General features: G+C 72.0%; 53 protein-coding genes and 1 pseudogene (1 of these 54 running past the window's edge). 27 read left to right on the forward strand and 27 right to left on the reverse strand.

The annotated features are described in order from the left end of the window. The 3 genes and pseudogenes from DMB66_RS00270 to DMB66_RS00280 all read left to right on the forward strand — a co-directional run. A pseudogene (locus tag DMB66_RS00270) lies at positions 1-724 on the forward strand (carbohydrate ABC transporter substrate-binding protein); the annotation flags it as partial. Between the two features lie 116 nt (positions 725-840). Further along, a complete protein-coding gene (locus tag DMB66_RS00275; protein WP_199751630.1) occupies positions 841-1,782 on the forward strand; it encodes a carbohydrate ABC transporter permease in 942 nt (313 codons plus the stop codon). Then, the gene (locus DMB66_RS00280) at positions 1,779-2,696 is read left to right on the forward strand and encodes a carbohydrate ABC transporter permease (protein ID WP_125801941.1); all 918 of its coding nucleotides are present in this window, start codon (positions 1,779-1,781) and stop codon (positions 2,694-2,696) included. Before DMB66_RS00275 ends, DMB66_RS00280 begins: the two co-directional genes overlap by 4 nt. Before the next feature lie 67 nt (positions 2,697-2,763). On the opposite strand, the gene DMB66_RS00285 is transcribed toward DMB66_RS00280, so the two are convergent. The 4 genes from DMB66_RS00285 to DMB66_RS00300 all read right to left on the reverse strand — a co-directional run bounded on the left by DMB66_RS00285 (position 2,764) and on the right by DMB66_RS00300 (position 9,580). After that, a complete protein-coding gene (locus tag DMB66_RS00285) occupies positions 2,764-5,181 on the reverse strand; it encodes a glycogen/starch/alpha-glucan phosphorylase (RefSeq protein ID WP_233624182.1) in 2,418 nt (805 codons plus the stop codon). A 123-nt stretch (positions 5,182-5,304) separates the two neighbouring features. Next, on the reverse strand, positions 5,305-5,943 hold the full coding sequence (locus DMB66_RS62340; RefSeq protein WP_199751595.1) for a hypothetical protein: 639 nt from the start codon (positions 5,941-5,943) through the stop codon (positions 5,305-5,307). A 99-nt stretch (positions 5,944-6,042) separates the two neighbouring features. Next, positions 6,043-7,968, reverse strand: coding sequence for an ATP-binding protein (locus DMB66_RS00295; RefSeq protein ID WP_125801943.1), 1,926 nt, complete (start codon positions 7,966-7,968; stop codon positions 6,043-6,045). A 1-nt stretch (position 7,969) separates the two neighbouring features. Continuing rightward, positions 7,970-9,580: an ATP-binding protein gene (locus DMB66_RS00300; protein ID WP_125801944.1), complete on the reverse strand. Its 1,611-nt coding sequence runs from the start codon at positions 9,578-9,580 to the stop codon at positions 7,970-7,972. A 407-nt stretch (positions 9,581-9,987) separates the two neighbouring features. Between DMB66_RS00300 and DMB66_RS00305 the strand changes: the two genes are divergently transcribed. From DMB66_RS00305 to DMB66_RS00315, 3 genes are all read left to right on the forward strand, one after another. Further along, positions 9,988-10,623 carry a DUF6230 family protein gene (locus tag DMB66_RS00305; protein ID WP_125801945.1) on the forward strand — a complete coding sequence of 212 codons (636 nt, stop codon included), beginning with the start codon at positions 9,988-9,990 and terminating at the stop codon, positions 10,621-10,623. 83 nt (positions 10,624-10,706) lie between these two features. Beyond that, on the forward strand, positions 10,707-12,293 hold the full coding sequence (locus DMB66_RS00310) for a DUF6114 domain-containing protein (RefSeq protein ID WP_125801946.1): 1,587 nt from the start codon (positions 10,707-10,709) through the stop codon (positions 12,291-12,293). 27 nt (positions 12,294-12,320) lie between these two features. Further along, a complete protein-coding gene (locus tag DMB66_RS00315; protein WP_233624183.1) occupies positions 12,321-13,754 on the forward strand; it encodes a nitroreductase family protein in 1,434 nt (477 codons plus the stop codon). A gap of 12 nt (positions 13,755-13,766) precedes the next feature. Here the strand turns inward: DMB66_RS00315 and DMB66_RS00320 are convergent, their stop codons facing one another. Together DMB66_RS00320 and DMB66_RS00325 are read right to left on the reverse strand one after the other, a co-directional pair. Further along, on the reverse strand, positions 13,767-14,165 hold the full coding sequence (locus DMB66_RS00320; RefSeq protein ID WP_125801947.1) for a DUF1992 domain-containing protein: 399 nt from the start codon (positions 14,163-14,165) through the stop codon (positions 13,767-13,769). Between the two features lie 88 nt (positions 14,166-14,253). Next, positions 14,254-14,934 (reverse strand): TetR/AcrR family transcriptional regulator C-terminal domain-containing protein, encoded by a 681-nt coding sequence (locus tag DMB66_RS00325; protein WP_125801948.1) that lies wholly within the window; start codon positions 14,932-14,934, stop codon positions 14,254-14,256. An 84-nt stretch (positions 14,935-15,018) separates the two neighbouring features. On the opposite strand from DMB66_RS00325, the gene DMB66_RS00330 reads away from it, so the two are divergent. Then, positions 15,019-15,795, forward strand: a complete 777-nt coding sequence (locus DMB66_RS00330; RefSeq protein WP_125801949.1) for a DUF4386 domain-containing protein — start codon at positions 15,019-15,021, stop codon at positions 15,793-15,795. On the opposite strand, the gene DMB66_RS00335 is transcribed toward DMB66_RS00330, so the two are convergent. Next, positions 15,691-16,746: an isocitrate lyase/phosphoenolpyruvate mutase family protein gene (locus DMB66_RS00335; RefSeq protein ID WP_233624184.1), complete on the reverse strand. Its 1,056-nt coding sequence runs from the start codon at positions 16,744-16,746 to the stop codon at positions 15,691-15,693. The genes DMB66_RS00330 and DMB66_RS00335 overlap by 105 nt on opposite strands. On the opposite strand from DMB66_RS00335, the gene DMB66_RS00340 reads away from it, so the two are divergent. From DMB66_RS00340 to DMB66_RS00350, 3 genes are all read left to right on the forward strand, one after another. Next, a complete protein-coding gene (locus tag DMB66_RS00340; RefSeq protein ID WP_125801950.1) occupies positions 16,697-17,383 on the forward strand; it encodes a helix-turn-helix transcriptional regulator in 687 nt (228 codons plus the stop codon). The two genes, DMB66_RS00335 and DMB66_RS00340, sit on opposite strands and share 50 nt — an antisense overlap. A 408-nt stretch (positions 17,384-17,791) precedes the next feature. Beyond that, on the forward strand, positions 17,792-18,763 hold the full coding sequence (locus DMB66_RS00345) for a hypothetical protein (protein ID WP_125801951.1): 972 nt from the start codon (positions 17,792-17,794) through the stop codon (positions 18,761-18,763). A gap of 349 nt (positions 18,764-19,112) precedes the next feature. Beyond that, entirely contained in the window at positions 19,113-20,048 is a 936-nt protein-coding gene (locus DMB66_RS00350) for a hypothetical protein (RefSeq protein ID WP_125801952.1), read from the forward strand. Between the two features lie 362 nt (positions 20,049-20,410). Here the strand turns inward: DMB66_RS00350 and DMB66_RS00355 are convergent, their stop codons facing one another. The 6 genes from DMB66_RS00355 to DMB66_RS00380 form a co-directional block, all read right to left on the reverse strand. Then, positions 20,411-22,057: a tannase/feruloyl esterase family alpha/beta hydrolase gene (locus DMB66_RS00355; RefSeq protein ID WP_233624185.1), complete on the reverse strand. Its 1,647-nt coding sequence runs from the start codon at positions 22,055-22,057 to the stop codon at positions 20,411-20,413. A gap of 176 nt (positions 22,058-22,233) precedes the next feature. Then, positions 22,234-23,265, reverse strand: coding sequence for an amidohydrolase family protein (locus tag DMB66_RS00360; protein ID WP_125801954.1), 1,032 nt, complete (start codon positions 23,263-23,265; stop codon positions 22,234-22,236). Next, positions 23,262-24,041, reverse strand: coding sequence for an NAD(P)-dependent oxidoreductase (locus tag DMB66_RS00365; protein ID WP_125801955.1), 780 nt, complete (start codon positions 24,039-24,041; stop codon positions 23,262-23,264). The genes DMB66_RS00360 and DMB66_RS00365 overlap by 4 nt, the downstream gene beginning before the upstream one ends. After that, entirely contained in the window at positions 24,038-25,078 is a 1,041-nt protein-coding gene (locus DMB66_RS00370) for a VOC family protein (protein ID WP_125801956.1), read from the reverse strand. The genes DMB66_RS00365 and DMB66_RS00370 overlap by 4 nt, the downstream gene beginning before the upstream one ends. Then, complete coding sequence (locus tag DMB66_RS00375; RefSeq protein ID WP_233624186.1) at positions 25,079-26,305, reverse strand: PrpF domain-containing protein; 1,227 nt, start codon at positions 26,303-26,305, stop codon at positions 25,079-25,081. It lies immediately after the preceding gene. Beyond that, positions 26,302-26,991, reverse strand: coding sequence for a 4-carboxy-4-hydroxy-2-oxoadipate aldolase/oxaloacetate decarboxylase (locus tag DMB66_RS00380; protein WP_125801957.1), 690 nt, complete (start codon positions 26,989-26,991; stop codon positions 26,302-26,304). The genes DMB66_RS00375 and DMB66_RS00380 overlap by 4 nt, the downstream gene beginning before the upstream one ends. A 131-nt stretch (positions 26,992-27,122) precedes the next feature. Here DMB66_RS00380 and DMB66_RS00385 point away from each other — a divergent pair, with 131 nt between their 5' ends. The 5 genes from DMB66_RS00385 to DMB66_RS00405 are packed head-to-tail and all read left to right on the forward strand — an operon-like array spanning position 27,123 to position 31,193. Then, entirely contained in the window at positions 27,123-28,094 is a 972-nt protein-coding gene (locus tag DMB66_RS00385; RefSeq protein WP_125801958.1) for an ABC transporter substrate-binding protein, read from the forward strand. After that, positions 28,091-28,927, forward strand: coding sequence for an ABC transporter permease (locus tag DMB66_RS00390; protein WP_125801959.1), 837 nt, complete (start codon positions 28,091-28,093; stop codon positions 28,925-28,927). The genes DMB66_RS00385 and DMB66_RS00390 overlap by 4 nt, the downstream gene beginning before the upstream one ends. Then, positions 28,924-29,709 carry an ABC transporter permease gene (locus DMB66_RS00395; protein ID WP_125801960.1) on the forward strand — a complete coding sequence of 262 codons (786 nt, stop codon included), beginning with the start codon at positions 28,924-28,926 and terminating at the stop codon, positions 29,707-29,709. The genes DMB66_RS00390 and DMB66_RS00395 overlap by 4 nt, the downstream gene beginning before the upstream one ends. Positions 29,710-29,713: 4 nt before the next feature. Then, positions 29,714-30,505 (forward strand): ABC transporter ATP-binding protein, encoded by a 792-nt coding sequence (locus tag DMB66_RS00400; RefSeq protein WP_370318315.1) that lies wholly within the window; start codon positions 29,714-29,716, stop codon positions 30,503-30,505. A 43-nt stretch (positions 30,506-30,548) separates the two neighbouring features. After that, positions 30,549-31,193 (forward strand): GntR family transcriptional regulator, encoded by a 645-nt coding sequence (locus DMB66_RS00405; RefSeq protein ID WP_125801961.1) that lies wholly within the window; start codon positions 30,549-30,551, stop codon positions 31,191-31,193. Between the two features lie 11 nt (positions 31,194-31,204). On the opposite strand, the gene DMB66_RS00410 is transcribed toward DMB66_RS00405, so the two are convergent. Beyond that, positions 31,205-32,182 (reverse strand): NAD(P)-dependent alcohol dehydrogenase, encoded by a 978-nt coding sequence (locus DMB66_RS00410; RefSeq protein WP_125801962.1) that lies wholly within the window; start codon positions 32,180-32,182, stop codon positions 31,205-31,207. Between the two features lie 84 nt (positions 32,183-32,266). On the opposite strand from DMB66_RS00410, the gene DMB66_RS00415 reads away from it, so the two are divergent. Beyond that, complete coding sequence (locus DMB66_RS00415; RefSeq protein ID WP_125801963.1) at positions 32,267-32,965, forward strand: TetR/AcrR family transcriptional regulator; 699 nt, start codon at positions 32,267-32,269, stop codon at positions 32,963-32,965. Here the strand turns inward: DMB66_RS00415 and DMB66_RS00420 are convergent. From DMB66_RS00420 to DMB66_RS00430, 3 genes are read right to left on the reverse strand one after another with little or no spacing between them, the layout of a single operon-like run. Continuing rightward, positions 32,949-33,674, reverse strand: a complete 726-nt coding sequence (locus tag DMB66_RS00420) for a TIGR03089 family protein (RefSeq protein ID WP_233624187.1) — start codon at positions 33,672-33,674, stop codon at positions 32,949-32,951. The two genes, DMB66_RS00415 and DMB66_RS00420, sit on opposite strands and share 17 nt — an antisense overlap. Before the next feature lie 28 nt (positions 33,675-33,702). Further along, complete coding sequence (locus DMB66_RS00425; protein ID WP_125801965.1) at positions 33,703-34,578, reverse strand: helix-turn-helix transcriptional regulator; 876 nt, start codon at positions 34,576-34,578, stop codon at positions 33,703-33,705. A gap of 17 nt (positions 34,579-34,595) precedes the next feature. Continuing rightward, positions 34,596-35,372, reverse strand: coding sequence for an SAM-dependent methyltransferase (locus tag DMB66_RS00430; RefSeq protein WP_233624196.1), 777 nt, complete (start codon positions 35,370-35,372; stop codon positions 34,596-34,598). 249 nt (positions 35,373-35,621) lie between these two features. Here DMB66_RS00430 and DMB66_RS00435 point away from each other — a divergent pair, with 249 nt between their 5' ends. The 3 genes from DMB66_RS00435 (at position 35,622) to DMB66_RS00445 (ending at position 39,684) form a co-directional block, all read left to right on the forward strand. Continuing rightward, positions 35,622-37,481, forward strand: a complete 1,860-nt coding sequence (locus DMB66_RS00435) for an ATP-binding protein (RefSeq protein ID WP_125801967.1) — start codon at positions 35,622-35,624, stop codon at positions 37,479-37,481. Positions 37,482-37,635: 154 nt separating this feature from the next. Continuing rightward, entirely contained in the window at positions 37,636-38,841 is a 1,206-nt protein-coding gene (locus DMB66_RS00440) for an MFS transporter (protein ID WP_125801968.1), read from the forward strand. 282 nt (positions 38,842-39,123) lie between these two features. Then, on the forward strand, positions 39,124-39,684 hold the full coding sequence (locus DMB66_RS00445; RefSeq protein WP_125801969.1) for a GNAT family N-acetyltransferase: 561 nt from the start codon (positions 39,124-39,126) through the stop codon (positions 39,682-39,684). A gap of 237 nt (positions 39,685-39,921) precedes the next feature. On the opposite strand, the gene DMB66_RS00450 is transcribed toward DMB66_RS00445, so the two are convergent. Together DMB66_RS00450 and DMB66_RS00455 are read right to left on the reverse strand one after the other, a co-directional pair. Then, positions 39,922-41,454 carry an APC family permease gene (locus tag DMB66_RS00450; protein WP_125801970.1) on the reverse strand — a complete coding sequence of 511 codons (1,533 nt, stop codon included), beginning with the start codon at positions 41,452-41,454 and terminating at the stop codon, positions 39,922-39,924. A 62-nt stretch (positions 41,455-41,516) separates the two neighbouring features. Then, positions 41,517-42,155, reverse strand: coding sequence for a GPP34 family phosphoprotein (locus tag DMB66_RS00455; RefSeq protein ID WP_125801971.1), 639 nt, complete (start codon positions 42,153-42,155; stop codon positions 41,517-41,519). A 219-nt stretch (positions 42,156-42,374) separates the two neighbouring features. Here DMB66_RS00455 and DMB66_RS00460 point away from each other — a divergent pair, with 219 nt between their 5' ends. The 7 genes from DMB66_RS00460 (at position 42,375) to DMB66_RS00500 (ending at position 50,393) form a co-directional block, all read left to right on the forward strand. After that, the gene (locus DMB66_RS00460) at positions 42,375-43,223 is read left to right on the forward strand and encodes a helix-turn-helix transcriptional regulator (RefSeq protein WP_125801972.1); all 849 of its coding nucleotides are present in this window, start codon (positions 42,375-42,377) and stop codon (positions 43,221-43,223) included. Positions 43,224-43,283: 60 nt separating this feature from the next. Further along, complete coding sequence (locus DMB66_RS00465; protein ID WP_125801973.1) at positions 43,284-43,499, forward strand: DUF397 domain-containing protein; 216 nt, start codon at positions 43,284-43,286, stop codon at positions 43,497-43,499. Between the two features lie 415 nt (positions 43,500-43,914). Then, positions 43,915-44,967, forward strand: a complete 1,053-nt coding sequence (locus DMB66_RS00470; protein ID WP_125801974.1) for a type III PLP-dependent enzyme — start codon at positions 43,915-43,917, stop codon at positions 44,965-44,967. Positions 44,968-45,212: 245 nt separating this feature from the next. Continuing rightward, positions 45,213-45,893, forward strand: a complete 681-nt coding sequence (locus DMB66_RS00475; RefSeq protein ID WP_125801975.1) for a hypothetical protein — start codon at positions 45,213-45,215, stop codon at positions 45,891-45,893. A gap of 116 nt (positions 45,894-46,009) precedes the next feature. After that, entirely contained in the window at positions 46,010-46,903 is an 894-nt protein-coding gene (locus DMB66_RS00480) for a polysaccharide deacetylase family protein (RefSeq protein ID WP_125801976.1), read from the forward strand. Positions 46,904-46,962: 59 nt separating this feature from the next. Continuing rightward, on the forward strand, positions 46,963-48,189 hold the full coding sequence (locus DMB66_RS60935) for a glutamate-cysteine ligase family protein (RefSeq protein WP_158647095.1): 1,227 nt from the start codon (positions 46,963-46,965) through the stop codon (positions 48,187-48,189). 701 nt (positions 48,190-48,890) lie between these two features. Next, the gene (locus tag DMB66_RS00500; protein ID WP_125801977.1) at positions 48,891-50,393 is read left to right on the forward strand and encodes an IMP dehydrogenase; all 1,503 of its coding nucleotides are present in this window, start codon (positions 48,891-48,893) and stop codon (positions 50,391-50,393) included. A gap of 10 nt (positions 50,394-50,403) precedes the next feature. Here DMB66_RS00500 and DMB66_RS00505 read toward each other — a convergent pair whose 3' ends face one another. Then, positions 50,404-50,910, reverse strand: coding sequence for a GtrA family protein (locus DMB66_RS00505; protein WP_125801978.1), 507 nt, complete (start codon positions 50,908-50,910; stop codon positions 50,404-50,406). 202 nt (positions 50,911-51,112) lie between these two features. Between DMB66_RS00505 and DMB66_RS00510 the strand changes: the two genes are divergently transcribed. Next, positions 51,113-52,171 carry a nucleoside hydrolase gene (locus DMB66_RS00510; RefSeq protein ID WP_125801979.1) on the forward strand — a complete coding sequence of 353 codons (1,059 nt, stop codon included), beginning with the start codon at positions 51,113-51,115 and terminating at the stop codon, positions 52,169-52,171. Positions 52,172-52,252: 81 nt separating this feature from the next. Here the strand turns inward: DMB66_RS00510 and DMB66_RS00515 are convergent, their stop codons facing one another. The 7 genes from DMB66_RS00515 to DMB66_RS00545 all read right to left on the reverse strand — a co-directional run. Further along, positions 52,253-53,500, reverse strand: coding sequence for an MFS transporter (locus DMB66_RS00515; protein WP_125801980.1), 1,248 nt, complete (start codon positions 53,498-53,500; stop codon positions 52,253-52,255). Beyond that, positions 53,497-53,967: a MarR family winged helix-turn-helix transcriptional regulator gene (locus DMB66_RS00520; protein WP_199751609.1), complete on the reverse strand. Its 471-nt coding sequence runs from the start codon at positions 53,965-53,967 to the stop codon at positions 53,497-53,499. Before DMB66_RS00520 ends, DMB66_RS00515 begins: the two co-directional genes overlap by 4 nt. A 19-nt stretch (positions 53,968-53,986) precedes the next feature. Then, positions 53,987-54,151: a hypothetical protein gene (locus DMB66_RS00525; protein WP_370318316.1), complete on the reverse strand. Its 165-nt coding sequence runs from the start codon at positions 54,149-54,151 to the stop codon at positions 53,987-53,989. A gap of 177 nt (positions 54,152-54,328) precedes the next feature. Further along, entirely contained in the window at positions 54,329-55,021 is a 693-nt protein-coding gene (locus DMB66_RS00530) for a DUF998 domain-containing protein (protein ID WP_199751613.1), read from the reverse strand. A gap of 64 nt (positions 55,022-55,085) precedes the next feature. Then, a complete protein-coding gene (locus tag DMB66_RS00535; RefSeq protein ID WP_125801982.1) occupies positions 55,086-55,712 on the reverse strand; it encodes a redoxin domain-containing protein in 627 nt (208 codons plus the stop codon). 73 nt (positions 55,713-55,785) lie between these two features. Further along, entirely contained in the window at positions 55,786-56,796 is a 1,011-nt protein-coding gene (locus DMB66_RS00540; RefSeq protein ID WP_125801983.1) for a DMT family transporter, read from the reverse strand. A gap of 16 nt (positions 56,797-56,812) precedes the next feature. Beyond that, positions 56,813-57,671, reverse strand: partial view of a bifunctional diguanylate cyclase/phosphodiesterase gene (locus tag DMB66_RS00545; RefSeq protein ID WP_125801984.1) — the 3' portion only. Its footprint extends 1,103 nt past the window's final position; 859 of the gene's 1,962 nt are visible here — the last part of the coding sequence; the start codon falls outside the window, past its right edge; it ends in the stop codon at positions 56,813-56,815.

Below are 57,671 nucleotides of genomic sequence, written 5' to 3' on the forward strand. Positions count from 1 at the left end.
CATCGGCAGCGGTGAGGCGACCGGCTGGCCGCTCACCGACTGGCAGGAAGACATGATGCTCCGGCTCTACGGCCCGGAGACGTACGACAAGTGGGTCAACCACGAGATCCCGTTCAACGGCCCCGAGTCGACGGCGGCGCTGGACGCGGTGGGCGCCTACCTGAAGAACCCGGCGTACGTGAACGGCGGCCTGGGCGACGTCAAGAGCATCGCCACGACCACCTTCCAGGACGGCGGCCTGCCGATCCTCGAGGGCACCTGCTCGCTGCACCGCCAGGCCAGCTTCTACGCGGCCAACTTCCCGAAGGAGACGAAGGTCGCCGAGGACGGCGACGTCTTCGCCTTCTACCTGCCGGGCAAGGACGCGGCGACCAAGCCGGTGCTCGGTGGCGGCGAGTTCAACGTGGCGTTCGCGGACCGTCCGGAGGTCAAGGCCTTCCAGACGTACCTGTCGACCGACACCTGGGCGAACATCAAGGCCAAGGGCTCGCAGGGCTGGGTCAGCGCCAACAAGCAGCTGGACCCGAACAACCTGAGCAACCCGGTCGACAAGCTGGCCGCCACGATCCTGCTCGACCCGAAGGCGTCGTTCCGCTTCGACGGCTCGGACCAGATGCCGGCGGCCGTGGGCTCCAACGCCTACTGGAAGCAGACGACGAGCTGGATCACCGGACAGGACACCAAGACGACGGTGGACAACATCGAAAAGGCTTGGCCCAAGTGATCTGAATCTTCACCCCGGGGCCGGTCGCCACTTGGCGGCCGGCCCCACCGCTCTCCCGAGGAGGTACGGGTCGCGTGTTCGACACCGCCGACACCACCGCCGAGAAGTTCACGCAGATGTTCGCTGCGATCCTTCTCTTCGCCGCGGTCGTGGGCATCATCCTGTTCATCGCGGGCCGCTTCGGCGGCCGCCGCGGTGACCGCATCGTCGCTTATTCCTATCTCGCCCCGACGCTGATCCTGCTGCTCGTCGGGCTCGTCTACCCCGGTTTCCGGACGATCTACCAGTCGTTCTTCGACGCGGCCGGCAGCGCCTTCATCGGCATCGACAACTACGCGACGATCTTCACCGACGCCGACCAGCTCACGGTGCTGCGCAACACCGTCTTCTGGGTCGTGGTGACGCCGTTCGTGGCCACCGCGGTCGGCCTGCTCTACGCCATCCTGGTGGACAAGGCCAAGATGGAGTCGTTCGCCAAGTCGCTGATCTTCCTGCCCATGGCGATCTCGTTCGTGGGCGCGTCGATCATCTGGGGTTTCGTCTACGCGTACCGGCCCGACCAGGCCAACGTGAAGCAGATCGGCCTGCTCAACCAGGTGCTGGTCTGGGTGGGTGGCACGCCGCAGCAGTGGCTGGTGGACTCGCCGCTCAACACGTTCCTGTTAATCGTGGTGATGATCTGGATCCAGGCCGGCTTCGCGATGACCGTGCTCTCGGCGGCGATCAAGGCCATCCCGGACGACATCATCGAGGCCGCCCGCCTCGACGGCGTGGGCCCGTGGGGCATGTTCCGCTTCGTCACCCTGCCGGCCATCCGCCCGGCGGTGGTGGTCGTGCTGACCACCATCGGCATCGGCACCCTCAAGGTCTTCGACATCGTGCGCACGATGACCGGCGGCCAGTTCAACACCAGCGTCATCGCGAACGAGTTCTACAGCCAGAGCTTCCGCAGTGACAACCAGGGCCTCGGCTCCGCGCTCGCGGTGCTGCTGTTCCTGCTGGTCATCCCAATCGTCGCCTACAACATCCGGCAGATCCGCAGTTCGGAGGCGCTATGACCACCACCGCCCCGCTGGAGGAGGCACCGCCCCCGCTGGTAGCCGACAAGGTGACCGCGGCCTCGGTCGCCAAGAAGAAGCTGACCTCGCCCTGGGCCTCGCTCGCGGCGCTGATCATCGCGGTGCTCTGGACGCTGCCGACGTTCGGATTGCTGGTGTCGTCGTTCCGCCCCGAGCGGGCGATCAAGACGACGGGCTGGTGGACGTTCTTCTCCGACCCGACCGTCACCCTGGACAACTACCGGGCCGTGCTGGACTCGGAGGACGGCGCCGGCCTCGGCTCGTTCTTCGTGAACTCGCTGGTGATCACCATCCCCTCGGTGCTCATCCCGATGAGCCTGGCCTGCCTGGCGGCGTACGCGTTCGCCTGGATCAAGTTCCCCGGCCGCAACATCCTGTTCCTGGCGATCTTCGCCCTGCAGATCGTGCCGCTGCAGGTGACCCTGATCCCGCTGCTCACGCTCTATGTGGACGCGGGCCTGGCGAACACGTTCTGGACCATCTGGATCTCGCACTCCATCTTCGGCCTGCCGCTGGCGATCTACCTGCTGCACAACTTCATGCGGGAGATCCCGGCCACCCTGCTGGAGGCGGCCCGGGTGGACGGCGCGGGCCACGTGTCGATCTTCTTCCGGGTCCTCCTGCCGCTGCTGCGGCCGGCCCTGGCGGCGTTCGGCATCTTCCAGTTCCTCTGGGTGTGGAACGACCTGCTGGTCGCCCTCACCTTCGCCGGCGGCGGCGATGCCGTCGCCCCGATCACCGTGGCACTGGCAAACCTCAGCGGCACCCGAGGCACGGCCTGGCACCTGCTCTCCGCGGGCGCCTTCGTGTCGATCCTGGTGCCGGTCACCATCTTCCTGGTGCTCCAGCGCTACTTCGTCCGCGGCCTGCTCGCGGGCAGCGTCAAGGGCTGACCCGGCCCGGCGGCGGGCCCGTGACCGCACTCGCGGTCACGGGCCCGCTGTCGTCGCGGCCGCCGGGTCAGCTGTCGGCGCGCACCGGGGTGACGTGCCAGATGTCGCGGCAGTAGTCCCGCACGGTGCGGTCGGCCGAGAAGAAGCCGCTGCGCGCGGTGTTCAGGATCGACGAGCGGGTCCAGGACTCCTGGTCGCGCCAGGCCCGGGCCACCTCGTCCTGGCAGTCCACGTACCCGCGGTAGTCGGCCAGGGTCAGGTACTCGTCGCGGTCCAGCAGGTCGTCGACGATCTCCTTGTCGTAGCCGGCCACCGTGTCGAGGACCTCCCGCAGCTCGGTGTCCCGGTCGTAGTACATCCGCGGCACGTAACCCCGCTTCTCCAGGGCGGTCACCCCGGTGATGTCCAGGCCGAAGAGGAAGAAGTGCTCCGCGCCGACCCGGTCGCGGATCTCCACGTTCGCGCCGTCCAGGGTGCCGATGGTGAGGGCGCCGTTGAGGGCCAGCTTCATGTTGCTGGTCCCGGAGGCCTCCTTGCCGGCCAGCGAGATCTGCTCGGACAGGTCCGCGGCCGGGATGATCACCTGAGCCCGGGAGACGTTGTAGTCCGGCAGGAAGACCATTCTCAGGTACGGCGAGACGGCCGGGTCCTCGTTGACCAGGTCGGCGACCGAGTTCGCCAGCCGCATGATCCGCTTGGCCGCGTAGTAGCCGGGCGCCGCCTTGCCGCCGAACACGATCGAGCGGGGCACCACGTCCGCGACCTCACCGCGCCGGATGCGGTGGTACAGGGCGACCACGTGCAGCACCCGCAGCAACTGGCGCTTGTACTCGTGGAAGCGCTTGATCATCACGTCGCAGAGCGCGTCCGGATCGAGCACCACGCCCGTCACCGCCAGGACCTCCGCGGCCAGGTCCTCGCGGTTGAGCCGCTTCACCGCCCGCCACCGCTCGCGGAAGCCGGGGTCGTCCGCGGCGGACTCGAGCTGCGACAACCGGTCCAGGTCGGTCAGCCAGCCGGCGTCGCCGAGCCGCTCGGTGATCAGGCCGGACAGCCGCGGGTTGGCCAGCCGCATGAAGCGGCGCGGCGAGATGCCGTTGGTGACGTTGTGGAAGCGCCCGGGCCACAGCTCGGCGAAGCCGTGCAGGGTCGTGGCGGCCAGCAGCCGCGAGTGCAGTTCCGCGACGCCGTTGACCGCCGAGCTGCCCACGACGGCCAGGTGCGCCATCCGGACCCGCTGCTCGGCGCCCTCCTGGATGATCGACAGCTCGCGCAGCTTGGCGTCGTCGCCGGGATAGCGGGCGGCGACCTCCCGCAGGAACAGGTGGTTGATCAGGAAGATGATCTCCATGTGCCGCGGCAGCAGCCGCCGCACCAGCGCCACCGGCCAGGTCTCCAGGGCCTCGGGCAGCAGCGTGTGGCAGGTGTAGGCGAAGGTGCGCCGGGTGATCGCCCAGGCCCGGTCCCACTCCAGGCCCTCCTCGTCGACCAGCATCCGCATCAGCTCGGCGATCGCCATCACCGGGTGCGTGTCGTTGAGCTGGATGACCACCTTGCCGGCGAAGGCGTCCCAGTCGCTGTTGCGCAGCCGGAAGCGCCGCACGATGTCGCGCAACGCGCAGGTGACCAGGAAGTGCTGCTGCTTGAGGCGCAGCTCGCGGCCGAGCTCGGTGCTGTCGTCCGGGTAGAGGACCTTGCTGATGTTCTCCGAGCGGACGATCTCCTCGACCGCCTCGCCGTACTGGCCGGCGCCGAAGCGGGACAGGTCGAAGGACTCCCGGCTGGCCCGGGCTCGCCACAGCCGGATGATGTTGACCGTGCTGGTCCCGTGCCCCGGCACCAGCATGTGGCTGGGCTCGCCCAGCACGATCTCGCCGGGCACCCAGCTCTTGCGCACGCCCTCCAGCGGCTCGACGTGACCGTAGAAGCCGACCGTCTGCTGGTCGTCGGAGGCGTGGAACTCCCACGGGTTGCCGTAGAAGGCCCAGTCGTCGGGGCGCTCGACCTGGCCGCCGTCCTGGAACGCCTGTTTGAAGATGCCGAAGTCGTAGCGGATGCCGTAGCCGACCGCCGGGATGTCCTGGGTCGCCATGGCGTCCAGCAGGCAGGCCGCGAGCCGGCCCAGGCCGCCGTTGCCCAGGCCGGGCTCGATGTCGAGGGCGACCAGGTCGGGCAGCGACAGCCCGAGGCCGTCCAGGGCGCGGCGGGCGCACTCCTCGGTGCCGGAGTAGAGCAGGTTCTGGTCGAGCTGCTTGCCGAGCATGTACTCGGCCGACAGGTAGTAGATGAATCGCGGGTTGGCCCGGTAGTGGGCGGCCGCCGTCCGGATGTAGCGGTCGACCAGCCGGTCCCGCACGGTGAGCGCCAGCGAGTGGTACGCGTCCTGGGAACTGGCCGACTCCAGCGTCGTACCCCGCTGGTAGTAGAGGTTGCTGAGCAGGTCACGCCCGAAGTCGCCGGGCGTGTCGCCGGAATGCGACGTCACGTAAGGCACGGCAATGGTTCCCTCCCCGACGGTGATCCGCCGTCCTTCGACGGTCTCACGGGGAGTATCGACGCTCAGCGGAAACGCCCCGCTCCGTGGTGCGGAACGGGGCGTTTCACGGCCTTAGTCGGACAAGTCGTCGAGGATTTCCTCCGCCGGGTCCTCGCTGGGCTCGTCGCCCGGGCTGGGGCTGGCGCTCGGCGTGGGGTCCTCGGTGGGCGTGGGGTCCGCGGTCGGTTCCTCGGTGGGTTCCTCCGTCGGCTCCTCGGTCGGGGTGGGGTCGACGGTGGGTTCCTCGGTGGGCGTGGGGTCCACGGTCGGGGTGGGGCTGGGGGTGACCACGGGCTTCTTCCGCTGCGTGACCTGGACCCTGGCCGCCGTGTAGGTCCCGGCGCTGTACCTGCCGGTGACGGTGATCCTCGCGCCCACGGCGACCGCCGCCAGCGTCACCCGCTTGCCGTTGATCACCACGCGAACGGCCGCCGGCACGGTCACGGTCACGGTCTTCCTGCGCACGTCCCGCGTGCCACCCGTCGCCAGCAGCGTCACGGTCCCGGCGGCGGCGTCGACGGCGGTGACCTTGCCGATCGCGGCGAACGGCGTCCGGACGGCCTTCTTGGTCTTGACCGGCTTCGGCTTGGCCTTCTGCACGGCGGCCGGCCTGGAGCCGGGCTGGGCGAAGGCGACGGTGGCCGTGCCGGCGGCCGGAACGAGGATCCCGGCGGCCAGCAGGGCGGCGACAGCAGTACGACGCAGACGCATCGGGACATCTCCTTGGTCGGGGGTGAACTCATCCTGGGCACTCCGGGGTGCGGAACGGTGCCCGGCACGGGTGCGGGCCGGTTGCGGATGGGCACCGGGTCAGGCCGGCTGCTCCGCCTCCACGGCCGGCAGCGTCACGGTGAAGGTGCTGCCCCGGCCCAGCTGGGACTCCGCCAGCACCGTGCCGCCGTGCTCGGCCACGATGTTGCGGACGATCGCCAGGCCCAGCCCGGAGCCCTGCACCGCCCGGTCCATCGCGTTCACCGCGCGGTGGAACGGGGTGAACAGGCCGGCCAGGTCCGCCTCCGGGATGCCGATCCCGGTGTCGGTCACGGTCAGCACCGCCGCGGTGCCCACCGCCCGCAGCCGGTAGCCGATCGCACCGCCGGGACCGGTGAACTTCATCGCGTTGTCCAGCAGGTTGCGCAGCACCCGCTCGAGCTGCCGGACATCACCGTCGACCCAGACCTCGTCCGCCTCGCCGGTCAGGGTGAGCTCGCGGCCGCGCGCCCGCGGCTCGAACTCGGCCCGCACCGTGGCGGCCACCTCGGCGAGGTTCACCCGGGCCACCGACTCGCCGACGGTGTTGTTCGCCCGGTCGAGCAGCAGCAGGTCGGCGACCGTGTCGTTCAGCCGGTGCGCGTTGCGCAGGATCGCGGTCACACCGCGCTGCTGCAGCGGCGACAGGTTGCCGCCGTCGCCGTCGGCGAGCATCTCGGTGTAGCCCAGGATGCTGGTCAGCGGCGTGCGCAGCTCGTGCGTCACGGTGGCGACGAAGGCGTCCTTGCGCTCGTCGAGCACCCGCAGCTCGGTGATCAGCCGGGACTGGCGGTGGTGCAGGCGCTGCTGGCGGACGTCGTGGTCGATCTCGCGGGCCACGGTGGCGAGCAGGCGCCGCTCGTCCGCCGTCCAGTCCGGCCGGTCGTGGCGTACGACGTAGATGAGCCCGGGCGGGCAGTCCGCGTCGCCGCCCAGCGGCACGGCCACGCCGCCCTGGACGTGCGGCACGACCCGTACCGCGCCGGCCGCCCCGGCCAGCACGTCCCGCACGGTCCGCGACGACAGCGACGGCGCGCCCGCGGGCCAGCACACGTCGACGCCGTCGGCGGCGCCGATGGAGATCTTGCTGTGCACCGCGTCGGCGCCGAGCGCCCGGCCGATGAGCTCGGCGATCCTGCGGGCGGTCCCGACCGGATCGGCGTTCTCGCGCAGCGCGACCGCGACCGCCTGGCGCAGTTCGGTACGGGCCACCCGGGCCTCGTCCTCGGCGAGCAGCCGCTCCGTCTCGGCGGCCAGGTGGTTGAGGGTGCCGATGACGGCGCGCATCTCCCCCGGCCCGGCCGGCACCGCCCGCACGGACAGCTCCCCGGCGGCCAGCCGCTGCAGGGTCACCCGGATGTGCTCCAGCGGGGCCAGCAGCAGCCGGCGCGCGACCGAGGCGAGCAGCAGCGTCACGGCCAGCACGGAGATCGCCAGCAGCGCGAAGAGGATCTGGGCCAGCCGCGCCGCGCGCCGGTTCGCCGCGACGACCCGGCGCTGGTCGGCCAGCAGGGCCCGGTCGACGGCCGCGTTCGCGGCCCGGACCGCGTCGAACAGCTCCTTGCCCCGGCCGGACAGCGAGCGGCCGCGTTCGGCGGCGCCGGCGTCGACCACCGGGTACGCGAAGGCGTACAGCCACTGGGACGCGGCGGTACGCTCCACGCCGAGCAGCCGGAGCGTGGTCACCTTGGTGGTGCGGGCGCCGGCCGCGTCCAGCGAGGCGAACACGCCCACGCGCCCCTGGTCGTACGGCTGGAGAAAGCTCCGGTCCCCGGTGAGCTGGAAGCCGCGCACGCCGGTCTCCGCGTCGGTCATGTGTTGCAGGACGGCGCTGTTGGCGTCCCGGGCCGCCTGCACCCGGGCGACCCGCCGCTCGTGCCGGCTCTGCAGGCTGTCGGTGACCAGGAACTGGATCACGACGACAGCGACGAACAGCAGCAGGACCGCGATGACGCCCGCGTCGACCCGGGCCCTGACCGAGGCCACCTCAGGCGCCCGGCAGGGTGAAGGAGATCGTGGTACCGCCGCCGGGCGCGGTGTCGGCCCAGATCCGGCCGCCGTGCCGGGTGACGATCCGCTCGCAGGTCGAGAGCCCGACGCCGTGCCCGACGTGGCCGCCCGGCTCGACCCGGGCGAACATCTCGAACACCCGGCGGCGGTGATCGGCCGGAATGCCGACGCCGTTGTCGCTGACGGCGACGACCCACTCCCCTTCCACTCGCCGGGCGCCCACCTCGACGCGGCAGTCCCGGTCCGGATCGCGGTATTTCACGGCGTTGCCGATCAGGTTCTGCAGCAACTGGCGCAGCAGGGTGGGGTCGCAGACGAGGGTGGCCGGCGGCGTGGTGACGCGGACCGTCGCGCCGCTCTCGCGGAGCCGGTCGCGCAGATCCATCAGGGCCTGGTCGACGATCTCGCCGAGGTCGGCGTCCTCGCGCCGGCACGGGCCGCTGCCCGCGCGGGCGTACATCAGCAGCGACTCGATCAGCGCCTGCATCCGGCGCACGGCCCGCATCGCCGAGGTGATCCACTTGTGGCCGCGCTCGTCGAGCTCCGTGGTGTAGTGGTCGCCGAGCAGCTCCAGGTAGCCGTAGACGACCCCCAGGGGCGAGGCCAGGTCGTGGCTGACCACCGCGGCGAACTGCTCAAGCTCGCCGTTGGAGCGCAGCAGCTCGGCGTGGGCCGCCTCCAGGGCGCGCTGCCGCGCACGGTCGGCGGTGACGTCGGCCATCGCCACGACGGCGCCGAGCGGGGTGCCGTCGACGGCGGTGAGGGCCCGGCCCTCGGCGATGACGTGCCGCGACCGCCGGTCGGCGTCCTGGATGATCAGCTCGGCGCCGCGGACCGTGTCCCCGTGCAGCGCGCGCAGCAGCGGGATCTCCGCGCCCGGCAGCGGGGTGACCCCGTCGGTGCGGAAGAGCCGGTAGCGGTCGGCGAAGTCGCTCGGCTCCACCGAGGGATCGGCGTCGAGGCTGTGCCAGTCGCGGGCGGCGCGGTTGAACAGGGCGAGATGCCCGGAGGGGTCCGCGGCGACGACGGCGACCTCGATGGTCTCCAGCACGGCGTCGGTGAACTGCTTGCGGGCCTCGGCCTCGGCGGCCAGTTCGGCGTTGATCCGGGCCTGCCGGCGGCGCTCGAACAGCGCGAGGATGACCTCGGCCAGATCCTTGAGGCGGGCGGTCTGCTCGCCGGTCAGCTCACCGGGCACCGAGTCGAAGACGCACAGCGTGCCCAGCGCGTGCCCGTCCAGGGTGACCAGCGGCGCGGAGGCGTAGAACCGCACGTCGCCGCGCACGCCGGTGACCCAGGGGTTGTCCCGGTAGGTGGGGTCGGCGCTGGCGTCCCGGACGTGGACGAACTCGGCGGCCGGCAACCGTACGGCGCACATCGAGTCGGCCCGCGCGGAGTCGCCGCCGGTGAAGCCCGCGGTGGTGAGCTGGCACTGGCGGTGCTCGTCGATGAGGTTCAGCGTCGCGGTGGGCACCCCGGCGACCATCGCGGCGACCCGGACGACGGCCTCGAGTTCGCCACCGGCAGGCGCGTCGAGCACGCGGTACTCGTGCAGAGCCGCCAAGCGCTGCTGCTCGTCTGGACCCACTACCCGTTCCCCTCCGCGCGGGACGCACCCTCATGACCCCCTTCGGCAGGTATTGCCATGACTTGAACCGATGATCCCCGCACGCCGGGTGCACAGACCTGAGAGCTTCCTGAAAGTTGTTACCGATCCGTAACTAAACGGAGACGTATACATGTGGTGACCGTCACAGGCCCATCCATCGACCGATGTGTCCATTTGCGACCGATCTCGCGGACTCTGGCCCAACCCGAGATCACCCTCGGTAATCAAACAGGAAACTGGATGGTTACTGGTCAGTAGCCCGGACTCTTGTCCTCATCCCCCGACAGAGGCAACATTTCCCGCACGTTACCGACGGCCGCATCGACGGGTCTTTATGCCAACGGCCGACCTGAGCGCAGCTGTTCCTGTTCCTACAAGGAGGATCCGTGCAGGATTCGCAAGGCGATCCGGCCTACGGTCGCACCAACTGGCGCCGTTTCGTCGTGGCGGTGACGGTGCCCGCCGCAGCCGCCGGCGCCTTGGTCTTCGGCCTGGCCAACGGCGCGTTCGCCGCCTCGTTCGCCATCTCCGGCCAGCCGTTCAAGATCTCGGCCGACAAGCTCGACGGCACCGGATTCGCGCAGTACGGCGGCCAGCTGCAAACCGCCAAGGAGGGCGACGCGGACGTCCCGGTCGCCATGTCGGGCATCGCCTCGGCGAAGCTCTACAACCTCTGCCAGTCGGTCCGGGCTCCCGGTTCGCCGGTCAGCCTGACCATCCGGGCCGGCCGCGACCCCGACTCCCCGGCGAAGGCGACGAACCTGCTGATCGGCATGTCCGAGCTCAACGGCAACGCGGAGTTCACCGACATCAACATCGGCCAGGACGCGTCGACCCTCGGCCAGGGCGGCCCCGACGCCCAGGGCGCCGTCGGCGCGTTCGGCCAGGAGGCCGGCCGCGTCGTGATCACGGATCTGAAGCAGACCGCGGTCTCCACCACGGCCGGCACCTTCACGCTGACCGGCCTCACCCTGAAGCTCAACTTCCCGGGCCGGGACGGCAATCCGCCGGAGTGTTTCTGAGGTAGTACCGGGGCCCGCGGAGCTCACCGCCCGCGGGCCCCAGCCATGCCGGGGGCCCAGCACGACTTTCTCTGGAGGAGTACGTGGCAACGACCAACGCGCCGGACGGCGGTTTCCGCCGCTGGCGGCGAAGCAGGCCTTTCTGGGGCGGCCTGCTGCTCCTGATCGCCGGGCTGGAGCTGTTCCTCAGCGCCAACATGACCCTCGGCGATCTCGAGGTCCACATGGGCCCGGAGGGCTTCCTGTCCTACCTGCTCCCGCTGCTGCTCATCCTCACCGGGCTGCTGAGCGTGGTGACCCCGGGGCAGCGCCTGTTCTACGGCGTCCTCGGGCTGCTCACCGCGGTGTACTCGCTGGTCGGGCTCAACCTCGGCGGCTTCGGGATCGGCATGATGGTCGGCATCGTCGGCGGTGCGCTGGTGCTCGCCTGGGCGCCCACCCCGACCAAGCCGCAGGCGGCCGCGCCCGTGGAGTCCGACGAGGAGCCCGCGACCCAGGACGCCCCCGAGGAGAACCCGCGGCCGCAGCCGTACGGGCACGACCCGGCGGCGACCATGATCGTGCCCGGCTTCCCCGGCGGCGATGAGACCGCACCCCTCCGCCCGGCGCACCAGCCGGAGCAGTTTCCCACCGAACCGGCGTACCCCGGCGAGGAGCACCCGCCGCGGCCACCCTCCAGCGGCATCCCCCGCAAGACCTTCGTCATCACCCTGGTCCCGCTGGTGCTGACCGCCGCCGTGCTGATCGCCGGCAGCCAGACCCCGGCCCGCGCGGCCGTCGAGTGCCCCGAGGGCCTGCCGTCGCGCCCGGCCGCCGCCGCGAAAAAGGAAGCGGTCCGGCAGTCCCCGGCTGCGAAGAAGACCCCGAAGGCCAAGGCCAAGGCCAAGCCCTCGCCCTCCACCGCTGCCCCTGCCTCGGCCGCGCCGACCGCGTCGGCCACCGACGGCACCGGCAACCCGATCGTCGACGGCTGGAACGGGTTCGTCGAGGGCGTCGGCGACCTGCTGGGCATCGGCGGCGAGGAGGAGGCCGAGCCCACCCCCGACCCGAGCACGGCACCCGAGGCTCCGGCGACCCCCGAGCCGACCGCCTCCGCCGGCCCGTCCGCCCCCACGCACGCCCCGTCCGGCAAGCCCGGGGAGTCCACGTCCCCCACCCCGGGCGCCTCGTCAGGCTCGGCGTCACCGTCCCCGACGCCGAGCCTGCCGGACGTGCCCTGCCTGGGCCCGCGCGTCTTCAAGGAGGCCGGCCCGGACGACATCCCCGTGGTGTCGGCGAAGGGCAGCACCCTCGAGACCAAGTCGCTGACGATGTACAACTCCACCTACGACGGCGTGATCGAGCTCGACACCACCAAGGGCAAGGTGGCCGCGCTGAAGTTCAGCATGACCAAGGCGGTGAACGAGCCGTTCACGCTGACCGTTCCCGAGCCCGGCGGCCTCACCACGCTGATCAAGAGCAACAAGCTGACCACCGACGGCAACGTGCGCTTCTACACCCCCGAGTTCAAGGGCAAGCTGTTCGGCGTCATCCCCGTGACGTTCACCCCCGAGTCGCCGCCGCCGCTGACGCTGCCGGTGCTCTGGTTCACCGACGTCGAGATCAACCTGGCCTTCGTCCGCTGCGACACCCTCACCGGCGAGCCCCTGAAGGTCACCGAGAAGGCTTAGGCGGCGCCGGTCGGGCAGGATGGCCCCGTGAACATCGACAGCGGGGCCGGGCTGCTGCACCGGCTGACCTCGTACGTTCCGGGCCGCGAGTGGGACGTGCCCGTCGACGATCCCCGGGTGCGCCATGATCTGGTGCCCAACGACCCGCGGACCCTGCCGCCGCCGGTCAAGGCCTACCCGGCCGGGGCCGAGCGCATCGTCCTGCCCCGCGACCTGCGTGATCCCGGCGCGAGCGCGACGTCCGTCCTGGCCGGCGCGCCGGCCCCGGCGCTGCCGCTGGACGCCGCGCAGCTCGGCCGCGTGCTCTTCCTCGGCGCCGGCGTGGTGCGCACGGCCGAGCGCGACGGGCGGCGGATCCTGTTCCGGGCGTCCGGCTCGGCCGGCGCCAGGTTCCCGCTGGAGCTCTACGCGAGCACGCGCGGCGTCGCGGGCATCCCGGACGGCGTGCACTGGTACGACCCCGAGCAGCACGCCCTCGTCACGATCGGCCCCGCGGCCACCGGCGCGGCCACCACCCTGATCGTGACCGGCGTGCCGTGGCGCACCGGCTGGCGGTACGCCGAACGCGGCTGGCGCCACCTCTACTGGGACGCGGGGACGGTGCTGGCCCAGTTGTCGGCTGCCGCGGACAGCGCCGGCCTGGCGCCCCGGCTCCGCTCGCTGTTCCCGGACGCCGCGGTCCGTACGCTGGTCGGCGCGGACGGTATGCACGAATATCCGCTCGCACTGCTCACCTTCGGCGACGACCGCCCGGCGATCGCATCCGGCGGCCCGGCGATCCCGGGCGAGTTGCCCGAGGTCGAGCTGCCGTTGTGCACGGCGGCCCAGCGTGCCGGCGACCGCGACGAGCTCGGCGAGCCCTGGCCGCGAGGGCCGGAGCTGCCGGATCATCCCCCGTCGGCCCCGCTCGACGAGGTGATCCGCCGGCGCGGCTCGCAACGCCGGATGGACCGCTCCCGGCACCTGCCGCGAACGGCATTGGACTGGCCGTTGACCGCGGCGCTGCGCGGGGTAGGGATACCGCACTGGGTGGCCGTGCACGGCGTCGACGGCGTGACGCCGGGGCTGTACCGCTGGCCCGACCTGTCCACCCCGCTGCGCGCGGGCGACCTGCGGGACGAACTGCTGCGCATCGCGCTGGACCAGGCCCTGGCCGGCGACGCGGGATACGTCGTCATCGCCGCCACCGAGCCGTCCGGGCTGGACGACCGCGGCTACCGCCGGGCCCAGCTCGAGGCCGGCCTGGTCGAGGGACGGCTGCACCTGGCGGCGTACGCCCTCGGCGCGAGCGCGACCGGCATGACCTTCCTCGACTCGGAGGTCCCGGCCCTGCTCGGCGAGAGCGCCGACCTGACCACCCTGCTCTTCACCTGCGTGGGCGTCCCGCAGTACGCCTCGCGGGCGGGTGGCACACCCGGCGCGCCGGTGGCGGTCCGGCCGGTCATCCCACGCCTGCGGTAGCCCTCACCCGCGTCAGGAGGCTCTGCGGGCGCGGCGCTCCCGCCAGCCCTCGACGGCCTTGTCGGCGTCGATCGGCGGCAGCAGCACAGGCGGGCCGTCGAGCAGCCCGGCCCGCGCCTTGCGGAGCTCCTCGTTGAGCCCGGCCACGTACGCCCGCACGTCACCCTCCGACGTGCGGCGGTCGATACTCTCGCGCAGATCCTGGGCCTCGCGGCGCAGGGCCAGCGTCGGCGGCAGCGCCCCGGCGGTGGCACCCTCGCGGCGCAACCAGTCCTTGACCCACCAGTCCTCGTCGTACTCCCGGCCGTGATCGCTCAACGGCTTGCCGGCGCCCGGGAGCCCGTCGAACTCGCCCCGCTCCTGGGCCTCACGAATCTCGCGATCGATACGCGACTCATACCAGCTCGCCATGCCGTCCAGTCTAGACCGCCCCACCTGCAGGACGCCCCACCTGCAGATCGCCCCGCCTCCAGGCCGCCGCGGCGAGCCGGTGAGCAGCTCAGACCGGCCTGGCGAAGCCGGCGAGCAGCCGCCGCAGCCCCCACACGTACTGCCCGGTGCCGACGTATGCGGCCAGCACGTCGGCGACGGCCGCGGTGCGCGGGAAGTGGTCGGCGGGCACGGCCGCGAAGGCCGCCCGGCGGGCCGCGATCCGGTCTTCCTCCGGGGCCAGCGGGCCCGGCTGGGGCACGTCGGCGACCTCCAGGGCGATCGCGCCGAGCACATAGGTGATCACCGCGTAGGAGGCGCGGGCGGCGTCCGAGGGTTCGAGGCCACCGTCGGCGAGGGCGTCGAGCAGCCGCTCGCCCAGCCGCAGCGCGTGCGGCCCGTCCATCGGCCCGCCGAGCAGCAGGGACACCGCGCCCGGGTGGGCGATCAGGCGGGCCCGCAGGTCGAGGGCGAGCGCCTCGATCCGCTCCTGCCAGGGCCGCTTGGCGTCGGCGAGCACGTCGTGGTCCATCTCGCCGAGCAGCCGCTCCACCAGCGCGCGGACGACGGCACTCTTGTCCGGAAAGTAGGTGTAGACCGCGTTCGGCGCCACGCCGACGGCCGCCGCGATGCGCCGGATCGAGGCAGCCTCGGCGCCGCCGATGTCGAGCAGGCCCAGGGCAGCGTCGAGGATCGCCTCCTCGGTCAGCGCCCGCCGCGGCCCCGGTCTGCGCCGGCCGGTATCCGTCACCACGCCCCCTTGACATTGTCTCTGCACACCGTACAGCATTAGCTCGTCCGCTAATACTGCACACCGTACAGGGATGGGTTTGTGATGGATCTTCACCGCACGACCGGGCTGCTCCTGGTGGGCGCTCCGCTCGCCTTCGCCACCGCCGCCACGGTTCTCTCCGCCAGCTTCGACTGGCCCGACATCCTGCGGGAGCCCGCCGCCGTCGTGCTCGCCGCCGCCGACGCGGGCGGCCCGGCCCTGACCTGGACGTGGTTCGCCACCGCCTGGACCTACGCGCTGCTCGGCGCACCGCTGCTCCTGCTCCCCGCGGCCCTGGGCCGCCGCGACGACGCCGTGCTGCGGGCGGCGACCACCGTCGGCGCCGCGTCCGTGCTGCTGTCGCTCGTCGGCTTCCTGCGCTGGGTCTTCGTCGTGCCGCCGCTGGCGCACACCTGGGCCACCGGCGACGCGACGGTCCGGGCCGCGACCGAGGCGGCATGGACGGCGCAACACCAGTTCGGCGGCGCGCTGCTCGGCGAGCACCTCGGCCAGGTCCTGGCGATCGGATGGTCCGTCGCGATCAGCATCGTGCTGCTGCGCACCCGGCTGCTGCCGGCCTGGACAGGCTGGGCCGGGCTCGGCGCGTCGGCGCTGTACCTGCTGAACCAGGGCGACGTGCTGGCCACCGCGATACCCGGCTTCCCGATCTGGGACGCAGCCGGCCTCGTCGGCAGCACCGCATGGATGCTGTGGATCGTCGCCCTCGGCGTGGCGCTACTGCTTCCCCGGTTGCTTCCCCGCCTGCTTCCCCGTTGCGAGGGCGTCGATCTCGGCGTAGCCGGGCAGCCCACCGGGACCAGGCTCACCACGAGCCACTGAGCGCGCCACGGCCACGGCGGCGCCAAGCGCGGCCCGGAAGAGCATCGAACCGGTGCTGACCCGGGCCACGCCAAGCGCGGCCAGCCGCGGCAAGGCCATGCCGGGCAACAGCAAGACATTCACCGGTACGCCCAAGGCAGCGGTCAGCGTACGAATCGAGTCGTCGCCGGCCAGCCCCGGGACGAACACCCCATCGGCACCCGCTTCAACGTAAACCAGCGCCCGGCGCACAGCCTCCTCAACCAAACCGACCTCCTCAACCTGGCCAGCCTCCTCAACCCGGCCCGACCCTGCCACCCGGCCCCGCCCGACCACCCCGCCCGACCCAGCCACCCCACCCTGACCGACCACTCCCCGCGACCCAGCCACCCCGCCCGACCCAGCCACCCGGCTCGATCCGAGCCAGTGGGTGTCGGTGCGGGCGTTGACGAACAGGTCCGGCACCCGGTTCTTGATCGCCGTGATCAGCGCGGCCTGCTCGGCGGCCGGAGCGAGGTGGCCACCGGCCCGGCCGTCCTCGATGTTGATCCCCACCGCACCGGCCGCGGCCAGGTAAGCGGCCAGGTCAGCGACGGCATCCGGACCGCCGCCGAAGCCACCCTCCACATCCACGGTGAGCAGCACCGGCAACCGGCCGAGCCGGCGCACCAGCGCGAGCGTCTCGTCCCGGCCGGCACCGCGCCCGTCGGGCAACCCGTGCGCGGCGGCCACACCGAGGCTGGTCGTACCGATCGCGGGGAAGCCCGCCGCCGCCAGCGCGGCGGCGGAGGCCACGTCCCAGGCATTGGGCAGCAGCAGCGGATCACCGGGAACGTGCAAGGCGCGAAAATCGGTCACCAGCGAACCGTACGGCCGGAACCCTTCGGCGCCGGCCGAAGCGTGGGCGTCGCAGAATGGCGGAATGACCGGTCCCGCGCTCGCCCGCCTCGCCGCCCTGCTGGCCGACGACACCCGTGCCACGTTCTGCCTGGCGCTGCTCGACGGCCGGGCGTGGACCGCGGGCGAGCTGGCCGGTCACGCCGGCGTGGCCCCGGCGACCGCGACCGGCCACCTGCACAAACTGGTCGCGGCGGGCCTGCTCACCGAGCAACGGCAGGGCCGGCACCGGTACGTGCGCCTGGCCGACGCACGAGTGGCCCAGCTCATCGAGGAGCTCGCCGCCCACCTGCCTCCGGTCGCCGCGCCGGCCCGGACCCTGCGCACCGCCACCGCCTCGGCGGCCCTGGCCCGCGGCCGAACCTGCTACGACCACCTGGCCGGGCGGCTCGGGGTGGCGGTCACCGACGCTCTCGAACGCACCGGCCGGCTCAGCCGCGCCACCGGATTCGCCTTCACCCCCGCCGGCCTGCGGTGGCTGGACGGCCTGGCACCAGTACGAGCGTCGCGGCGCCCACTGGCCCGGGGCTGCCTCGACTGGACGGAGCGCCGCGAGCACCTCGCCGGAGCCGGCGGCGCCGCGGTCTGCGAGCACCTGCTGGCCAGAGGCTGGGTCACCCGGGTCGGCACCGGCCGGGCCGTGCGAGTCACGCCGACGGGCTCGACAGCGCTGGCAGACCTGTTCGGCGCCGACCCCGCCTGGACGGCATGATCCCGGCACTGCGCATAGGGAAGCAGAGGGACCATTCCCGCCTCTGTCCAAGCGACAGACTGATGGGCTCCGGCGCACTCTCGTGGACCGTGACGCGGCATGTCGATCAAGCGGAGCAGTTGATCGGCACGACCACAGGAGACGGACAGCCAAGTGCCAGTGGGCGATTCTGACGGCCTACGCCGAACCCGACACATACAGCGCAAATTGCCCCATAGACATGACACCCCGCGACTACAGCATGTCACCGTTGACGCATAGCGACAACGCGGATCGCAGCATGAAAGTGCGCCTTTCTGGATCACCTTGCCGCCAATTCTCGCGGGTGTGACGCTGGTCATGGAATTGGCATGGCCGGTCATTGATAGGGGCCTGTGATCTTGGCTGGCGTGCGGAATAATTGGTGGCATGGGGCAGCTCCAGTTGTTTTCCCGGGCCGAGCTCGCGGGCCTGCGTGACCGGACGAAGGCACGCAATTATTCAGCGAGCCGTGACGAGTTTCGCCGCGATCATGAACGGCGCCGCGCGTGGGGTCTACAGCGTCGTCACGCCGAGCGGCTGCGACACGTCCGCGAGCAGCAGGCGGGCTGCTGGCCGGAAGATCTCCAGATCAAGCCCACCAGCTTCGAAACCGTCCGCCCGGGCCCGGGAGACCCCTTGCCCGTGAGTGCGGCGTCGCCTTCTCGTGCGGTGCGCAAGCCGGCACCGAGCCGCGACCCACAGACCGCCCAGGGAACGCAGGCCCGACCAGTCCAGCACCCCGGACCGATCGAGCAGGCCGAGCCAGCCGAGCAGGCCACGCGGGCCAAGCAGGCCAAGCAGACCGAGCCAGCCGAGCAGGCCACGCGGGCCAAGCAGACCGAGCCAGCCGAGCAGGCCACGCGGGCCAAGCAGGCCACGCGGGCCAAGCAGGCCGAGCAAACCGCGCAGACCGCGCAGACCGAGCCAGCCGAGCAGACCGAACAGGCCAAGCCAGCCGAGGAGATCGGGCAGGCCGAGGAGGTCGTGGCGTCCCGCTGCGGATCAAACAGCTCGCCATCGCCCGAGCCGCGCTCGCCACGATCAAGTCACGGTTGCCACCCCGGCACCCACGCCCGTCCTCGCTGCGAGCACGCATCCCGCAGCGCCTATGCGTCGGCTGCGGAGCGGGCCGGAGTCACCAACCCCGCACCCGCCCGCCAGGCCGCCCGTCCCGGACCGGGCAGGCGAACACCAAACCGGGCCTGGCCCGACCGGCAACGACCCGATACGCAGCAAAACCCCACCACCAAACACGCCTCGACCAGAACGCCACCCGGAAAGGCGATCGTGGCGTTTCCTTCGAACGTATTGAATCCTCGCCGAAATCCGCGACGACATTGTCAGCAGATCCCACCCTGAATCGTCGTCGCCCTTGCCACCGGACCATTCTCATCGGCACGACCGCGCGTCGGTCGCATCGGCTTTCCGTTACGTTTCGTAGCAGCCTGATCCTGGCGGATCCGGTGGGCGTTGCTGCCTCGGCAGCCGGCGCGCTTAGCATGGCCGTGTGCCAGCAGACTCTTGGCGGTTCCGGTCGGTGCGCGGCGTACGCCGGCCAGCGGTCGGGACTGAGGTTGACTTCGGCGCCGGTCCGCGGCGGGTGCCGACTGGCACAAGGGTGCTCGACCTGAGGCCGGGCGGGGGTGTCGCGCCGGCGGACGGGCCGGTTGATTGGACGCAGCTGGACAAGCTGCCCTCTTGTCTTACCGTGGAGTGGTCGGGGCCGGATCGGGGCATCGCCGACGCCGTCGGTGCGCGCCTCGGCATTCGCTTTCTGTACTGGAGCGACGCCGTCGGGGATCTCGACCTGCGGCGCACCCGGCTGCGGACCGTGCGGCTGGCAGGCGCCGAGCTTCGCAGCGTTCGGTTGCCTCGATCGATCGAGACGGTGCTGCTGCGCGATCCGCCGGCCGGCCTCCAGGTAGAGGCTCCCGACGAGGGCAGCCGCGTGGATCTGCGCCTGTTCCAGGACGGCAGTGACGTCGTGATACCAACCGGGCTGCGACGAGTGTCCACGGTTTGGCTTCGGGTTGGCGGTGAGGTTTCCGCGGCGGTGCTGGAGACGCTGTCGGAACTGCGAGATCTGACGCTGACCTTCAACGCCCCGCCGGGAATCATCACCGATCTGGCTCATCTGCCGCGGCAACTACGCACGCTGAAGCTGGACGACGCGTACGGCCTGGATCCCGATGCGCTGCCCGAGCTGCCGCGACTTCGCAGTCTGGTGCTGCACGGCACCCGGCGGACCACCGCGACCACGCTGCGGCGGCGGTTCACACACGGCCCGGTCACGCTGTCGGTCGACGGCGCGAAGTCGGAGCGCTGGCTGGCGGAGCACATGGACAACCCCTTCCGCGACTGGGTCGAGGAATCCACGGCGTTCGGCCGGGCGGCCTGCGCCGCATACACCCGGGCACAGCAGGCGATCAGCGCGATCGCCCCGGAGGCGGCGGACCGCTCGGCGGCCGGAGAACAGGCGCTTCGTGACCTCGTGGCCGACCTCAACACGATCAACAGCGAGCATGAGCTGATTGACACGATCTTGCGGGAACAGGCCTGGAACGCCTTCCGGGAACTCGCCGGACGTCTGTCCACTCCCGACACGCGAGCCGCCGAGTGGTTCGACCAGGATCGTCGATTCTGACCTATCCCGACCGGCCACGTCCGCGACATCACCCCGGTCACCGCCTGCCCCACCCCGGCGCCATAGCCCTCGGCCGGAAGAACCGAGACCCAGGTACGGCGGGTCACCGCCCGGCCGCCTGACCTCGGTCGAGCAGAAGCGACCTCGCCAGCAGCGTCTCCGGAACCATCTTGACGAGCATCTCGACGCCCGGCGTCACGTCGACGACACAAGCCCACGCCCACCGAGCAACCCAACACCCACCACCACATCAACGACACAAGCCCACGCACGGATAAAGTGCACCGCCCACGACGGTGGAGAACCGCTCGGCGAGGGCCCGCCTGTGCAGGTCTCCGCAATCCTCCCGGCGGACCAGACGGTCAGCGCGGGTGCGGTGCCGGCGGGATGACCAGTTTTCCGGCCACGGCCCGGGGCCATGTCTGGTATCCGGACGAGTACAGGCTCTGCCCGATCCACCTGTTGTCGTTGCGGACCGGCTTGCGTGGCGTCACGGCGACGAAGTTGGCCGCGTCGTCGGCGCTGCCCGTTCCGTCGTAGCGGGCCACCGCGGGATACGGGAACACCGGCCGGGTCCGCGTGACGCTGCCGGCCACGACGTTCGCGGCGGTGATCCGCCCGGGCTGCCGGCCGCTCTCGACCCAGGCCATCACCGGGGTGAGCACGTCGAAGGTGTTCGGGCCCGCGCCGCCGCCGCAGTGTGCGACTCCCGGGAAGAGGTAGAGCCGCGCGAAACGACCGTCCGTCGTCTCGCGCAGGGCGTCGTAGTAGGCCAGCGTCGATTGCGGCGCGATGTGCTGATCATTCCAGCCGTGCCAGAGCAGCAGTTTGCCGCCGCCGCGCTGGAAGGCGGTCAGGTCGGGATCCATGGCCGCCAGGTACGTCGAGGACGGCAGCACGGTCTGCCAGAACGACTCCACGGTGAACTTCAGGTCGGTGAGCCGGTAGTCCGGCCGTGGGTCGTTCGGCCGGGCCAGGTAGCGCAGGTAGGACAGGGCGAAGTTCTCGCTGGCCACCGTCTGGCCCTGGGCGGCCGGCACGAACAGCGTCCATTCGAGTTCCGAGCCCCATTCGTGGGCGATGGCCGGCTCCAGCCGGCGGCCCCGGGCGTCGACCGCCCCGTCGTGCAGGCGTTTGACCACGGTGGCCTCCGCCTTCGACAGGCACGTGGCGGCGTCCTGGCCCGTGCGGCAGTGCAGGGTCGCCGGGTCGAAGCGGCACAGCCGCGGGTCGTCGATCAGGCCGTCCCGCAGGCCGTCGAGGGTGTCGCAGGCGGCGAGCACGGCCGTGTGGATGAGCGGCAGCTTGGCGGCGAGCAGGATGGCGGCGCCGTCGGCGTCCCTGTTCGCCAGCACGTTCCAGGCGTGGTGGAAGGTGTTCTGGACGGCCATGTTGTTCGCCGGTGCGCCGGCGGCGATCCCGTCGAAGTCGTTCGGGTAGCGCTGTGCCGCCATGAGGCCCTCGCGGCCACCGTCGGAGCAGCCGTTGAAGTAGGAGTACGCCGGCCGCCGACCGTAGAAGGCCGCGATGACCGCCTTGGCCACCTGGGCGGTCACGTGCACGCCCCGGTAGGCGAAGTCGATCTGCGCCTGCGGGTTGCCGGCGGCCCAGGAGCCGTCGTTCTGCCCCTGGTGGCCCATGTCGGTGGTGGCGCTGGCCACGGTGCCGTCCGCGATCGGCTGGCAGGTCGCCGCCTGGCCGTAGGTGATGGTCGCATTGCCGCAGAGGCCACCGCAGCCGGTCTGTAGGTAGCGCTGGGTCCAGCCGTTGACCGGCAGGCGCATGACGATCGTGTTCGCCGGGGCGATGGTGCCTCGGACCTCGCAGTAGGGCGCGCCGGTGCTGACAACGGTGGCCGAGCGGATCGTGACCGGCGCGTCGGTGACGCCGGCCAGGTCCAGGCCGGTCACATCGGCACAGTTGAGCACGGGCGGGAGGGCCGGCAGGTCGGCGAGGCCGGAGGCGGTAGTGGCGACGGCGGAGGCAGCGGGGAAAGTCGAGGCCGACACGGCAACCGCGGCAGGGAAAGTCGAGGCCGACACGCCAACCGCAGCAGGGAAAAGCGAGGCCGGCACAGCGGCCGCGGGTGCGCCCGCGGCCAAAGCCAAGATCAGGACGGAGGTCAGGCAGGCGGTCAGGACGGCGGTCCGGCAAGCGGTTGGGACGGCGGGAGTGGTGGGCCGTTTCATCGGGGGGTGGCCTCCGCGAGTGAGGTGAGCACGGCGTCCAGTCGTGGATAGACGCGGCGGGCGTTGGTTTCGTAGACCCGGGTCCGCTCGTCGGGGGTGATCGTGAGGGCGTCGACGTACCGGCGGGTGTCGTCGAAGTGGTGGCCGGTCCGCGGGTCGATGCCGCGGACGGCGCCGACCGTCTCGGAGCCGAACAGGATGTTGGCGGCGGGGATGACCTCGAAGAGCAGGTTGATGCCGGGCTGGTGATACACGCAGGTGTCGAAGAAGACGTTGCCCAGCACCGATTCCTCCGGGCCCGGCCGGCCGAGCATGTCGGCGAGGCCGCGGAAGCGTCCCCAGTGGTACGGCACCGCCCCGCCACCGTGCGGGATGATCAGCCGCAGACCGGGGAACCGCTGGAACAGGTCCGCCTGCAGCAGCTGCATGAACGCTGTCGTGTCGGCGTTGAGGTAGTGCGAGCCGGTGGCGTGGAAGCTGGGGTTGGTCACCGCGGAGACGTGCACCATGCCGGGCACGTCCAGCTCGGCCATGGCCTCGTACAGGGGAAACCAGCTCGGGTCGGTCAGCGGCGGGGTGGTCCAGTGGCCGCCGCTGGGGTCGGGGTTGAGGTTGCAGCCGACGAAGCCCAGCTCCGTGACGCAGCGCCGCAGCTCGGCGACGGACTTCGCGACCGGGACGCCGGGCGACTGCGGGAGCTGGCAGACGCCGGCGAAGTGCCGGGGGTAGAGCCGCACCACCCGGGCTATCAGGTCGTTGCAGACCCGGGTCCAGGCGGCGCTGACCACCTCGTCGCCGAAGTGGTGACCCATCGCCGACGCGCGCGGCGAGAAGACGGTCAGGTCGACCCCGCGCTCGGCCATCAGGCGCAGCTGGCTGCCCTCGATCGACTCCCGGATCTCGTCGTCGGAGATCCGGGGGTACGGCGGCGGCTCGCGCCCGGCGATGTACGCCTCCTGCTGGGCCGCCCGCCAGGCGGTGTGCGCGGCCGGCGCCGTCGTGTAGTGACCGTGGCAGTCGATGATCATGACCGACTCTCCCGGTCGCGCAGCGCGATCAGCAGGTCCCGGGCCGCGGTGGCGATCCGGGGCTGGACGCCCAGCCCGGCCAGGTGCTCGCTCGCCGCGCTCATCTCGTCGGCGCGGCGGCGCGCATGCCGGTGGGTGCCGTCGACCAGCCGGTCGATCGTGCGCTCGTCGAAGCCCGCGAGCTCGGCGCTGATGTCGGCGCGCAGCCACGGCGCGCAGCCGGCCGCCTCGGCGGCGGCCAGCGCTTCCACCACGGCGGCCGCGAGACCCTTGTAGAAGACGCTGCGCAGCAGCTTGCGGGAGATCGCCTCGCCCGCCGGGCCGGGCTGGACGGTCACGGCGGCGCCGAAGCCGGTGAGGATCTCGGCGTACCGGGCGGCGCCCGGGCCGGAGACGAGCATCGGGGTGCGCAGTCCCCGGCCCGGCACCGGGGCCATCAGGGCGACGTCGGCCACCGCCACGTCCCGGCCGGTGAGCTGCCGCACCAGCGCGGCCTTCACGGCGGGTGCCGCGGTGTTCAGGTCGGCCCAGAGCGTCCCCGGCGCCAGCGCCGGCAGCGCGTTCGCCAGGGCGGGCCGGGCGTCGTGGGCGCTGTTGACGCTCAGCACCAGGTCGGCGTCCCGGACCGCGTCGGCCTCGTCCGACCGCGGATCCACCCCGGCCGGCGGGCCCACGGCGGGGTCGTAACCGCGGACATCCACGCCGGCCGCGACAAGATCACCGGCGATCTCCGCGCCGGCCTCACCCAGCCCCAGCAGCGCGACACGCACCCTCACGACAAGCCCGGCGGAACGAAAGGCGAGCCCGGCGAAACGGAAGACGAAGCTGGCGGAACGGAAGACGAACCCGGCGGGACGACGGGCGTGCCGTGGGTGTGGAAGGTGTCGATGGTTTTCAGCCCCCACGCCTGGCCCTTGGCCCGTTCCTCGCGGTTCCAGCTGATCGTCTTCCAGTCCGGGGCCAGGATCAGGCGGGCGCCGGCGTTGCAGATCTCGATGCGGTTGCCGCCCGGCTCCCACACGTACAGGAAGAAGGTCTGCTGGATCGCGTGCTTGTGCGGCCCGGTCTCGATGTGGACGCCGGCGTCCAGGCACACGTCGGCGGCCCGCAGGATCTCCTCGCGGGTGTCGGTGGCGAAGGCGATGTGGTGCAGGCGGCCGCTGCTGCCGGTCCAGTCCTCGGTGTAGACGAGGTCGTAGGTCTTGTCGCCGACGGAATACCAGACGGCCTGCGGGCTGCCGTCGTCCTTGACGATCCGCTCGGTGCACCGCGCGCCCAGCACGTCGCCGAGGAACTCCGCGGTCGCCGGCACGTCGGCGGTCAGGTAGTTGACGTGGTCCAGGCGCCGCAGGTTCGCGCCCCGGCCCGGGTAGGCCGCGGCCTGGTTCTTCAGCGCCGGCCGGTCGGCCTCGCCGGCCCGGTACCACTCGACGTCCCAGTACAGGCCGAACTCGTGCCCGTCGGGGTCCTGGAAGAGGTGGACCGGGCCGAGGCCGTACCCGTCCGTCACGACGCCGCGGCCGAGACCGGCCGCGGCGATCTCCGCGGTGAGCCGCTCGAGGCCCTGCGGGCTGGCGGCGCGCAGATAGGTACGGCCGATGCCCGCCGCCGCCCGCCGCACCAGGCGGATCGTCCACGACTGGTAGTCGTCCCAGGTGTGCAGGTAGATCGAGGTCTCGTCGCGGTGCACCTCGCGCAGGCCCATGACGTTCACGAAGAAGTCGCGGGACGCCTCCGGCACGGCGGTGAAGAGCTCGATCGGGCCCACGTGGGCGATGTCCCGTCGGCGGTCGGGGTCGTGGGGGTGGCTCATTCAGGTTGCCTTTCCGCTGCGCGGCCACACGAGGCCGTCGGCCAACTTGCGGGCGGTACGCACGACGGCGCTGGCGCGGACCCGGGTCCGCGGGCCGCTGCCGTCGAGCTCCAGAGAGACCTCGAAGATGCCGGTCGGATGCTCGATGCGGACCACCCGGCCGGCCGGCGCGATCGAATCCGCGACGGTGCCGGGCGCCGGCACCTCCACTGAAGCAACGGTGCCGGGCGCAGGCACCTCCACTGAAGCGAGGGTGCCGGGCGCAGGCACCCCCGCCGAAGCGACAGTGCCGGGCGCAGGCACCCCCGCCGAAGCGACAGTGCCGGGCGCTGGCACCCCCGCCGAAGCGACAGTGCCGGGCGTGAGCACCCCGGCCGCGACCGAGACGGCGCCCAGGACGCCGATCGCGGCGTGCACCCGGTGCGGGATGAACGTCCGGGTGCACACGGTGCCGCCGGTCCTGGCCGGCGACACGATGCTGATCTTCGGCACGGTCGCGTCGGCGACGTCGCCGAGCCCCATCGCGGGACCGGCGGCGAGGCGGATCGCCTCCACCTTCGCGCGCAGGGCGGCGTCGCCTTCGAGCACGTCCGGCGGCTCTTCGCCGGCGACGCCGAGGTCGGCGGCGCGGACCAGCACGACCGGCATGCCGGCGTGCACGCAGGTGACGTCGAGGCCGGCGAGCCGGTCGGCGAGCCGTCCGGTGGGAAAGACCGGCTCGGCGCCGCCGGGGAACCGCAGGGCGATCGGCGCGGCGGGAAACGGCGCACCCGCCATGACGGTGTCCCCGGCATACCGCACCCGCCCGCCGGGCGTCAGCACCCGCGCCTCGGCGAGGCCGACCGCGGGGTTCATGATCCGGATGCGGACGGTCGTCGTCTCGCCGGTGGCCGCGACCAGTCCCCGCTCGATGGCGAACGGCCCCACCCCGGCCAGCAGGTTGCCGCAGGTCTGCGCGGCGGTGACGAGCGCCCGGCCGGGCACCACCTGCAGGAAGAGGTAGTCCACGTCGGCGTCGCCGGCGGACGAGGGCGCGACGACCGCCACCTTGCTGGTGAGCGGATGCCCGCCGCCGAGGCCGTCGATCTGACGTTCGTCCGGTGAGCCCATGATGCGCAGCAGCAGGTCGTCACGCTCGTCCGGGTCCGCCGGCAGGTCCGCGGCCAGGAAGTACGCGCCCTTCGAGCTGCCGCCACGCAGCTGCATGCAGCGGATCCCGTCGCTCACGGCAACCGGTCCACATAGGTCACGCCGAGCTCGGCGAGCAGCGGGCGCAGCTGGTACAGGTCGACGCCGAGCGTCCCGCCGGCCAGTTGCTCGCGCTTGGCCGCCTCGTTCGCCAGGCGCCGCGCCGCCGCGTCGGCCACCCGGCCACCCGTGGCCGCCGGCAGGACGAGCACGCCGTCGTCGTCGGCGATCACGATGTCGCCGGGCCGGACCAGGGCGCCGGCGGCGACGACCGGCACGTTGACCGAGCCAGGGCTGGCCTTGACCGTGCCCTGCGCGTGCACGGCCCGCGACCACACCGGGAAGCCCATCTCGCGCAGGGTCGCGAGGTCCCGGACGCCGGCGTCGATCACCAGGCCGACGACTCCCCGGGTGGTCAGCGAGGTGGCCAGCAGGTCGCCGACCATGCCGTCGGTGGACGGCGAGGTCGTGGTCACCACCAGCACGTCGCCGGGCCGGCACACCTCGACCGCCGCGTGGATCATCAGGTTGTCGCCGGGGTGGCAGGAGACGGTGATCGCGGAGCCGCCGATCGCGGAGCCGGCCTGCCGGGCCTGGATCGCCGGGCCGAGCAGGCCGGTGCGGCCGGCCGCCTCGTGGGCCGTGGCGACGCCCGCCTCGCGCAGGCCGGCGATGGTCTCCGGATCGGCGCGGTCGACGCAGCGCACGACGTAGTGGGATGCCATGAGGCCGACCGTAGCCAGCAGTCAACAAGATTGTCAACAATCAGCAACGTGCCCGCAAGATTGCCTTCACAATTGTTGACAATCTCTGTACCGTCCGGTCATCGGCCTCTCAAGTCCTGTTGGAGGACCCCATGACCCCACTCCGGCGCCGCCGGTTCACCGCCCTCGTCCTGACCATCTCGACGGCCCTGCTGGCCGGCGCCTGCGGCTCCGACGAGCCGGCCGGATCGACGGCGGACGGCACCACCAAGGTCAAGATCGGGGTGATCCCGATCGTCGACGTCGCACCCGTCCATCTCGGCCTGAAGCAGGGCTTCTTCGCCGCGGCGGGCCTGGACGTCACCCTCGAGACGGCCCAGGGCGGGGCGGCGATCGTCCCCGGGGTGGTCAGCGGGCAGTACCAGTTCGGCTTCAGCAACACCACCTCGCTGCTGCTGGCCACCTCCAAGGGGCTGCCGCTGAAGGCCGTCGCCTCCGGGGTGGCGTCCACCGGCGAGCCGGGCAAGGACTTCGGCGGGGTCATCGTGCCGGCCGGCAGCGCGATCAAGACCGCGGCGGACCTGGCCGGCAAGCGGATCGCCGTCAACACCCTCAAGAACATCAACACCACGACGGTCGACAAGGTCGTCCGGGACGCCGGCGGCGACCCGTCCACCATCCGGTACGTCGAGCTGGCGTTCCCCGACATCGCCGCCGCGCTCGCCAAGGGTGACGTGGACGCCGGCCAGGTGGTCGAGCCGTTCCTGACCATCGCGACCGGCCAGGGCAACCGTCAGGTGGTCTCGAACTACGCGGGCACCGACCCCGACCTCACCGTCGCGATGTACTTCACCTCGAAGCAGTACCTGGCGCAGCACCCCGAGGTGGTCAGCGGCTTCACGGCGGCGATGACCAAGTCCATGGAGTACGCCGGCGCCCACCCGGACGAGGCGCGGGCGACGCTCGCCACGTACACGAAGATCGATCCCGCCGTGCAGCGGAGCCTGGTGCTGCCGAGGTGGCCGGCCACGGTCGACCGCGACTCGGTGCAGCTGCTGGCGGACCTGGCCGTCCAGGACAAGCTGCTCACCCAGCAGCCGGATCTCGGCGCCCTGCTGCCGTGACGGCCACCGCACCGGCCCTGACCGGGCCGGCGCCCGGCCGCCCCCGCGCCCGGGTCCCCGCCGGCGAGCGGTGGCGCCGGCCGGCCCTCGGGCTGCTCGGGCTGGCACTGCTGGTCGGCGCCGTGGAGGCGCTGCCGCGGCTGGGCATCGTGGACAGCAGGTTCCTGCCGCCGTTCAGCGCGATGGCCCGCAGCCTGGCCGCGCAGCTCGCGCTCGCCGACTTCTGGACGGCGTTCGCCCAGACGGTGCGGGGCTGGGCGCTGGGCCTGGCGGTCGCCATGATCGCCGGAATCGTCGTCGGCGTGGTGCTCGGCGGCGTGCCGCTGCTGCGCGCCCTCACCGCCTCGACCATCGAGTTCCTGCGCCCCATCCCGTCCGTCGCGCTGATCCCGCTGGTGGTGCTGATCTACGGCAGCCGGCCCCCGTCGGCGCTGGTCCTCGTCGTCTACGCCGCGTTCTGGCAGGTGCTCGTCCAGGTGCTCTACGGCGTCGCCGACGTCGACCCGGTCGTCCGCGACACCGCCCGCTCGTACCGCTTCTCCCGCCGGGCGGTGGTCCGTACGGTCCTGTGGCCCACCGCCCTGCCCTACGTCGTCACGGGCTTCCGGCTGGCCGCCTCGGTGGCGCTGATCCTGCAGGTCACCGCGGAGCTGATCATCGGTGTCCCCGGCCTCGGCCGCTCGATCGGCGTGGCACAGAGCTCGGGCGCCGTGCCGGAGACGTACGCCCTGGTGCTCGTGGTCGGGCTGCTCGGCGTGGCGGTCAACGCCTCGGCCCGGGCCGTCGAACGCCGCGCCCTGCGCTGGCACACCTCGGTTCGGCGGGACCTGTGAAGATCTCGGAACTCCCCCGCCGGGCGCTGGTCGCCCTGGGCCTGCCCGTGGTGCTGATCGCGTTGTGGTGGACGCTGTCGGCGCACAGCACCAGCTTCTTCTGGCCGCCGCTGTCCACCATCGCGCGGGCGTTCCCGCAGACCTGGACCGCCGATCCGCTCCGGCACGACGTGCTGCCCAGCCTCGCCCGGCTCGCCGCCGGCTACCTGGCCGCCCTGGTCGCCGGCGTCGCCGCGGGCACGGCCATCGGATCGTCGCGGACCCTGCGCGCCCTCTGCGAGCCGGCGCTGGAGTTCCTGCGCGCCATTCCGCCGCCCGTGCTCATCCCGGTCATCGCGCTGTTCGCCGGCTACACCGGCTGGACCGCCAAGGTGATCACCATCGCCCTGGGCTGCGTGTGGCCGATCCTGCTCAACACCGTCGAGGGGGTGCGCTCGATCGACGAGGTGCTGCGCGACACCGCCCGCTCGTACCGGCTGGGCCGGCTCGCGACCCTGCACCACGTGGTGCTGCGGGGAGCCAGCCCACGGATCGCCACCGGCGCCCGCCAGGCCCTGTCCATCGGGGTCATCCTCATGGTCATCAGCGAGCTGTTCGGCGCCGACCGCGGGCTGGGCGCGGCGATCGTGCAGTTCCAGCGCGGGTTCGCCATCCCCCAGATGTGGACCGGCATCATCCTGCTCGGCCTGCTCGGCGTCGCCCTGTCCGGGCTGTTCCGCCTGGTCGAACACCGATCCCTGGCCTGGTACCGCGGGCTGCGCCAGGCCGAACGAGGGACGTGACGACGTGACTGTGCTCGATGTGGACGGGCTCGCCAAGACCTACCGGAGCCACGGTGCGGACGTCGAGGCGATCCGGGACCTCACCTTCCGGATCGACCGGGGCGAGCTGGTCTGCGTCGTGGGCCCGTCCGGGGCGGGCAAGACGACGCTGCTGCGCTGCCTGGCGGGGCTGCTCGACCCGACCGGCGGCCGGATCCGGCTGGACGGGGCTCCGGTCACCGGGCCACCCGCCGGCATGGCGGTCGTCTTCCAGGAGTACGGGCGCAGCCTGTTCCCGTGGCTCACGGTCCGCGCGAACGTCGAGCTGCCGCTGAAGGAGAAGGGCCTGTCCCGGGCCGACCGGGCCACCAAGGTCGAGGCCGCGCTGTCCTCGGTCGGCCTGAGCGACAGCGCGGACGCGCACCCGTGGCAGCTCTCCGGCGGCATGCAGCAACGGGTCGCCATCGCGCGGGCGGTGGCGTACGAGCCCAGCGTCCTGCTGATGGACGAGCCCTTCGCCGCCGTCGACGCACAGACCCGCGCCGACCTGGAGGATCTGGTCCGGGCCCTCTGGAAACAGCTCGGGATCACCGTCCTGTTCGTCACCCACGACATCGACGAATCGGTCTACCTCGGCCAGCGGGTGCTGGTGCTCTCCAACCGGCCGACGGTCGTCCTGGCCGACGTACCGGTCGACCTGCCGGCGGAGCGGCAGCAGCTGGAGACCCGCTCGTCGGCGCGGTTCACCGCGCTCCGCAGTCAGGTGTACGCCCTGGTCCAGCAGGCGAAGAAGGGTCACCGGCCGGGCACCGCGTGACCGGTGCCTACGATGACCTTCGACGACGAGGAGCATCGAGGCTATGAGTGACGTCCTGGCCGAACTGCGGGCGGCCATCCTGCGCGGGGAGTACGCCCCCCGCCAGCGGCTCATCGAGAACGAACTGGTCGAGCGGTACGGCACCAGCCGGTTCGTCCTCCGCAACGCGCTCACCCGGCTGGCCAACGAGGGCCTGGTGGAGCTGCAGCCCAACCGCGGCGCCCGGGTCCGGGAGATCTCCGTCGACGAGGCCATCGAGATCACCGAGATCCGGCGCGCCGTCGAGGGCCTGGCGGCGGCCCGGGCGGCGGAGCGGATCACCGACGCCGAGATCGCCGAGCTGCGGGCGCTGGGCGCCCAGATGACCGCCGTGGTGAACCAGGCGGACATGCTGCGGTATTCCGAGCTCAACGCCCAGCTGCACGCCACGGTCCGGTCGATCGCCCGGCACGCCTCCGCCAAGACGATCATCGAGCAGCTCAACGGGCAGATGGTGCGCCACCAGTTCCGGCTCTCGCTGATGCCCGGCCGGCCGTCGGTGTCGCTGCCGGAGCACCTGGCGATCATCGAGGCGGTCTGCGCGCGCGACCCGGCGCGGGCCGAGGATGCCATGCGCACCCACCTCACCAGCGTGATCGAGGCCCTGGTCACCTTCGCGGCGTCGGTCACCTCCCGGTCGGCCCTCTGACACCGGTGTCCCTATGCGACGTTGAGGACGACCTTCGCGCGGGCGTGCTCCTGTTCGACGTACCGGATCGCCTCGGCCGTCTCGCTCAGCGGCAGCGTACGGTCGATGATCGGGGTGAGGGCGCCGGACTCGGCGAGCTCCCGCAGGGTGTCCAGGTTTTCCCGGCTCGGCGTCGCGCTGAGCGTGATCACCCGCTGGCGGACGAAGCGGGACAGCAGCTGTCCCTTGACCACCAGGCCGATCGGCCCGACGAGGCTGCCGCCGGAGGACACGCCGCCGCCGGACAGGATGAGCGTGCCGGTGCGGGTGAGCGCCCGGCGGAGGTCGGCCAGCGAACGGTTGCCGACCAGGTCGAACACGACGTCGTAGCGCCGCCCGCCGGCCGCGAAGTCCTCGCGGGTGTAGTCGACGATCTCGTCCGCGCCGAGTGAACGGACCAGCTCGATGTTCCTGGTGCTGCAGACGCCGGTCACGTGCGCGCCGAACGACTTGGCGAGCTGCACGGCGAAGGTGCCCACACCCCCGGAGGCGCCGTTGATCAGGACCCGCTGGCCCGGCCCGGTGTGCGCCACGTCGCGCAGGCCCATGAGGGCGGTGTTGGCCGCCAGCGGGATCGCCGCCGCCTGCTCGAAGCTCAGGTTGGCCGGCTTCGGCCCGACCAGGTCCTCCGGGACGCTCACGTACTCGGCGAAGGCCGCCTCGACCTCGCCGTACACCTCGTCGCCCGGGCGGAACCGGGTCACCTGCCGCCCGACCGCCGCCACCCGGCCCGCGAAGTCGGTGCCGCGGATCCTCACCTTGGGGCCGCGGAGCCCGAACGCCATCCGGGCGAGGTACGGGTCGCCGCGCATGGCGTGCCAGTCACGGGCGTTGATCGTGGCGGCGTGCACCCTGACCAACACCTCGTTGTCGCCGGCCACCGGCTTGGCGACCTCGGCGAGCCGCAGCACCTCGGGTGAGCCGTACCGGTCGTGGACGATCGCTTTCATGAGGCCTCCTCAAAACCCAGGTGTACGGTGTACACCGCTGGACAGCACACTAGGTGTACGGCGTACACCTGTCAAGGAGACGAGATGACCGAGCAGGCGGCAGCTCCGCGCCGGACCCCGCTGAGCAGGGAGCGCGTGCTGCACGCCGCCGTCGCGCTCGCCGACGACGGGGGCAGCGAATCGCTCAGCATGCGCAAACTCGCCCAGGAGCTGGGCGTCGTGCCGATGGCGCTCTACAAGCACGTGGCCAACAAGGAGGAGCTGCTCGACGGCATGGTCGACGTCGTCGTCGGCGAGATCGACCCGCCGGTCCGCGGCGCCGACTGGAAACCCGCGGTCCGCCAGCGGATCCTCTCCGCCCGGCGCGCCCTGCTGCGCCACCCCTGGGCGTCCCAGGTGATCGAGTCACGAACCACGCCGACCCCGGCCGGGCTGGCGTATCTGAACTCGATGATCGGCATGTTCCGCGAGGGCGGCCTCTCCGTCGGCCTCACCCATCACGTCATGCACGCCATGGGCAGCCGGATCCTCGGCTTCAGCCAGGAGCTATACGTCGGCTCACCCGCCGTCGACCCTCAGGTGCAGGAGGCCATGGCCCGCGAGCTGGCCGGCCGGTTTCCCTATGTCGCCGAGATCGCCATGGCGGCCGCACACGTCGAGGACTCGGTCGTCGGCTCGGGGTGCGACGACCAGTTCGAGTTCGAATTCGCGCTGGATCTGCTCCTGGACGGCATCGAAGCGCTGCACCGGCGGGGCTGGACGCCCGTCACAGCACGCGCGTGACGCCCTCGGCGGCGATCCGGGACTCCAGGGCGTCGCGGTCCAGATTCGCGCAGAGCACGATCGATGCCCCGGCGGCCAGCGGCGTCAGCAGCCACCGCACGGGCTGCTCGTGGTCGTTCGCGTCGACCAGCACCCGGTCGCCCGCGCGCAGCCCCAGGTCGGCGGCGATGCCGTGCGCCACCTCGCTCCACTGCGCGTACGTCGTACCGTCCGGGCTCGCCACATCGCCGGGACGCAGGCCGGTGTAGTTCGGCGTGCTGTCGGGATGACGGACCACCTCGGCGGCGAAGTCGCGGTAGCCCGCCGGCACCTCCTCCAGCGCCGCGAGGCCGGGAGCCAGGCCGAGCACGAATCGGTGCCGGGCGGCCGGCACCTCCTCCAGCCAGCTGCCCAGCCGCTGACCGGAGACGAAGACGACGTCGAGCGGCTCCGGCGGCGCGGCACCCAGGCCCGCGGTCGCCCACGGACGGAACGACACGGCGATCCCCGCGGACCAGGCCCCGAGCAGCACGACGGCGGTCTGCCAGTGCGGTGGCAGCAGCACCGCGGCGCTGCTGCCGGCCGCCAGCCCGCACCCGTCGCGCAGCAGCGCCGCCGCCCGGGCCGACCAGCCGCCCAGCTCGGCGGCGCCGAGCTCGGTGCGCTCGCCGGTCGCGTCGTCGTAGTAGGTCAGCAGCGGGCGGTCCGTCCGCGGCAGCGGGACGGACACGACAGCGGTATCGGGCACAGGTGGCAGCTCAGTCGGGGGCGTCGAGGTCGCGCAGCGCCTGGCGCAGCAGCTCGGGGGTGCGCGCCGGCGGCTCCGCCTCGATCGTCAGCCTGCCCATCGCGGCGGCGTAGTGATCCACTTCCTCGCGTTTCTCCAGGTAGAGACCGCTGGTCAGGTGTTCGAGATACACGACGTCGGGCATGTCCGGATAGGGGAAGCGCAGGATGGTGAACGCTCCCCCGGCCGCGGCGTGCCCGCCGGAGGCGAACGGTATGACCTGCAGCCGGACGTTGGGCTGCTCGCAGGCCGCCAGCAGCGACATGATCTGCTCGCGCAGCACCTCCTTGCCGCCGATCGTTCGGCGCAGCACCGCCTCGTCGAGCACCGCCCAGAGCCGCGGCGACTCGTCCCGTTGGAGCATCTGCTTGCGGGCCATCCGCAGGTCGGCGCGCCGGGCGATCTCCTCGGCCGACGCGCCGCCGTGCCCGAGCGTGATGACCGCCCGGGCGTAGGCGTCGGTCTGCAGCAGACCCGGCACGAACTGGATCTCGTACGTGCGGATCAGCTCGGCGGCCTGCTCGAGGTCCAGGTAGTTCTGGAACCAGGTGCTGAGCACGTCGCCGTACGAGTGCCACCAGCCCGGGGTGTTGGCCTCGCGGGCCAGGGTGAGCAGCCGCTCGTGCTCACCCTGGTCGTCGACGCCGTACAGCTTGAGCAGGTCGACGACGTCGCGCACCTTGAAGCTGACGCGGCCGAGCTCCATCCGGCTGATCTTCGACTCGGAGGCACGGATCTCGTAGCCCGCCCGGTCGCGGGTGACGCCCTTGGCCGTCCGGAGGCTGCGCAGGCGGGCGCCGAGCTGCAACCGGCGGACCGTCGGCCCGTCGTTCTGCCCCGTCGTCACGTGTGGTCCCGTCGTTGTTATGGCTTGCGACCCACGGCGCAGTACTGGTCGATCTCCGGCGCGTTCTCCGCTCCGGGCCCGGGCTTCCACTTGGTCACGGAGACCACGCCGGGCTCGACCAGCTCCAGGCCCTCGAACAGCGCGGCGATCCGGTCGGCGCTGCGCAGGTGGTATTTCGGGTTCGCCGAGATGTTCCAGATCCGCACGGCCTCGTTGTTGGCCTCGCTGGTGTCGCTGCCGTCATACATGGCCAGGTAGCTCCCCGAGGGCAGCCGCGACATGATGCTGTCGATGATCGACTTGGCTTCCTTGTCGTCCTCGATGTGACCGAGAATGCCCATCAGGAACAGCGCCACGGGCTGCTTGAGGTCGAGCGTGCGGGCGGCCTCGCCCAGGATCTTGTCGGCGTCGCGCAGGTCGGCGTCGATGTAGTCGGTCGCACCCTCGGGGCTCGTGGTCAGCAGCGCCTGGGCGTACGCGAGCACCAGCGGGTCGTTGTCGACATAGACGATGCGGGCGCTCGGCGCCACCTGCTGCGCGACCTCGTGGGTGTTGTCGGCCGTGGGCAGGCCCGTGCCGATGTCGAGGAACTGCCGCACGCCGGCCTCGCCCGCCAGGTAGCGCACGGCCCGGGCCAGGTAGGCCCGCGACAGCCGCGCGTTCTCCGCGAGCTGGGGCATCGACTCGATGATCTGATCGCCGACCGCCCGGTCGACGGCGAAGTTGTCCTTACCACCGAGCAGGTGGTTCCAGATCCGAGCCGTCTGGGGGACGGTGGTGTCCAGTTTGGGCATCTTCTCCTGGCCCTCAGCCACGTGCACATCCCTTGTTCGAACGAAACCACGCCGAATGATCGGCGCAAGCATAAACCGCCCATCGATCGCAGGCGTGCGCCGAACGGTCATACTCGGGCACCCCTAAGCAGGAAGCATCACGACCTGTGCGGCGGCCGGTCGGCACCATGGCCCGGCCCGCCTGAGACGAGGCTCTCCACTCGCGCGAATCGGCACCGCGGGCCGTGGCCGCGGGCGTAGCGTCGGGCCGTGGGTGGGGGTTCCGGGTCGAGCGCCTTCTCCGGCGCCGGCGCCCGGCCGCCGGGGCGCCGCTCGGTGCGCCTGCTGGCCCTGGTCATCGCCCTCGGCCTGCTCGGCACGACGCTGGCCGCGACGGCGCTGCGGCACGCCGACGAGGACCGGGCGGCCCGGGCCCTGAGCCAGCAGACGATGATCGTCGCGCAGACCGTGACCGCCGAGGTCCGCCGCTACAGCACCGCCCTGGCCGACCTCGCCGCCGCCGTCGGCGCCCAGGGCCGGCTCGAGTCCGCCGAGTTCACCGCGATCGTCGCCGCGGTCGACGGGCAGCGCCTGCCCGGCGCCACCGGGGTGGCCCTCGTGGTGCCGGCGACCGGCGCGCAGATCCCCGAGGTGCAGCGGTTCTGGCGCGACAGCGGCGACGCCGGCCTGACCCTGCGGCCGTCGCCGGCCGCGGGCGGCGAGCACATGTTCGTCGTGCTGCACCGCGCCGTCGACGGCGGCGGGCCGCTGCTGGGCCGCGACCTGGCCGGCTCCGCGCCGGCCGCCGCGGCGATGCGGCTGGCCAGGCAGAGCCACCGGATCGCGACGAGCACCACCTACCGGCTGCTCAGCGACGAGTCGCTGCCCGAAACGGATCAGCAGATGTCGTTCCTGCTGGCCGCGCCGGTCTCCTCCACCTCGCCGTCCGCCGCCGACACCGGGCGGTTCCGCGGCTGGCTGACCATGGGCCTGCGCGGCGGCGAGTTCCTGCGGGAGGCGATCGGCGTGGTGGCCCGCGACACGGTGGCCGTCACCCTGGTCGACCCGGGACCGGTCACCCCGGTCCCGGTGGCGAGCTGGACGCCGCCGGTCCCGCTGCGGAACGACCCGGCCGCCCGCGACGTCCCCGTACCGGTGCCGCAACGCACCTGGCGGCTGGTCGTGCGGCCCACCCAGCGGCTGCTGCCCGGCGGCGCCGACGCGCAGCTGGACGTCGCCGCGTGGATCATCGGCGTGGTCCTCACCGCCCTGCTCGCCGGCCTGACCGGCACGGTGCTCTCCGCCCGCGACCGGGCGCTGCGCCGGGTCGACGACGCCACGATCGCGTTGCTGGACGACATCGAGCGGCGCGAGGCCGTGGAACAACAGCTGCGGCGGCGCGAGACGGAACTGGTCGGCTTCGCCGGCATCGTGGCCCACGACCTGCGCAACCCGCTGGCCCGGATCACCGGTTTCGCGGGCTTCCTGCGCGAGGAGGCCACCGAGCGGCTGGACCCGGTGCACCGCGACTTCCTCGAACGGCTCTACCACGGCGCCCTGCGGATGCAGACCCTCATCGACGACCTGCTCGACTATGCCACCGCCGAGAACCGGGCCCTGAACACCACGACGGTCGACCTGAAGGCGCTCGCCGACGACATCGCCCGGGAACGGCTCGGCGGGGCCCGGCACCCGGACACCATGATCGTGGTGGATCCGCTGCCGGCCGTGCCGGGCGACGCCACCCTGCTGCGCCAGGCGCTCGACAACCTGATCGGCAACGCGGTCAAGTACACCGCCGAGGGCCGCCAGCCGTACGTGCGGATCACCAGCCGCCCGCAGGGCGAGACCGTGCGGATCGACGTCGCGGACCGGGGCATCGGCCTGCCGGAGGACCAGCGCGACGCCGTCTTCGCCGCCTTCAACCGGGCGGCGGGCAGCGAGGGCTACCCGGGTACGGGCCTGGGCCTGGCCATCGTGCACCGCATCATCGAGCGCCACGGCGGCGAGGTGGGCGTGGACGACAACCCGGGCGGCGGCAGCCGGTTCTGGTTCACCCTGCCGCTGGTACGCCCGCCGGCCGAACCGTCTCCCACCGAACGGGCCGACCGGGTTATGGTCGGACGGTGATCCCGCTGGAGGCCGCCGCGACGGCGTACGCCCACTGGATCACGCCCGCCCTGCCGCTCTACGGCAACGACCACGAACGGGCCGATTTCGCTCCCTGACGCCGACCTGGCACCGGCGCGTCCCACCAGCCCCGTCGCACAGGGAGCGATGTGTCATGTCCACGGTCAGTCCCACCTCCCCCCGAGTCCGCGCGGTGCTGCGCGCGCCGCAGGTCGCCCGGGTCCTTCTCGCCAGCCAGATCGGCCGCCTCCCGCTGGCCTCCGGGCCGCTGGCGCTGCTGCTGTTCGCGCGCCAGTCCCTCAGCCTGACCGCCGCCGGCCTGCTGGTCGCGGCGTACACGGCGGCGATGGCGGTGAGCACGCCACTGCTGGCCCGCACCGTCGACCGGTGGCGCCAGCCGCCAGTGCTGTGGGTCTCGGCGCTGGTGTCCGGGGCCGGCTTCGTCATCGTCGCGGCCGGCGGGCACAGCACACCCGCCGCCGCCGTGGGTGCGGCGCTGGCCGGGGCCGGCACCCCGCCGCTGGAGGCCTGCCTGCGGGCGCTGTGGCCGGATCTGCTGTCCCCGGCGGTCGTTCCCGCGGCGTACGCGCTGGACATCGCCGTCCAGGAGGTGATCTTCGTGGTCGGCCCGCTGACCACCGTGGCCGCGGTGGCCCTCGGCGGCCCGACCGCCGGCCTGCTCACCGCCGCGGTGCTGCAACTGGCCGGCACCGCCGGGTTCGCGCTGACGCCGGCCGTGCGGAAGTGGCGCGGCGTGCGGGCGGTGCGGCACTGGGCCGGGCCGCTGCGCTCGCACCGCTTCACGCTGATGCTGGCCGGGGTCGGCTGCACGGGCCTGGCGATCGGCAGCATCCCGGTCGCGCTGACCGGCTACGCGGAGGCCGCGGGCACCAGGTCGCTCAGCGGCTGGCTGCTCGCGGCCCAGGCGGCGGGGGCGCTGGCCGGCGGCCTGCTCTACACCCGCGCCGGGCCCGGTGGTCCGCGCCGGCTGCCGCTGCTCGCCGGTGCGCTCGCCGCCGGGTTTCTGCCGCTGCTCGCGACGCCCCGCCCGGCGCTGATGGCCGTGCTGCTGGCGATCAGCGGCATGGCCCTGCCCCCGCTGCTGACCGCGGTCTTCCTCGCCGCCGATCGGCTGGCGGCGCCGGGCACCGTCGCCGAGGCGTTCGCGTGGGTGGCGACCGCCTTCGCGGTCGGCAGCGCCACCGGATCGGCGCTCGGCGGGCCGCTGGTGGCGGCCGGGATCCGGTACGGCTTCGCCCTCGCCCCGGCGATCGCGCTGGTGTGCGTCGCGGTGATGATCGCCGTCTGCTACGGCGGCACCGAGTCGTCACGCCGGAGCCTCCACGCACCGTCCGACTGAGGGCGGCACGGCGAGCGGGCCGTCGCCGCTCGAGGGGCGAGGCGGCGACGGCCCGGCCGGTCGCCAGGGGCGTGTCCTTTGTGCAATGTGCAGCAAGTACATGACCTTGGTGTGCCAAAATCGCCGATCTCGGCGGGTAGGGCGGTCCAAGACCAAAAATGTGCTGCTCACAGTCTGTTGTTCTTGAATCACTCTCCGTACTCTGTTGGTCAAATACCCATCGATCAACTTCAGTGCAGTCGTGGGTCGATGGTCTCCGACGGGCATTGCGGGGAGCACAGCATGGTCATCAAAATTGTCGATCAGATCAACGACGACGAGCTCGGAGAGTCGGCATGGCAGTTGTATCTCTCCGCGTTCCGTGAGCTGAACACGATGGCGGTGCAGCGGCATCTGATGTACCGCCACGAATTCGACGAGGTCATGGACGACGCGCGGGTCCAGAAGTACCTTTGCCTCGGCGATGACGGGACCCTGTGCGGTCTGGCCACGTACACCAACAACCTCGACGCGGTGCCACTGATCGCACCGCAGTACTTCGAGCGCCACTGGCCCGAGCACTACGCGGGCAACCGGATCTGGTACATCGGATTCGTCGCGGTGCACCCCAAGGCCCAGGGCCGGCACATGTTCAAGCAGTTGGTCGAGCAGCTGTACATCACCGCCGCGACCCAGAACGGGCTCGTCGGCATCGACATCTGCTCCTACAACGACGAAGTACTCAACTTCTCGCACATCTTCCGGTCCATGGTCGAGCGCCTCACCGCCAACATGCGCTTCCAGCGGATCGACCAGCAGTCGTACTGGCTCTACGATTTCAGCGCGGAAGCCGCGGCAGCCTGAGGGTCACCGGACATCACGCCATAGGCGCCTCCTTCGCGCGGGTCCCTGCCAGGACCCGGGTCTTCCGGCTCCGCCGGTGGGTGGCGCTCCGCCGGGGCGCTGCCGATACCTCGGACCTTGTCCGTCCGGGGTGCGCCGCGAGGAACGTCAGGTGGTGATGCGGGGCCGGCGTGGCATCAGGAGTGCCCGCCGGCCCGTTCGTCATCTCCCCGACCTCCTTCCTCTCCTCCGAATGAGTCAGTAGTGGTATCCGCGGGCCCCCACCGGTTCATGTGACCCTTTGGTCAAAGGGGGGCCTTCCGGTAACGAGATCGTCCGGCCGTCCACGCCCCGGCCGATGGCCGCGTACGCCTCGGGCCGCGCGGCGCGCATCACCAGCGCCCAGCCGACGCCGATCGCCCCGACCGCGAGGTAGAGCACCGGGACCAGCCACTGGAACGGCGAGTCGCCGGAGACCTGCAGGATCTCGCCGAAGCCGATGATGGTGATCCCGAGGACCGCGCTCAGCAGCAGGAAGGCGATCATCGGCGCGATCTGCGAGCGCCAGACGTTCTCCCGGCCCCGGTGGCGCACGAAGAACGCGAGCACGGCGAACGACGCGGCCCACATCAGCAGCAGCACGCCGAGCCCGCCGATCGTGGTCAGCCAGGCGAACACCCAGAACAGCGGCTCCAGGCCGGCCACGGCGTAGGCCGAGAGCACGGCGAGCGCGAGCACGCTCTGGGTGATCGAGCCCATCAGCGGGGCACCGGTACGCGGGTGGGTCCGGCCCCAGGCCGCGGGCAGCACGCCCTCGCGCCCGAGCGCGAACTGGTAGCGGGCCACGGCGGCGTGGAACGCGAGCAGGGCGGCGAAGACGCTCGTCATGAACAGGATGTAGCCCACCTGGACCAGGATCGCCGGCACGTGCGGGGCGACCAGCTCGAAGACCATGTCGGTGCGGTTCGCCTGGGCGGCCGCGACCACCTGGCTCGGTCCGGTGCTGACCGACATCGCCCAGGCCGACAGCCCGCAGAGCAGGCCGGCGAGGATGACGGCCAGATGGGTCGCCCGGGCGATCGTCCGCTTCGGGTCCTTGGCCTCCTCGGAGAGCACGACGGTGGCCTCGAAACCGACGAAGCCGGCGATAGCGAGCACCAGCATCGGGCCCGCGTCCGCGGTGAACAGCGGCGCCGGGTTGAGCGTGGCGAAGCTGACGCTGCCGCCGGCCGGGTGCGTGATCATGACGAGGTCGTAGATGAGCACGACGCTGATCTCCGCGATCAGCAGGACGGCCAGCACCTTGCCGCTGAGGTCCACCCAGAGCAGTCCCAGCAGCGCCACCAGCGCCCAGGCGACCAGCGCGCAGGTGAACCAGCCGACCTTGACCCCGAGGGCGGCCAGGATGTCCGAGGCCGCCGATCCGAAGAGGCCGAACAGGCCGATCTGCATCAGCGCGTACGCCGGCAGCGCCACGAACGCCGCACCGACCCCGGCCAGCCGCCCCAGCCCGTGGCTGATGTAGGCGTAGAAGGCGCCGGAGTTGACGATGTGCCGGCTCATGGCGACGAAGCCGACGGTGAAGATGGACAGGATGCCGGCGGTGACCAGGTAGGCCACGGGCACCGCCGTGTTGCCGATGATCGCGTAGATGGCGGAGATCGCGCCGATGATGACGGTCAGCGGCGCGGCCCCGGCCACCCCGAAGAACACCACCGACGGGACGCCGAGCCGGTTTCGGGCCAGTGCGCTCGAGATGATGTCCGGCTCGGCGGGTTCCTTACGCGCCATCAACAGCCTCCCGGCCCATTGATCGAAGTTGTCCTGACGGCGGTGATGCCGCCCGCGAGAGCTCACCGACGGCCGACGGCGAGGACCGACCCGACGCTGGCCTCGGTGTGCTCGATGAGCTGCCGCAGGTCCTCGGGAAGGGAGGCCACCGTGTTGGGCAGGACGGAGAACGCGGTCCGGTGCGCCTCGAAGTCCCAGAGCACGTGCCGGGTCAGGCCGGTCGCCGCGATGAGGCCGGCCAGCACCCGATCGGTGATCGCCATGTCAAGCCCGCGCACCAGAATGTTCGCCAGCCGCATCGGCGCCCAGGCGGCCGCGTTGCGCTGCAGCTCGTTGTTCGGCATATAGAAGGTCTGCGTGCTCAGCATCCGGCGCCTGGTCACCGACTCCACCGCGCCGGAGCGCTCGAGCCGCTGCCCGACGCGGTCGGCCGCGTCCTGCGACAGGTACGCCAGCCAGGTCCGCACGTCGCGGTGTTGCGGCTGGGCGATGAGCAGGTCGAGGATGGCGTGGTCGAGCCCGTCACGCGGTGGTTGGTTGCTGACGATCTCCAGATCGCCCGCGAAGATCCGAAGTTTGTTGTCGAGGATGAGCTCACCCAGTAGTGACGCGGCCAGGCCGATACCTGTGGCCCGCGGGTGCAACCGCGAACGGCCCGTCCGATCTTCGTGAGCGATCAAATAGAACTGGTCAGCCAGCACGCCGCCACTCCCTAGACACATCGACCTGAGTTTCGTCAACGGGCAACTGCCCGTATAGATCGCGCTAACTCGCTGTCCGGTGCATCATGTACCCAGCGCGAAGGTCAACACAAGAAGTACTAGACTCGAAATCACGTCGGCGTTTTTACCGGCGCATAGGTCTGATGCAAGACGCGGATGTCAGAGTGAAATCCATTCCCGACGACCGAGGGGGCGGCGGTGTCCACTGACGAGGGCCCGACACTGCGACGGCGCCGATTGGGCGCGGAATTGAAGCGCTGCCGTGAGGACGCCGGCCTGACCCAGGAGACCGTCGGGCGTCATTTCGAGTGGCACGCGGCCAAGGTGACCAGGATCGAGACCGCCCGCGTGGCGGTGACCGCCCGCGACGTCAAGGACCTCCTCACGCTCTACGGCGTGCACGACGAGACCTACCGCGAGGCGCTCATGGCGCTGGCCCGGATGTCGCGCGAGCGCACCTGGTGGACGGACTACCGCGACATCATGCGGCCGGGCAACTTCGTCGGGCTGGAGGCGGAGGCCTCGACCCTGCTGGCCTGGGAACCCATCGTCCTGCCGGGTCTGTTGCAGACGGAGGCCTACATGCGCGCGCTGATGCGCACCGGCCGCGCGCAGGACGCGCCGCACCAGGTCGACCGCCGGGTCGCGCTGCGACTCAAGCGGCAGGGCCGGCTGCGGGCTTCGAATCCACTGGAACTCCTCGCCCTGGTCGACGAATCCGTCGTGCGGCGGGTGATCGGCGGCCCGGATGTCATGGACGAGCAGTTGCGGCACCTGATAGAGACCGCGCAATTACCGACAGTAACGGTTCAGATTCTCCCCTTCGACGCCGGCGAACACCCCTTCCTGGGGGGTTCAGCAGCGGTTTTGGAGTTCCGGGAGACCACTCATTTGGATGTAGTTTACCTAGAGGGTCTTGCGGGAGACTACTACGAAGAGCAACATTCAGAGGTCGCCCGGTACCGTGACGAGTTCGGGCGGCTGAGCGCCAAAGCTCTCGATCCGCGCTTGTCCATCAAGATGATCGAGGGCTTGCTTCGTAGGTAGGGCCTGCGCGAAAACGCGCAGGGGAGAACGACAACCGCATATTGAAGGGAGGTGCTTGGCATGCCTACGCACCGACTCGACGCTGCCGTCTGGAAGAAGAGCAGTCGCAGCAACGGAAACGGCGGCAACAACTGTGTCGAGGTCGCAATCCTCGACACAGTCGTCGCCGTACGCGACAGCAAGAACCCTACGGGACCAGCTCTCGTCTTCAACCCGTCGGACTGGGCCGAGTTTGTTCACTCGGCCAAGGACGGCGAGTTCGATATCACCAGATGAGAGGTTACCGAAACGCGCGCAACGGTGGGAAGTAGTGGATCACAGCAAACTTCCCGGAAGGCAAGATCCGTTTCAAGATAGTGAAACGTCTTCTTCGGCCACGTCGTTGCGCATGATCGGATCCCTGCGGTAACACCGGTTCGGGGCGCCCCACACGGGGCGCCCCGATCGGCTGTCAGGGCTCAGGTGGCCTGCGGAAACTCTGGCGATGAGCGAATCTTCGACCGCCACGGTATTCACCAACCCCACTGCCGAGGTGTACGCTGTGCAGTGGAGCTGTCACCCAGCGTGAAGGGGTTCCCCGTTGCGCACTTTTCTTCCCGGCCCCGCGGTAGCCGATCCGCCGGCCGGACAGCCAGCAGATCCCCCTGTTTCCGGCGCACCGGTCCTGGAATCCGGCGTACCGGTCCTGGAGATGAAATCCGCGCGTATAGCCGCCGCCGTCGAAGAATTCAAGAACGCATTCACGAACGTTCGAATTTTCTTTGCGACTAAATGCAATAACGATCCCGGGGTGCTGCGCGTGCTGCACTCCGCGGGCACCCGCTTCGAGGTCGCCTCGGTCGACGAGATCGGAATCCTGCGCTCGCTCGGCGTTCCAGGGCAGGACATGCTCTTCAGCAATCCGGTCCGGGCCCGCGAGCAGACCAAGTGGGCGGCCCGCGCCGGCGTCTACCGGTTCTCCGTCGACTCGCCCGACGAGCTGCGGCGGGTCGCCGACGAGGCACCGGGCAGCTGCGTCTACGCCCGGCTGTCCACGGGCGACGGCAGCAGCGTGGTGCCCAGCGAGGGCAAGTTCGGTGTCGACGTGCCCGGGGCGATCGACCTGCTCGTGCGCGCGCGCACGCTCGGGCTGGTGCCGTACGGCATCACGTTCCACATCGGATCACAGTCGCTGACCCCGGCCGCGCTCACCGCGCCGCTCGAGGCCGTGCGCACCGTCCTGACCAGGCTCGTCGACCACGGCATCCGGCTGCAGATGGTCGACATCGGCGGCGGCTTCCCGGCGGTGTACGACGAGCCGGTGCCCTCCCTGGCGGCGTTCGGCCGGGCCGCGGCCGCCGGTACGGCCCGGTTGCCGTACCCGGTGGAGGTCTTCGCCGAGCCGGGCCGCTGCCTGGTCGCCGAGGCCGGCACGTTCCGCTGCCGGGTCATCGGGGTCGCGCGCCGGCCGTCGGGCTGGTGGGTCCACACCGACCTGGGCGTCTTCAACGGGATGATGGAGGTGCTCGAGTCCAGCGGGGAGCTGCGCTACCCGATCTGGGACGGGCGCGGCTCGGCGGCCCGGCGCTCCTGGCACATCACCGGCCCGACCTGCGACGGCCAGGACACGTACGCCAGAAACGTGCCGCTCTCGGCGGACCTGCGCGAGGGCGACGAGTTGTTCATCGGCTCGGCCGGCGCCTACACAACCGTCTACGCCTCCCGCTTCAACGGTTTCGCCAAGCCCCGCACCGTGCTGACCTGACCCGCACCGACCCGCACCGTGCCGTGCCGACCCGACCCGCACCATGCCGACCTGCACCGTGCCGACCCGCACCGTGCCGACCCGCACCGTGCCGTGCCGTGCCGACCCGCACCGTGCCGTGCCGTGCCGACCCGCAGGGCGCCGACCTGACCCGCGCCGTGCTGACCTGAGCGGCCTCGCCCCGGCGGGACGCACGCCCTAAGCTGCCCAGGCGCGGACAACCCGGGCACGGCAGAGGGCGGGAAATGACGGACGGGAAGACGACCGGAGCGGTCGAACGCTCACGGCGAACGGCCGTCGGGGTGGCCGCCGGCGCCGGCGCCCTGGCCGCCCTGCTCGCCGGCGGCCTGCTGCTGATCCGGGAGCACGACCCGCTGCCGCCGGCGACGTGGGTGCAGGCGTCCGTGCCCGCGGTGCCCGTCTCCAAGCCGCCGTTCACGGTCAAACCGGTCGCCGGCCGGCTCGGCGAGGTCGTCGACACCGGACTGCCGGGCGGCCCGGGCACCAACTGGGTGCTCTCGTTCGTCCCGGCCACCTGGTCGGAGACCCCGGACATCACCATCGCGCTGTCCATCGGGGAGCGCGCCGCCGACGGCCGGATCGTCGAGGCGCTCACCATCTCCGACGACCGGCTCACCGACCACGCGACCGGCTTCCACCCGATGCAGGCGCCGATGGAGCTGGAGCACGGCCTGATCCAGCCGGCCTTCGGCTACTACGTCGGCCGCCCGGCGAAGATCACCGCGGTCTTCGACGGCGTGACCACCGTGGCCGCCCACCTCGCCGCGTGGAGCGAGGACCCGGACGTCACGATCTTCTGGTTCGTGCCCCGGGAGGGAGCCGTCGAGGAGGTCTCCGACCTGGGCGCCTTCGACGCGGCCGGGGCCCGAATGCCCGACGGCACGATCCGCGTCAGCTACTTCTGAGCCCTGCACCGCCAGGGCCCAGCGGGTCAGCCGCAGCCGACATCGCGGTGACAGAGTGCGGCGGCGGGAGCCACCGGGTTGGGATCGGTTGTCCGACCTTGGTAGCTTTCTGTCACATGGCTATCCGTCGCTTCCCCCTCTTCCAGCGCGAAACGCCCCCTCATTCCATCACCGAGGGTGACGAGTCGAGTGCGCAGAAGCCGGCGATATCGCGTCGGCGCCTGTTGCGGGCCGGGCCCGGCCTGGCCGGAGCTCTGGTGCTGGCCGGGTCGGCGTCCGCGGCCGCACCCGCGTCGACGCCGCGGGCCACCACGGCGCCGCGGCCGGTGGCGCCGCGGCCGCGCGTGCCGTCGCCGGCCCCGGTCGCGTTGCGCCCGCTGCGGCAGCCGGTGTTCACGCTGAAGGATTACCGGCGCGCGCTGCCCGGGCCGGCGTTCCCCACCGACGCGATCGCGCTGACCATCGACGACGGGCCGCACCCGGTGTGGACGCCCAAGATCTTGCGGCTGCTCGACCGGCATCACGTGCCCGCGCTGTTCTGCATGATCGGCAATCAGGTGCTCGGCCACGAGACGGTGGCCCGCGATGTGGTCCGCGACGGTCACCAGGTCGCCAACCACACCTGGAGCCATCCCACCAAGTTCGGCCGCCGGCCGCGCGGCCGGATGCGCAAGGAACTGACCCGCGCCCAGGAGAAGATCTACGACACCACCGGATTCGCCCCCACGCTGTTCCGCTCCCCCGGCGGCGACTGGTCGCCGGCCCTGCTGGGCGCCGCCGCCAAGGCCCGGATGGTGCCACTGGACTGGAGCGACGACCCGCGCGACTGGTCGCGACCCGGGGTCGCCGCGATCACCCGGCGTCTCCTCGACGCCCGGCCCGGCCAGATCCTGCTCTGCCACGACGGCGGCGGCGACCGCTCACAGACCTACACCGCCCTGAGCACGGTGATCCCGGCACTGCAGGCCCGCGGATACCGGTTCGTGGCCCTGGACCAGCGCCACCCATAAGGCCCACAACTCCTGTCGAGCGAGTAGGATAGGCATCCGCATCGACCAGGGAGCGCCGCGTGCCACCACTGACCGAACCGGCCGCCGAGCTCCTGCTGGCCGACCGCGCCTTCACCCTCGGACTCCCGGGCTTCGTCGGCCTCGCCGTCGACCTGTTGCTCGACGAGCCGGGGTTGCCGGCGTCACCGGCCGGCCCGCGGCAGCGAACCCCGTTGCGACACGGCTTCCTCAGCGCCCGATCGCCCCGGATCCTGGTGGTCAGCGGCCCACCGTCGCCCGGCATGGACGTCTGCGCCGAGCGAATGGCCGAGGACCTGGCGATGCCACTCACCCAGACCACCCCGCCCCGGGACGCCGAACACCAAACCGCCGAGCACTGGGCCGCCGAGCACCAGGACACCGGGCCCCGGGTCGACGGGCTTTGTGCCGCCGAACACCAGGACACCGGACACCAGACCGCCGAGCACTGGGCCACCGAACACCAGAACACCAGGCCCTGGGTCGACGGGCTTTGTGCCGCCGGGCATCGGGTCGACGGGCATCGGGTCGACGGGCATCGGGACACCGGGCATCGGGTCGCGGTGCTCGCCGAGGCCGCCGACTCGGTCGACCCGGTCACGGCGGACGGTGACACGTTCGGCACGGCGACCGCCGGGATCCGGGTGGCGCTCGAGGCCGGCACCGACGACGACGGACCGTTCGGGCTGCGCCGGCGATGGCAGCTCGCGCACGCGATCGCGCCCGTGCTGGCCGCAGCGTTCGCCAACGCACCGCTGCGGCACGGCCGGCCCACCGGCTGGCGCAGCACGCGCCAGGCCCTGCGCCGTGAGCTGCCGTCCGCCCCGGCCGGCCCCGATCCCCGCGCCGCCTGGACCGCCCTGGTCATGGACGCGCCGGTGGCCGGCACGGGCCGCACGCTGCGCGCCTGGAGCCGCTCCGGGCCCGGCGACCGGCCCACCGTCGCCGATCTCAGCCGGCACCTCGCGGATCTGCGGCCACCCGTCGCGGCCCGCCGGCACCTGGAACTGGACGTGGCCGACCGGCAGCCGGGCAACGGCTGGCGAGTGCCGCTCGCGGTGATCACCGTGCTGATGGACGACCCGCGGGCCGCCGCCGAGGCCGAGGCCGCGGCGCGGGCACTGGCGGCGGCACCCCGGCTCTGGGAACGCGCGCGCGCGACGCGCTCACCGACCCCCTGCTGGCCGCCGCCGCTCGGGAGTGCTTCGTCGCCGCGTACGAGGCCCTGGCCCGCTGGGGTGCCGCCCGCGACCTGCGCGACGCGGTAGCCGACTTCACCGAACGGTACGTTCTGCGCGGCCGCTGCCCCGCCGACGACGTCCTGGACCGGGCGACGGCACGCCCCTGACGCTGCCAAGGCTCTTCGTTGCCCCCGGCCACCTCGGCGCCGGATCGAGGCTCGCCTCGACCATCGGGGATCGCCGCCGGCTCTCCCGACGCTGCTGACCACAAATACCAGGCCCGCAGTGAGCCAACGGCGAGACTTGCAGGTGCCCGCCGTTACCTCAAGGCCACCCAGAAGCCTGCGTAGCCGTGCCCATCGCCCACTTACCCAGCCCTCCGGCGGCCCCGCAGGGGGCCTGGGGCGGCTTTGCTCTGCTTCCCTATGGGAAGCACCCACCGGCCGATGCTCGGCAGCAACCAAAAGCGGAACCCCACACATCCTCACCTGGTGTTTCCCATAGGGAAGCAGAGCAACAGGTGTTTCCGATGGGGAAGCAGAGCAAAGGACGAACAACCACAACTACCCCCGCCGGCCGAACTCGGCGGCACCAGAGAACGACGCCGCAGCAGGGCCAAGCGCGAGCCGGCAGCTTGGGCTATCGCGCACGCCCTGCCTCCGCCCCACGGCGCACGGCACTCTCGCGGTGTCGGCGGCGGCGCGGGCCGGCCCGGCGATTCGATGATCCGGATGAAATCCCCTAGGCTCGTACCTTTATCTCGGCCCGACCCACTGCTCAGGAGCCCTGTGAAGATCCTCGACGAAGTGTCGCGAACGCTCAACGAATTCCTGCTCGTCCCCGGCCTCACCACCGCCGGCTGCACCCCGGACACCGTCGATCTCGGCGCGCCGCTGGTGCGCCACCGGGTTGGTGAGCCTGCCGCCATCCGGGTCGCTACGCCGTTGACCAGCGCGATCATGGGAGCCGTGTCCTCGCCGCGGCTGGCCATCGCCCTCGCCCAGTGCGGCGGGCTCAGCTTCGTGCATCAGAACCAGCCGGTGGCCGCCCAGGCCGCGATGGTCGAGGCCGTCAAGCGGCACAAGGCCGGCTTCCGGTTCTCCGACATCAACATCAAGCCGTCGGCCACCCTCGGCGAGGTGGCGCTGCTGCTGGAGTCCGCCGAGCGTGATGTCGCGGTGGTCACCGACGACGGGAGCCCGCACGGCCAGTTCGTCGGTCTCATCTCGACGGACGACTTCCACCCGCGCCGGCACGACCTGGGCGGCTCGGTGGCCTCCCGGATGCGCCCGGCCGCGGAGCTGGTCACCGCGCCGCCCTCGGTCACCCTCTCCGAGGCGAATACGCTGATCTGGGACCACCGCCTGGACGTGTTGCCGGTGGTCGACGCCGGCGGCCTGCTGCAGTCGATCGTGCTGCGCCGCGACTACGAGCTGCACAAGCGGTTCCGCAACGAGTCGATCGACGCCGACAAGCGGTTCCGGGTCGGCGCCGGTGTCAACACCCACGACTACCGCGAGCGCATTCCCGCGCTGGTGGAGGCGGGGGCGGACCTGCTCTGCATCGACTCGTCCGACGGCTATTCGGTGTGGCAGGCCGACACACTGAAGTTCGTTCGCGACACCTACGGCGACGATGTGCGGATCGGCGCGGGCAACGTGGTGGACGCGCGCGCGTTCCGCTACCTCGCCGACGCGGGCGCGGATTTCGTCAAGGTCGGCATCGGCGGCGGCTCGATCTGCACCACCCGCGACCAGAAGGGTATCGGGCGCGGGCAGGCGTCGGCGCTGCTCGACGTCGTGGCCGAGCGGGACGCGTACGCGCGGGAGACCGGCGTGTACGTGCCGCTGTGCTGCGACGGCGGGCTGCTGACCGACGCGCACATGGCGGTGGCGTTCGCCATCGGCGCCGACTTCGTCATGCTGGGCCGCTACTTCGCCCGCTTCGACGAGAGCCCGTCGCCGCTGGTCCGGGTCGGCGGCCAGTTCTTCAAGGAATACTGGGGCGAGGGCTCGAACCGGGCCCGCAACGTGTCGCGGTACGAGCACGGCGGCGGCAGCCGGCTCACCTTCGAGGAGGGCGTCGACGGCTACGTGCCGTACGCGGGCAGCCTCTACGACAACGTCGCGCTGACCATCGCCAAGCTCAAGGCCACGATGATCAGTTGCGGGGCCGTCGACCTGCCCGGCTTCCACCGCGACGCGGTGCTCGTACCGGTGTCGCAGCAGAGTTTCCTGCAGAACAGCGCGGAGATCCAGCTGCGGGACCGCCCGAGCGACGTGGGCCGCTGACGCCCGTCCATCAGCTGCCGGGGGTCCGCACCCGGTCGCGCGCCCCCGTCCCCGCATCGCGGGGACGGGCCTCGGCGTGCGGGAAGACGAACCGTTTGAACGCCCAGAGCCGGAAGACCATCGCGACGGCGGTGCCGATCACGATCCCGCTGACGAAGTCGGCGAGCTCCTGCACGGGCCTGCTGACCTCGGGAACGCGCAGCAGCAGGACATACCGGGAGACGCCGAGCGGCAGCACGGTGAGCGCGATGCCGACGGCACTGACCGCGAAGAACAGCGCGGCCTCGTGGTGGCGCTCTCTGCCGCCGCGCGTCCGGAACGACCACTCCCGGTTCAGCACGTACGACAGGACGGTGCTGAGCACGGTGGCGATGCCCAACGCGGTGACCGGCTTGGCGTGCAGGACGGTGAGCTTCAACGCGTAGTTGACGACGGTGGTGGCCACGAAACACGTGCCGCCGACCACGAGGAACTTGGCCGCCTCGTGGTGCCGCCGCAACAGCCGGGTGAGCCACATTCGCGCCAGCGTAGATCACCGGGGGAAGGCACCCGGGACGGGCGGCGGCAGGCGATCAGGTGCGACTGGTCGTGGTAGCGGGCCGGTCCCGGGTCCGGGCGATGGGCGACCCGATCACGGACTCCACGATGCGCGGGCGGCGCCTTTGTTCCATCCTGGACAGGTGCCGGCGCGGCCGGGCGGGAGCGGGAGGAGTCGAGACGTGTACGCACCACATCGGACAGTTGTGCTCGTGATGGCGCTCGCGGTCATGGCCGGCGTCCTGGGTCATCCGGCGCCCTCGGTGGCGGCGGCACCCGCCCGGCCCTTGCCGGTGATTTACGACAGCGACCTGGACTTCGACGACGCCTCGACGCTGGCGTATCTGTGCGAGGAGCACAAGCTGCGGCGCATCGAGCTGCGGGCGGTGACGGTGGCGAACGACGGCTTCGGCCGGCCCGACCGTACGCTCCGGCACGCGCGCAGCGTGCTGGAACAGTGCGGCCTGCCCGGCGTGCCGCTCGCGGAAGGGGCGACCGCCGCGGGCGTGCACCCGGCGCCGCCCGAGTTGGTCACGACGATCGAGACCGTGCTGAGCGGAGCGCTGGGCGACGCGGCGCTGCCGCCGTACCCGTCCCCGGTGTCCGCCCCGGAGCTGATCGCCCGCACGGTCCGGCGTTCCGCCGAGCCCGTCATGATCCTGGCTACCGGGCCGCTCACCAACGTGGCCGCCGCCCTGGGCCGGCCGGGCGTGGCCCGGCGGGCGGGCCGGATCCAGCTCATGGGCGGGGCGATCGGCGTGCCGGGCAACCTGTACGGCTCCGCGCTCCCGGGATATGACAACTCCCAGGAGTTCAACATGTGGATGGACCCGGTCTCGGCCCGCACGGTGCTGCACCTGGCGCGGCCCGGCAGTGTCCACCTGGTCCCGCTCGACGCGACCGCCGCGGCGCCGATCACGGGTGAGTTCATCGCACGGCTCGCCGCGGACCAGCAGGCACCGGGCGCCCGCCTGGCCTATCGCATCGTCAGCCAGCCGGACCTGCGGGCGCTGATCGACCTGGGCATCATGTACTGGTGGGACGCGGTCGCGGCGGTCGCGGCGGTGCACGGCGATGAGGTGACGACGTTCCGGCGCGTCCGGATCGATGTGGTGCGGACGGGCGTGCAGTCCGGCCGGACCGTGGCCTCGCCGTCAGGCCGGCTGGTCCACGCGGCGTTCGACGCCGACACCGAGGCCTTCGAGCAGCGCTTCCTGGACTCGCTCAACGGGCGCCGGTGAGAACTCCCGAGGCCGTCGAGCGTGTCCTCGGCCGTCCACCCACCGGGCTCCGGGCCTGGGCCGAGGACCACCGCCGGGCGTTCATGGCACCTCCTCGGTGACCCGGTCGTCGACCGTGAAGCGGCGCAGCGCCGGGGTCGTCAGGGCGACCAGGCCGGTGCCCAGCACGCCCAGGACGCCGCCGATGGCCAGGGACGCGCCGCCCGAGGTCAGCGCGGCGACCAGGCCCGCGCGCAGGTTGCCCAGCTGCGGGCCCGCCGCGCCGACGATGTGCTCCAGCGACGCCACCCGCCCCCGGTACGCCGCCGGGGTCGACGACTGCACCACCGTGCCCCGGGACACCACGGCCCAGGTGTCGGCCCCGCCGGCCACCGCCAGCAGCCCCAGGACGACGAGCAGGTGCCCGCTGATCCCGACCAGTCCCAGCGCCACGGCCCAGATCGCGCCGCAGACCAGCAGCACCGTCCCGGGGCGCCGGCGGTGAGTGGCCAGCCCGGAGAGCACGGACGCGGCCACCCCGCCGACGGCGACGGCCGTGGTGAACAGGCCGAGAATCTCCGGCCGGCCGCCGAACCGCTCCTCGTTGATCACCGGGAACAGGGCGACGGGCATGGCCAGCAGGGTGGCGGCCAGGTCGGCGAGGAACGCGCCGCGGACCTCGGGCGTGCGGGCGGTGAACGCCAGGCCGTCGCGGATCGCCGCCGCGCCCGGGCGCCCGGCCCCGCCCCGCATGCCCCGGGGCAGGCCCGCGATGCCGATCAGCGCGCAGCCGAAGGTCGCCGAGTCGATGGCGAAGCACCAGGCCGTGCCCCACTGCGCGGTGATCAGGCCGGCCGCCGCCGGGCCGAGCAGCATGGCGAGCTGGAAGGACAGGTGGTTGAGGGCCAGTCCGGCGGCGAGCCGGTGGCCGCTGAGCAGGACCGGGGTGAAGGACAGCTTGGCCGGCCCGCCGAGGGCCGCCAGGCCCGAGCCGGCGCCGGTCAGGACGAGCATCAGGGGCACGCCGCCCACGTCGGAGGCGGCCACCCCGGCCATCCCGGCGCTGACCGTGAGCTGCCCGTACGCGCAGCCCAGCGCCAGCCGGCGCCGGTCGACGTGGTCGGCGAAGGCGGTGCCGGCCAGCGCGAGCACGATCAGCGGAACGGCGAGGACCAGGCCGACCATGCCGACCATGGCGGCGCTGTGGGTGCGGTCCCAGACGTAGTAGACGACGGCGAACCCGCCGAGCTGGCCGCCGAGGCTCGACGCGGTGGTGCCCAGCCACAGCCGGCGGAAAGTGCGGTTCTCCCGCAGCGGGCGCAGGTCGACCAGCGAGTCGAGTGCGGTCACAGATGGTCGCGCAGCCGCTGGGTGAACGGGCGGGTCTCCAGCGCGGCCCGGATGTCGGCGACCACCCGCATGATCGGGTACGGCAGTTCCGCGTCGAGCGCCCGTACCGTGGCCTCGGTGGCCCGCCACTCCGCTTGCAGGAAGGGCACGACCTCGCGGGAGCGGGCAGTCAGCTGGATGCGGCGGGCCCGGCCGTCGCTGTCGGCGGCCGGTTCGACCAGGCCAGCCTTGCGCATCGCGGCGGCGGTCTGACTCATCGCCGAGTGGCTGACCTGCCGGCGCTCGGCGAGCTCCTTGATGGTCAGCGGACCGGAGCGGGCGAGGTCGATGATCGGGCCGACGAAGCGCGTGCGGACGCCGTCGATCCCGGCCTCGGTGTAGAGCCCGGCGATGTCCGCGTCCATCCGCGCGAGCAGGCCGAACAGGGGGCCGTAGTAGCTGCTGTCGAGCAGGTCGGGTTCGGTCATCCGAAAACTATAACAGCACTTATATAAATTCCCGGGTCGCCGCCGCACTGCGCACGGCGTGGCCGATCTCCGCGCGCAGTGCGGCGTACGCGGGCAGCCCGCGCAACTCGTCCGGCGCGACGCCGGTGCGCGGCAGGTCGATGGGCAGGTCCAGCGCGACCCGGCCGGGCCGCGCGCTGAGCACGACGACCCGGCTGCCGAGGAAGACGGCCTCGTCGACGCTGTGCGTGAGGGATTGTTCTCGCGCGGTGGCTGCCGCCTCAGCGCCACTCTCGAACGCCGACCGTCCACCTGGGCCTGCCGATCAGACGGGCGATGGGCGGCCTGATCCGGCGGGCCTTACCGCTGGTCGAGCGGCGCTTCAGTCCCGGGAGACGGCGCTCTGTTCGCCGGGCGCGGCGACGGTCGCCGCGCCGCGGACGGACGCGGCGGCGGCCCACCAGGCCAGGGCCAGCACGATGCCCACCTCGCTGATCGTGAGCACCCGCTCGACGGCGCCCAGCGGGATCGCCCGCCACCAGGCGACGCCGGTCCAGGGCTGGGCGAGGATCGCGGCGACGATCGGGGTGAGGGACAGCAGCGACCACAGGCCGAGGCCCCACGTCCAGCGGGCGTGCACACGCCATCGCGGGTGGGCCCACCAGGCCCGGCCGATCAGCAGCGCACCGACCGGCAGGCTCAGGAACGCCACCACGCTGGCGAACCGGTGCACGGTGCCGTCCATGCTCGGGCCCACCGCCCAGTTGTGCTTGGGAAAGTAGACGACGGCGGCCAGCGCGACGCTCCACAGCAGCATCGCGAGCACGCCACCCGACCGCGCGGGCGCCAGGCCCGCGCCGATGACGGCCAGCATCGTCGCCACCGAACCGGCTGCCAGGATCAGCACCGCCACGTTGAAGGTCCCGCCGGCCTCGGTCAGGGCGTACTGGCTGATGGTGCGCCGGTACGGGCTGATCGCGGACGTCGGGGGAACGACGTGCAGGGCACCGATGATCAGCACGGCGACGGCGATCGCAGCCGTTCCCAGAATGGCCAGCAGCCGAGGAGCACTCATCCGCGCCATGGTGCCACGCCCGGCTGTGTCCGCCGGCTGGCCGCTCCCGGGCCCGGGCCGCCGGTCAGCCGCGCGGGGCCACCGGTTGCGAGCTGATCTGCTGGCGCAGGACCGCGATGATCGGCGCCGCCGGGGTGCGGGCCGCCGTGAACGGGTGCACGTCGGCGTAGCGGACCGTGCCGGTGCGGTCGGCGACCACCACGCTCGGATATGGCAGGACCGTGCGGCGGGTGCCCAGCTTCGCGGTCGCCTCCGGCGCCTGGTAGCCGATCCCGAAGGCGTCGATCAGGGCGTGCCGGGGATCGGCGGCCACCAGGTAGCTCAGGTTGTTGCGGTGCTTGACCGGGGCGAGCAGCTCCGCCCGCTGCGGGCTCACCGCCACCAGGTGGGCGCCCAGGTCCACACAGGTGGGTTCGAGGGTGCGCTGGTAGGCCACGAGCGTGCTCTCGCAGGCCACCGAGCTCGCGTGCCGGATGAAGACCAGCACCAGCGGCCCGGTGTCGAGCAGCCGGCGCAGGTGGATCGGACCCAGGTCGACCTCGATCAGCGGCAGGTCCGGAACCCGTCCGCCGGGAGCGATCATCCGGCTCCAGACCGCGTCCTTCTCGAACTGGCGCCGGACCGCCGCCTCCTCGGCCCGCCGGTTGGCGGCTGCCGGCCCGCCGCCGCTCAGGGATAGCGATCTCGTCATGGAGCCCACGATATCCATCCAATAGATAGGCATTGTGAAGCCTTGATGAACGATTGCCAGGGGGCGGCGTCGGCTACGTCACGTTGGTCAATCTCGGCTGACCCGGATCCGGCGCGCGCTCCGGGCCGGGGTCGCGGCGGCGCCGGGACAGCACGCCCTGGGAGATCGCCACGCCGGCCAGGACGACGACCGCACCCACCGGCTGGTTCCAGAGCAGGTGCTCGCCCAGGATCGACACGCCGACCACGGTCGCCACCACCGGCATCAGGTAGGTCACCGACGTCGACGTGCTGGCCCCCGCGACCCGGATCACCCGCATGTTCAGCACGAACGCCAGGCCCGTGCCGAGCGTGCCCAGCGCCAGCACGCACAGCACCACCTGCGGCGACAGCTCCGCCGGGGCCGGCGGCGCGCCGGCGAGCAGCGGCGCCAGCACGGCGAGCTGGGCCAGGGCCATCAGCAGCTGCCCGGCGGCGATCGAGACGCCGGAGCCGGCCCGGCCGGCGATGAACTTCTTCTGGTACGGGATCGCCACGGCGTAGCACATCGCCGCGCCGAAGCACATGAGCTGCCCGGTGAGCTGGGAGCCGCCGATGTCGCGCCACACGCCCAGCACCACCAGGACGCCGGCGAACCCGGTCGCGATGCCGGCCACCCGGCGCCGGGTCAGCGACTCCGTGCGGAACACCAGCACCGCCAGCGGCAACGCGACCAGGGGCGTGGCGGCGTTCCAGATGCCGGCGAGCACCGAGGAGACGCGCTGCTCGCCGTACCCGAAGAGGGTGAAGGGCACCGTGACGCCCAGCGCGGCCACCACCGCGAGGTGGCCCCACAGCCGCGCGTCGCGCGGCAGCCGGTCGCGGGTCGCCGCGAGCACGACCAGCAGGACCGCCGCGCCCGCGGCGACCCGGGCGAAGGTGAGCCACAGCGGATGCAGCTCGCGGACGCCGACCTTGATGAACAGGAAGCTGGTGCCCCAGATCACGGCGAGCATGAGATAGCTCGGCAGCCAGCCGCGCAGGGGGGACGTGTCAGGACCGGAAAGCGTATGCACCCCTGACACTCTGCCCGCCGGGTACGACATTTTCCCGGCGGCCGGCTCAGCGCAGCAGCACTCCGCCCCCGCCCGCCTCGACGGCCGCGCGCACCACCTGCTCGGCGTCGAGGCAGGCCTGCGGCAGCAGACCGGCGGGCACCGGGTGGCTCAGCGCGAAACCCTGGGCGTAGTCGCAGGCCAGCTCGCGCAGCCGGAGCAGCGCCGGCACGTCCTCCACGCCCTCGGCGACCACGGACAGGCCCAGGTTGTGGCCGAGATCGATGGCGCTGCGCACCATGACCGCGTCCGGGGAGCCGGGCGTCAGGTCGCGGACGAAGGTACGGTCGATCTTCAGCTCGTCGGCCGGCACCCGGCGCAGCTGGGCCAGCGAGCTGAACCCGGTGCCGAAGTCGTCGACGGACACCGAGACGCCGTGTTCGCGGATCTCGTGCAGGGCGCGGACCGCGCGTTCCGGGTCGGCCATGATGCTGGTCTCGGTCAGTTCCAGGCACAGCAGCCGCGGCGGCAGCCCCGCGGCGGCGAGCGTGCCCAGCACCCGGGCCACGAAGCCGGCGTCGATCAGGCAGCCGGGTGACACGTTCACCGCCATCCGGTATTCCAGCCCCGTCTCCCGCCACCGGGCGGCCTGCCGCACCGCCAGGCCCAGCAGATGGTCGGTCAGCCGGATCTCCAGGCCCCGGCTCTCCGCGACGGGCAGGAACACCGCGGGCGGCAGTAGCCCCCGGTCGGGGTGCTGCCAGCGCACCAGCGCCTCCACGGCGGTCACGGCACCGTCGCTGAGGCGTACCTGGGGCTGGTAGTGCAGCCGCAGCTGACCGTCCGGGTCGCCGCTGTCGAGCAGTGCCCGCAGGTCGGCGAAGAGCTGCATCCGGTCGGGCGTCTCGGTGTCCTCGGCGGCGTCG

Source organism: Actinoplanes sp. ATCC 53533, from assembly GCF_003947245.1.

Bases quoted from the DNA above. Each gene is read 5' to 3' on its own strand.
- DMB66_RS00275 (WP_199751630.1), top strand. From the start codon at position 841: ATGTTCGCTGCGATCCTTCTCTTCGCCGCGGTCGTGGGCATCATCCTG.
- DMB66_RS00280 (WP_125801941.1), top strand. From the start codon at position 1,779: ATGACCACCACCGCCCCGCTGGAGGAGGCACCGCCCCCGCTGGTAGCC.
- DMB66_RS62340 (WP_199751595.1), bottom strand. From the start codon at position 5,943: ATGCGTCTGCGTCGTACTGCTGTCGCCGCCCTGCTGGCCGCCGGGATC.
- DMB66_RS00320 (WP_125801947.1), bottom strand. From the start codon at position 14,165: ATGGCGAGCTGGTATGAGTCGCGTATCGATCGCGAGATTCGTGAGGCC.
- DMB66_RS00330 (WP_125801949.1), top strand. From the start codon at position 15,019: ATGGATCTTCACCGCACGACCGGGCTGCTCCTGGTGGGCGCTCCGCTC.
- DMB66_RS00340 (WP_125801950.1), top strand. From the start codon at position 16,697: ATGACCGGTCCCGCGCTCGCCCGCCTCGCCGCCCTGCTGGCCGACGAC.
- DMB66_RS00345 (WP_125801951.1), top strand. From the start codon at position 17,792: ATGGGGCAGCTCCAGTTGTTTTCCCGGGCCGAGCTCGCGGGCCTGCGT.
- DMB66_RS00360 (WP_125801954.1), bottom strand. From the start codon at position 23,265: ATGATCATCGACTGCCACGGTCACTACACGACGGCGCCGGCCGCGCAC.
- DMB66_RS00370 (WP_125801956.1), bottom strand. From the start codon at position 25,078: ATGAGCCACCCCCACGACCCCGACCGCCGACGGGACATCGCCCACGTG.
- DMB66_RS00380 (WP_125801957.1), bottom strand. From the start codon at position 26,991: ATGGCATCCCACTACGTCGTGCGCTGCGTCGACCGCGCCGATCCGGAG.
- DMB66_RS00385 (WP_125801958.1), top strand. From the start codon at position 27,123: ATGACCCCACTCCGGCGCCGCCGGTTCACCGCCCTCGTCCTGACCATC.
- DMB66_RS00405 (WP_125801961.1), top strand. From the start codon at position 30,549: ATGAGTGACGTCCTGGCCGAACTGCGGGCGGCCATCCTGCGCGGGGAG.
- DMB66_RS00410 (WP_125801962.1), bottom strand. From the start codon at position 32,182: ATGAAAGCGATCGTCCACGACCGGTACGGCTCACCCGAGGTGCTGCGG.
- DMB66_RS00415 (WP_125801963.1), top strand. From the start codon at position 32,267: ATGACCGAGCAGGCGGCAGCTCCGCGCCGGACCCCGCTGAGCAGGGAG.
- DMB66_RS00430 (WP_233624196.1), bottom strand. From the start codon at position 35,372: ATGCCCAAACTGGACACCACCGTCCCCCAGACGGCTCGGATCTGGAAC.
- DMB66_RS00440 (WP_125801968.1), top strand. From the start codon at position 37,636: ATGTCCACGGTCAGTCCCACCTCCCCCCGAGTCCGCGCGGTGCTGCGC.
- DMB66_RS00445 (WP_125801969.1), top strand. From the start codon at position 39,124: ATGGTCATCAAAATTGTCGATCAGATCAACGACGACGAGCTCGGAGAG.
- DMB66_RS00450 (WP_125801970.1), bottom strand. From the start codon at position 41,454: ATGGCGCGTAAGGAACCCGCCGAGCCGGACATCATCTCGAGCGCACTG.
- DMB66_RS00465 (WP_125801973.1), top strand. From the start codon at position 43,284: ATGCCTACGCACCGACTCGACGCTGCCGTCTGGAAGAAGAGCAGTCGC.
- DMB66_RS00470 (WP_125801974.1), top strand. From the start codon at position 43,915: ATGAAATCCGCGCGTATAGCCGCCGCCGTCGAAGAATTCAAGAACGCA.
- DMB66_RS00475 (WP_125801975.1), top strand. From the start codon at position 45,213: ATGACGGACGGGAAGACGACCGGAGCGGTCGAACGCTCACGGCGAACG.
- DMB66_RS00480 (WP_125801976.1), top strand. From the start codon at position 46,010: ATGGCTATCCGTCGCTTCCCCCTCTTCCAGCGCGAAACGCCCCCTCAT.
- DMB66_RS00505 (WP_125801978.1), bottom strand. From the start codon at position 50,910: ATGTGGCTCACCCGGCTGTTGCGGCGGCACCACGAGGCGGCCAAGTTC.
- DMB66_RS00520 (WP_199751609.1), bottom strand. From the start codon at position 53,967: ATGACCGAACCCGACCTGCTCGACAGCAGCTACTACGGCCCCCTGTTC.
- DMB66_RS00530 (WP_199751613.1), bottom strand. From the start codon at position 55,021: ATGAGTGCTCCTCGGCTGCTGGCCATTCTGGGAACGGCTGCGATCGCC.
- DMB66_RS00535 (WP_125801982.1), bottom strand. From the start codon at position 55,712: ATGACGAGATCGCTATCCCTGAGCGGCGGCGGGCCGGCAGCCGCCAAC.
- DMB66_RS00540 (WP_125801983.1), bottom strand. From the start codon at position 56,796: ATGTCGTACCCGGCGGGCAGAGTGTCAGGGGTGCATACGCTTTCCGGT.